This is a genomic window from Streptomyces sp. NPDC020742, assembly GCF_040641675.1.
Classification (GTDB): Bacteria; Actinomycetota; Actinomycetes; order Streptomycetales; family Streptomycetaceae; genus Streptomyces.
Genome location: NZ_JBFAEA010000008.1, coordinates 171025 through 227955 on the forward strand (window position 1 = coordinate 171025; position 56931 = coordinate 227955).

The window sequence follows — 56931 nt, forward strand, 5'->3', positions numbered from 1 at the left end:
CTCGTCGGCCATGGTGGTTCAAAGTCCTTTCGAGCTGCGGCTGTTGGAAGGGCCGACAGGGCTCAGATGTCGAGGAAGCGGACGTCCTTGGCGTTGCGCTGGATGAACGAGCGGCGCGCCTCGACGTCCTCGCCCATCAGCACGGAGAACAGGTCATCCGCGCGGGCCGCGTCGTCCAGGGAGACCTGGCCGAGCACCCGGTGGTCGGTGTCCATGGTCGTCACCCGCAGCTCCTCGGCGTTCATCTCGCCGAGACCCTTGAACCGCTGGACCGAGTCGTCCTTGATCCGCTTGCCGTTCCGCTTGCCGAGCTCGATCAGCTGGTCCCGCTCCGGGTCCGAGTACGCGTACTCGAAGTCGTCCCGACCCCACTTGATCTTGTACAGCGGCGGCCGGGAGAGGTAGACGTGACCGGCCTCGACCAGCGGGCGCATGAAGCGGAACAGGAACGTCAGCAGCAGGGTGTTGATGTGCTGACCGTCGACATCGGCGTCCGCCATCAAGATGATCTTGTGGTACCGGAGCTTCTCGATGTCGAAGTCCTCGTGCACACCCGTACCGAAGGCCGAGATCAGCGCCTGGACCTCGTTGTTCTGCAGGATCTTGTCGACCCGGGCCTTCTCGACGTTGAGGATCTTGCCTCGGATCGGGAGGATCGCCTGGTACTCCGGGTTACGGCCGGACTTGGCCGAGCCGCCGGCGGAGTCACCCTCGACGATGAAGATCTCGCACTTGGTCGGGTCGTTCGACTGGCAGTCGCTCAGCTTGCCCGGCAGCGACGCGGTCTCCAGCAGACCCTTGCGGCGCGTCAGATCGCGCGCCTTACGGGCGGCCACCCGGGCGGTCGCCGCCTGGATGCCCTTGCGGATGATGTCCGCGGCCTCGTTGGGGTTGCGGTCCAGCCAGTCGTTGAGGTGCTCGTGGACCACCTTCTGGACGAAGGTCTTGACCTCGGTGTTGCCCAGCTTGGTCTTGGTCTGGCCCTCGAACTGCGGCTCGGCGAGCTTGACCGAGATGATCGCCGTCAGCCCCTCGCGGATGTCCTCACCCGTGAGGTTGTCGTCCTTCTCCCGCAGCAGCTTCCGGTCGCGCGCATAGCGGTTGATCAGGCCCGTCAGCGCAGCGCGGAAGCCCTCCTCGTGGGTACCGCCCTCGTGGGTGTGGATGATGTTCGCGAAGCTGTAGACACCCTCGCTGTACTGGGTGTTCCACTGCATCGCGAGGTCGACGGAGAGGTTCCGCTCCTTGTCCTCGGCCTCCACCGAGACCACCGTCGGATGCACCAGCTCGCCCTTGCGCGAGTTGAGGTACTTCACGAAGTCGACGATGCCGCCCTCGTAGTGGTACCGCACCGCGAGCGGCGTGCCGTCCTCGTCCACGTGGTCCGGCCGCTCGTCCTTGAGCGAGATGGTCAGCCCCTTGTTGAGGAACGCCATCTCCTGGAACCGCCGCGACAGCGTCTCGAAGCTGTAGGTGGTGGTCTCGAAGATCTCGCCGTCGGCCCAGAAGGTGACCGAGGTGCCGTGCTTGTCGGTCGCCTCGTGCTTGGCCAGCGGGGCGGTGGGCACGCCCTGCTTGTACTCCTGGGTCCAGCGGTAGCCGTCCGTGCAGATCTCGACCGCGACGCGGGTCGACAGGGCGTTCACCACGGACACACCCACGCCGTGCAGACCACCGGAGACCGCGTATCCGCCGCCGCCGAACTTGCCGCCGGCGTGCAGGACGGTCAGCACGACCTCGACGGCCGGCTTGTTCTCGGACGGCACGATGCCGACGGGGATACCGCGGCCGTTGTCGACGACGCGCACGCCGCCGTCGGCCAGGATCGTCACGTCGATGGTGTCGGCGTGGCCGGCCAGCGCCTCGTCGACGGAGTTGTCGACGACCTCCTGCACGAGGTGGTGCAGACCGCGCTCGCCCGTCGAGCCGATGTACATGCCAGGGCGCTTACGGACCGCGTCCAGGCCCTCAAGGACGGTGATCGCGCTGGCGTCGTACGACTTCTCCTCCGAGGAGTCGCCCATGGCGCCGGCCGGAACCCCCTCCTCTTCGGTAGAAGCTGTGTTGTTCTCGTTGAGGTCGCCGGAGTCGGCCACGAAGCGCCCTTTCTGGCACAGCACGAGCCAATCCGCACCTGCTGCGATCTCCCCGCGAAGGACAGGTGGGAGCGGCTCGTCGTTCGACTTGTTCCGCGAGTGGGCGGGATTGCTACCAGTCTACCGGTAGCGCTGACACTCATGGGGGTTTGCAGGCGCCTGAGTCGTCATGTGCCGCCCTGAACCGGCATCCGCCGACTCCCCATATGTGAGAAGGGGCCCCAGGACGCTCACACGGGCACTCAGCGCTTCCGGCTGTCAACCGGCGGCTACCGTGAGCGGAGTCTCACCCGTCCCAGGGATTTACCGGTGTCCTGGGACCTATCCGTAGGTGTCGCCGGGGCCCTTGCTCCCGGGTGCGCGCAGCGCCCCGTACCGGCGGGCGGGACCGCCCGGACCCAGCACCTTGATCAGCTTCACCGTGCCGTGGCCCAGGTCCTCGTTGAGGCGGGCCACCAGCGTCGGGGCCAGCAGCCGCAGCTGGGTCGCCCACGCCGTCGAATCGCACTGCACCGTCAGCACCCGGGCGTCCTCGTCGTACCGCTGCGGCTCGCAGTGCTGCGCCACCTCGGGCCCGACCAGCTGCGGCCAGCGCCCCATCACCCCGCCGACCGCGGCCGGCGTCTCCCAGCCGCGCTCGGTGATCAGTCGGTTGATCGCGGCACCCAGCGGCAGCGGGTCGCGCCCGTCCGCCCGGGCGCCGGAGCGCAGGCCCCCGCGTCGGGCCTGCTTCTTCTGCTGTGCGGCCGCGCCCCGCGCCCGCGCCTGCTCCTTGGCGGCCACCAACGCCTGCCGGGCGAGGTCCACACCGGACAGCTCCGGCGGCTTGGCCCCCTCGGACCGCTCCTCGCTCACGACGTCACCTTCTCCACCACACCGCCCGCGACCGCATAGCGCGCCCCGGTCAACACCCCGGGAACGTCGTCGTCCACCGCCGCGGTCACCAACACCTGCTCGCCCGGTGCCACCAGCTCCGCCAGCCGTTCCCGGCGGCGGGCGTCCAGCTCCGCGAAGACGTCGTCGAGCACGAGCACCGGCTCATTGCCCTCGGCCCGCAGCAGGTCGTACGACGCCAGCCGCAACGCCAGCGCGTACGACCAGGACTCACCGTGGCTGGCGTACCCCTTGGCGGGCAGCTGCCCCAGCTTGAGCAGCAGCTCGTCGCGGTGCGGGCCGACCAGGGTGACCCCGCGCTCGATCTCCTGCTTACGGGCCTCGCCGAGCGCCGCCAGCAGGCCGCCGTACAGCTCCTCACGGGTCGAGGCGGTGGCCGGCGCGGCGTCGGCGGAGGCCCGGTACTCCAGCGCCAGCGGCCCGCCGCCCGGCGCCAGCTGCTCGTACGCCTTGTCCGCGAGCGGCTGCAGCGCGGCGATCAGGTCGAGCCGCTGCGCCAGCAGCTCGGCGCCCGCCCGGGCCAGATGCTGGTCCCACACGTCCAGCGTCGACAGATCCATCTGGCGCCCGCCGTGCCGCCGCGCCAACGCGGCGGTCTTCAGCAGGGTGTTGCGCTGCTTGAGGACCCGGTCGTAGTCCGAGCGCACTCCGGCCATCCGCGGCGCGCGTGCGGTGATCAGCTCGTCCAGGAACCGCCGGCGCTCACCGGGGTCGCCCTTGACCAGTGCCAGATCCTCCGGCGCGAACAGCACCGTCCGGACGATGCCGAGCACATCACGCGGTCTGACCTGCGAGGACCGGTTGATCCGGGCGCGGTTGGCCTTGCCGGGGTTGAGCTCCAGCTCGATCAGCTGCTGCCGGTCGCCCTGGACGACGGCAGCCCGGACGACGGCCCGTTCGGCGCCCATCCGCACCAGCGGGGCGTCCGAGGAGACCCGGTGGCTGCCCAATGTGGCCAGATAGCCGACCGCTTCGACCAGGTTGGTCTTGCCCTGTCCGTTGGGCCCCACAAACGCCGTGACGCCCGGTTCGAGCGGGACCTCGACCCGGGCGTACGAGCGGAAGTCGGCGAGCGACAGATGCGAAACATGCATGGCGTGCGCCGACCTCCCCCGGCTGCTGCCTGGTACTTCGTACGGGTACTACTTCTTGTTCTCGACCGCGTGGCCGCCGAACTGGTTGCGCAGCGCGGCGATCATCTTCATCTGCGGGGAGTCGTCCTGCCGCGAGGCGAAGCGGGCGAAGAGCGAGGCCGTGATCGCGGGCAGCGGCACGGCGTTGTCGATCGCGGCCTCGACCGTCCAGCGGCCCTCGCCGCTGTCCTGGGCGAAACCGCGCAGCTTCTCCAGGTGCTCGTCGTCGTCCAGCGCGTTGACGGCCAGGTCGAGCAGCCAGGAGCGGATGACCGTGCCCTCCTGCCACGAGCGGAAGACCTCGCGGACGTCGGTGACCGAGTCGACCTTCTCCAGCAGCTCCCAGCCCTCGGCGAAGGCCTGCATCATCGCGTACTCGATGCCGTTGTGGACCATCTTGGCGAAGTGGCCCGCGCCGACCTTGCCGGCGTGCACCGAGCCGTACTCGCCCTCCGGCTTGAGGGCGTCGAAGATCGGCTGCACCTTGGCTACGTCGTCCGGCTCGCCGCCGTACATCAGCGCATAGCCGTTCTCCAGGCCCCAGACACCGCCGGAGACACCGCAGTCGACGAAGCCGATGCCCTTGGTCTTCAGCTCCTCGGCGTGCTTCTCGTCGTCGGTCCAGCGGGAGTTGCCGCCGTCGACGACGATGTCGCCGGGCGAGAGCAGCTCCGCCAGCTCGTCGATCGTGGACTGGGTGGCGGCGCCGGCCGGGACCATGACCCAGATCACCCGAGGGCCCTTGAGCTTGTCCACAAGCTCCTGGAGGCTGTCCACATCCGCCAGGTCGGGGTTGCGGTCGTATCCGACGACGGTGTGGCCGGCGCGGCGGATGCGCTCGCGCATATTGCCGCCCATCTTGCCGAGACCGACGAGACCGAGCTCCATCAGAGACCCTCTTTGCACGTTGTCGTTGCTGGTGTACGCGAGTCCGAGCCTACGCCCGCAGGTCCGTGCACAGCTGTGGGCTCAGCCGCTCATCGGGGCTTGTCAGCCGGTCGCCGCAAGGGCGCCGATGAGCGGCCGAGGCTCGGTGCCGTCCGGTCAGCCGGACAGCCGCACCGGCATGATCAGGTACTTGTACGCGTCGTCGGCCTCGGCGTCCTTTGCCGGGCGGCCGCTGAGCAGCGCCGGCTTGGTGGACGTCGTGAAGGACAGCTGCGCCACCGGGGAGTCGATGGCCGACAGACCCTCCAGCAGGAAGCCGGGGTTGAAGGCGATCGAGATGTCGTCGCCCTCCAGATCGGCGTCGACCCTCTCCACAGCCTGTGCATCGTCGCTGGAGCCGGCCTCCAGGATCAGCACGCCCTGCTCGAAGCTCAGCCGGACCGGGGTGTTCCGCTCGGCCACCAGCGCCACACGCTTGACGGCCTCGACGAACGGGGCGGTCTCGATCACGGCGACCGAGTTGAACTCGGTGGGGAAGAGCGTGCGGTACTTGGGGAGGTCGCCCTCCAGCAGGCGGGTCGTGGTCCGTCGCCCGGCGCCCTCGAAACCGATCAGGCCCTCGCCCTTGCCGGAGCCGGAGAGCGCCAGGGTGACGGTGTCGCCGCTGCTCAGGGACTTGGCGGTGTCCAGCAGCGTCTTGGCCGGGACCAGCGCGACCGCAGAGGCGTCCGGGCTCTCCGGCTTCCACAGGAACTCGCGCACCGCGAAGCGGTAGCGGTCGGTGGAGGCCAGGGTGACCGTGTCGCCCTCGATCTCGATCCGTACGCCGGTGAGCACCGGGAGGGTGTCGTCACGGCCGGCGGCGATGGCCACCTGGGCGGCGGCCGCGGCGAAGACCTCACCGGGGACGGTGCCGGTGGCGGTGGGCATCGTCGGCAGCGCCGGGTACTCCTCCACAGGCAGTGTGTGGAGGGTGAACCGCGAGGAGCCGCAGACGACGGTGACCCGCACACCGTCGGTGGAGATCTCCACCGGGCGGTTGGGCAGCGCACGGCAGATGTCGGCGAGCAGCCGGCCGGAGACGAGGACGGTGCCCTCCTCCTCCACCTCGGCCTCCACCGAGACGCGCGCCGAGACCTCGTAGTCGAAGCCGGAGAGGCTCAGTGCGCCCTCCTCTGCCTTCAGCAGCAGGCCCGCGAGGACGGGCACCGGCGGACGGGCCGGGAGGCTCTTGGCCGCCCAGGCCACTGCCTCCGCGAGTACATCGCGCTCCACCCGGATCTTCACCGGAACCGCCTCCTGCTGTTGCTGGCTCTCGCCCTGCTGGCCTTCGTCGTCGGCTGAGTTGCCGGAGACCAGTCTGACGCACGCCACCGACAGTCGGTGCGGCTCGGGGTCAAGTCGGTTCGGCCCGTCCCGGACGCTCGGCGGCCAACTTGTGCACAGGCCCCGTTTCCGAACGAGTTCCCCGGTAGATATCCGTGGTCGTAGTAGTAGGGCCTGTGGAAACCGTGGACAACTGCTTTTGTGCAGGTCAACACGGACTTTTTGTCCACTGCTCCTGTGGGTGGCGGCCGTGGAAAAGCCGGCGTCGCTGTGGACCGCCCAAAGTTCTGCACACCCGATGCACAGGGAACGGGTACTTCTCCCCAGTGCCATCCCCAGCTTTACCCACGTTCCCCACAGCCCAACCCCTCACCTTGATGTGACGGCTTTCACTCGGCGCGGTGAGGGCGGGTGTTGTGTTGCCGAACAGTGGACAGGGGTGTGGAGAAGCTGGGGATGGCTGGGGACAACACCGCTTCTCCTGTGGGCGGCCGGTGGACAAGACATCCACTCCCCTGTGGACGGAATCTCTGTCCACAGCCTGTGGAGAGCGGTTGGCCACAAATCCACACGCTGCTGACCTCCCCCGATGCTCCGTCAGACGGTCGCCCTGTGGATCCCACAGGGATAACTTTCCCCTCCCCAGGATGTGGACGGAAGAATCTTGCCCAATCTGTGGAGAGAGGCCGTGACCAGGTACGGAATCGAACACCGCCGGCGTGCTCCACAGCCTCGGGACGGGCACCGGGCAGGTCTGTGACGCGCTGAGGACGCGCCGAGGACGCACTGAGGACGGGCTCGGAAGCGTCTGGAAGCGGTCGAAGGCCGGCTCGCGGCACCCACGGCACGCGTAACGGCGCCCCCTCACACACACCGTCCCTCCTTCCTGGCGGCGTCGGACGCGTCCGTACGACGCAGGGCGCCCCGGGAGCGGATCCCGGAGCGCCCTGGGCGCGCCCGTGGCGCGCTGACCGGCCCGCGGCCGGCCTCAGCCGTTCTTGATGCGGTTGGTCAGCTCGGTGACCTGGTTGTAGATGGAGCGCCGCTCGGCCATCAGCGCGCGGATCTTGCGGTCCGCGTGCATCACGGTGGTGTGGTCCCGTCCGCCGAACTGTGCGCCGATCTTCGGCAGGGAGAGATCGGTCAGCTCCCGGCACAGATACATGGCGATCTGTCGGGCGGTCACCAGCACCCGGCTGCGCGAGGAGCCGCACAGGTCGTCGATGGTCAGCCCGAAGTAGTCGGCGGTGGACGCCATGATCGCGGTGGCGGTGATCTCCGGCGCGGCGTCCTCGCCCCCGGGGATCAGATCCTTCAGCACGATCTCGGTCAGCCCCAGGTCCACCGGCTGGCGGTTGAGCGAGGCGAACGCGGTGACCCGGATCAGTGCGCCCTCCAGCTCGCGGATGTTGCGCGAGATGCGGGACGCGATGAACTCCAGCACCTCCGGAGGCGCATTCAGCTGCTCCTGGACGGCCTTCTTGCGGAGGATCGCGATCCGGGTCTCCAGCTCGGGCGGCTGGACGTCGGTGATCAGGCCCCACTCGAAGCGGTTGCGCAGCCGGTCTTCCAGGGTGACCAGCTGCTTGGGCGGCCGGTCACTGGAGAGCACGATCTGCTTGTTGGCGTTGTGGAGCGTATTGAAGGTGTGGAAGAACTCCTCCTGCGTCGACTCCTTGCTCGCCAGGAACTGGATGTCGTCGACCAGCAGGATGTCCATGTCGCGGTAGCGCTTGCGGAACGCGTCCGCCTTGCCGTCGCGGATGGAGTTGATGAACTCGTTGGTGAACTCCTCCGAGCTCACATAGCGCACCCGGGTGCCCGGATAGAGGCTCCGCGCGTAGTGCCCGATCGCATGCAGCAGGTGGGTCTTGCCCAGCCCCGACTCCCCATAGATGAACAGGGGGTTGTACGCCTTGGCCGGTGCCTCGGCGACGGCCACCGCGGCGGCGTGCGCGAAGCGGTTGGAGGCACCGATGACGAAGGTGTCGAAGAGGTACTTGGGGTTCAGCCGCGCGGTCGGCTCACCGGGGCCGGTCGCCGGCGCGGGCTGCGCGGCGAGCGGGCCGGGCGCACCACTGGGGGCGGGCAGGACGGCACCGGGGCCGGAGCGGCCGCCCGACTGGTGGTCGGGCAGCTCGCGGCGCTGCTGTTCGTACGGGGAGCGGCCGCCGTCGGAGTGCTGCGGCGGTCCGCTGCGGTCGGGGCCCGGTGAGCGGTAGTCGCCCTGCTGGTGCTGGTGGGAGGGCGACGAGGCGTACGGCTCGCGCCACGGCTCGGAGGAGGTGTCGCGCTCGGGGAAACCCCCGAGGTGCTGTTGCTGCCAGCCGTAGTCCTCGCGCGGGCCGGGACCGCCAGCCATGGAGCCGGAGTGCTGCGGCCAGGAGCCGGGCTCGTGCCGGGGCTGCTGGTAGTCCGGGTAGGCGGGCCGGACGCTGGGCAGTTCGTCGCCCTGGTGCCCATAGCCCTGCCGACTGTCGTGCCGGCTGTCGTGCCGGGGCTCGTAACCGTAGGCGTCGCGCTGCTGCGCCGGCTGGTGGGACTGCTGGTGCGACTGCTGCTGGTGGTGGTGCGGGGGCTGCGGGGACGACTGCTGCGGGGGAGTGGGTGCGGCCGGCGACGGGGGCTCCTCGGAGGAGTCGTCGACGGTGATCGCGATCCGGATCGGGCGGCCGCACTCATGGCTGAGGGCCTCCCCGATCAGCGGTGCGAGCCGGCCCTCCAGCACGCCCTTGGCGAATTCATTGGGGACGGCGAGCAGTGCGGTGTCGGCGACCAGTGCCAGCGGCTGGGTGCGCTTGAGCCAGTCCTGGTCCTTGGGCTTGAGGCCGTCGGCCTCCGCACGGAGGAGATGGTCGAGCACGCGGGGCCACACTGCGGCAAGATCGGCAGGTACATCAGCCACAGGGCACGCTCTCTCACAGTCCCACGAATGTGTGATTCTCAGGACGGGCGGGAAGGAAATGAAGTTCCGTCACGGTAGTCAGGGCGGGCCTGGGGATTCAAGTTGTTGTCCACAGCCTGTGCATAGTGTGTCCTGACAAGGACCCGGGCGCGGCGCTGAGGAGCCGGTTTGACCGGATGGCGTAGCCGCGCGTACCGTGACCAGGTCGAGTTGTCGATGGCTGCTGCCGCCTGCCTCCGATGGGCAAAGATCGCGCTCAGGTGATCGTGTAGCGGTGCACTTAGGCGTATGCGAGCTACTCGTGGGCGCACGGTGACAGCCAACGACGCCCCACATCTGTCTCTCCTTGAGACAACAAGCATTCCTGGAGCCCCCGAGTGAGCAAGCGCACCTTCCAGCCGAACAACCGCCGCCGCGCGAAGACCCACGGCTTCCGTCTGCGCATGCGGACGCGCGCCGGCCGCGCGATTCTGGCGTCCCGCCGTGGCAAGGGTCGCGCCCGTCTGTCGGCCTGAGCAGCCCGACCTAGGTCCATGACGTGCTGCCTACCGAAAATCGGCTGAGGCGGCGCGAGGACTTTGCGACCGCGGTACGCCGGGGACGCAGGGCCGGGCGCCCGCTCCTTGTCGTTCATTGTCGTAGCGGTGCAACGGACCCGCACGCAGCGGGGGAACGTGTTCCCCCGACGCGTGCGGGTTTCGTCGTGAGCAAGGCCGTTGGCAACGCGGTCGTGCGCAACAAGGTCAAGCGGAGACTTCGGCATCTCGTGCGCGATCGGCTGGACCGGCTTCCCGCCGGTAGCCTGGTTGTCGTACGGGCCCTGCCCGGCGCGGGTGGAGCGGACCACGATCAGCTGGCCCGCGACCTGGACGCCGCTCTGGAGCGGCTGCTGGGAGGAGTCCCGCGAGGTGGCAATCCCTCGGCGACTGCGTCCGACGGCGGCTGCGCCGCGGGCCCCCGGAACCCCGGCCGGGGCCCGGGAGGGAGCGCACAGTGAAGTACCCGCTGCTGCTTTTGATCAAGATCTATCAGTGGACCATCAGCCCCCTGCTGGGCCCGGTCTGCAAGTACTACCCGTCGTGCTCGCACTATGGCTATACGGCCATCGATCGGCACGGCGCGGTGAAAGGGACTGCGCTGACCGCCTGGCGCATCCTGCGCTGCAACCCGTGGTCGCTCGGTGGCGTCGACCACGTCCCTCCCCGGAAGCGTCCGGTCTGGCACCAGCGGCTGAGGAGCCACCTGGGTGGGACTGCCGTTCATGAGCCCGCTGCCCAGCCCGAGACCCGGCCCAACGCCCAAGGAGCCTGATTCGTGGACACGATCCTGAATCCTCTCTATTACGCCGTTTCCTGGATCATCGTCCAGTTCCACTCGTTCTACGGCCTGATCTTTGACCCGAACAGTGGCGCGGCGTGGGGTCTGTCCATCGTCTCGCTGGTGGTGCTGATCCGTATCTGCCTGATCCCGCTCTTCGTGAAGCAGATCAAGTCGACGCGGAACATGCAGGCGCTGCAGCCGAAGATGAAGGCGATCCAGGAGCGCTACAAGAGCGACAAGCAGCGCCAGTCCGAAGAGATGATGAAGCTCTACAAGGAGACGGGAACCAACCCGCTCTCGAGCTGTCTTCCGATTCTGGCGCAGTCGCCCTTCTTCATCTCGCTGTACCAGGTCCTCAGCCATATCGCGCAGAACAAGACGGTCGGCGTCATCGACCAGCCGCTGCTGGAGAGCGCGCAGAAGGCGCACATCTTCGGTGCGCCGCTGGCGGCGAAGTTCATGGACAGCGCGGCGAAGATCGCGAGCCTTGACGCGTCGGTCATGAACGTCCGCGTGGTCACGATCATCATGATCGTCCTGATGTCGGCGTCGCAGTTCTACACGCAGCGCCAGCTGATGACCAAGAACGTCGACCTCACGGTGAAGACGCCGTTCATGCAGCAGCAGAAGATGCTGATGTACGTCTTCCCGATCATGTTCGCCGTCTTCGGCATCAACTTCCCCGTCGGTGTTCTCGTGTACTGGCTGACCACCAACGTGTGGACCATGGGCCAGCAGATGTTCGTCATCCGTCGTAACCCGACTCCGGGCAGCAAGGCCTTCGCGGAGCGCCAGGAGCGGCTGCGGGCCCAGGGCAAGCTCGTCGAGGCCCCGGCCGAGGTCGCAGCGAAGAAGGCCGCCGAGGAGGCGCGCCAGAACCGCCAGCAGCCCAAGCGCCAGAGCAAGTCCCAGCGGCAGAGCGGCAGCGCCCCGGTAAGCGGTGGCGGGCAGCGCACCCGGGCGGGCTCCGACGAGAGCACGGAGAAGAAGCAGTCGCTGGAGAAGAGCGCGCAGGACGGCAAGGACAAGGGCGCCTCCGCGTCCCGCGGCGCCAAGTCCGGCCAGCGCAAGGGCCAGCAGCGTCCCAAGCACCCCTCGAAGAAGTAAGAAGGAGTCCTTTCGTGACGGACACGACCCCTGCCGGCGAGGGCACCGACACCCTGACCCGCCTGGAGCAGGAAGGCGAGATCGCCGCCGACTACCTCGAGGGTCTGCTGGACATCGCCGACCTCGACGGTGACATCGACATGGACGTCGAGGCCGATCGCGCCGCCGTGTCGATCATCAGCGACTCGACCAGCCGTGATCTGCAGAAGCTGGTGGGCCGCGACGGTGAGGTGCTGGAGGCGCTGCAGGAGCTGACGCGGCTGGCCGTGCACCGGGAGACCGGTGACCGCAGCCGTCTGATGCTGGACATCGCCGGCTTCCGGGCGCGTAAGCGTGAGCAGCTCACGGAGATCGGTGCGAAGGCGGCGGAGGACGCCAAGGGCTCCGGCCAGCCGGTCAAGCTGGACCCGATGACGCCGTTCGAGCGCAAGGTCGTCCATGACGCGGTGGCGGCCGCCGGTCTGCGCAGTGAGTCCGAGGGCGAGGAGCCGCAGCGCTGCGTGGTCGTCCTCCCGGCCTGACCGTTCAGCGCATCCGTTTTTCTTTGGCCCCGTCTGCTCGCAGGCGGGGCCAAAAGTTATCAGCGATCTGTGTTATTCCGGGTGCGTAGGCCCGGGTTCCCGACAGGAAAAGCAGTCCAGAGGAAGGGCGGTTCCCGTGACGGAGGCAGCAGCGGAGCTCCCTCCCGCGCCGAAGGCGGCGCAGGAGGTATTCGGCGAGCGCTTTCCGGAGGCTGTGCGGTACGGCGAACTGCTCGCCGACGCGGGGGTGAGGCGAGGGCTGATCGGGCCGCGGGAGGTGCCGCGCCTGTGGGAGCGGCACCTGCTGAACTGCGCGGTGCTCTCCGAGGTGGTGCCCGAGGGCGTCTCGGTCTGCGATGTGGGTTCGGGGGCGGGACTGCCCGGGATCCCGCTGGCTCTGGTGCGGCCGGACCTCAAGATCACGCTTCTGGAGCCGCTGCTGCGGCGGACGACGTTCCTGCGGGAGGTCGTCGAACTGCTCGGCCTGGACCATGTGACGGTCGTACGGGGACGGGCCGAGGAGGCCATGGGGAAGCTGCCACAGGTGCATGTGGTGACCGCTCGCGCCGTGGCCCCGCTCGACCGACTGGCCGGCTGGGGCGTTCCGCTGCTGCGTCCCTACGGCGAGATGCTGGCGCTCAAGGGCGACGCCGCGGAGGAGGAGCTCAAGGGCGCCCGGGCAGCGCTGAGCAAGCTCGGTGTGGTGAAGACCTCGGTGGTGCAGGTGGGCGAGGGCGTGGTGGATCCGCCGTCGACCGTGGTCCGGGTCGAGGTGGGCGAGAGCCCCGGTGGTGTGCGCTTCGCGGCCAAGCGCGCGAAGGCGGCGCGGACCGGCCGGGCCGCGAAGGGCGCTCGCCGGCGCTGAGCAGGTCCGTCTGCCGGCGTCTACGGCGCTACGAGTAAGAGCCCTGGGGTGCCGCACTGCGGCGCCCCAGGGCTCTTGGCCTGTGCTTAGCTCAGGCGGAGTGCGTGAAGCAGGTGTCCGGCCATGCGTCGATGGAGCGGCAGATCTTCTTGATGGTCACCTTGGCGCCGCCACCGCTGTAGGTGGTGTGGCCTCCACCCTTCTTGTTCCAGAGGGTGTAGACCTTGTTGCCGTGACCGGCCCGGGTGTACTGGACGTACACCTCGTTGCCGTCGTCGGCAGTGTCCTTGATGGCGGCCTGCCCGTGATTGCTGTTGACGCGGTACGCGTGTGCCCAGATCACCTTGATGTCCTGGTCGGCGAAAGCCGGCGTGGCCGCGCCACATATGCTCAGGCCAAGAGCTATAGCGGTGATCCGGCCAGCTATCCTGCGCTTGCTTGCCTGCATGTGTTCCCCCTTGTGAAGTTTGGGACCGTCCACACCGGGTGGTCGTTGCGTCCCGGGATCGGTCGTCGAGCAGTCTATGGGGCCTTTGATCTTGCGGAAAGGGGTTTTTGCCGCACCGCGCAGCACCTCATGGGGCGTGCCTGGTCCGAATGGTGACGGATCGCAACATGCCAGTGGGTGATCCAGCGCCCTTGCTGGCGTGGGGGTGCATCGTGTTTCACGTGAAACATCGTTCTCTGCTGCAAGGCATCATCGGCCGTGGTCGGGCGGCCGCCGCGCCGCGTGACCGTAAGCCCACAAGGGTTACGGAAGTATCCACAGATGCGGATTCGTCCACAGGAGAACGGGCCTCACTGGTTCACGACACCGAAAGCATGGCAGGCTCTGCACATTGCGAGCTTGATGTCGAGGAGAGTGAATCCTTGCGGTCCGACGCCAACAACGCGGGACCGATGACCGATCCGGTCCCCGGTCCCCGTAGCGAGTCGTTCGGGGACGATGTTTCACGTGAAACACCGCCCCCGATGGATGACACCCCCATTGGTCGTGCAGCTCAGCTGGCGGTAGAGGCCCTCGGCCGCACGGGTGAGGCGCTTCCCCGGCCTGAGCAGACCCGGGTCATGGTGGTGGCCAACCAGAAGGGCGGGGTCGGAAAGACCACGACCACGGTGAACCTGGCGGCCTCGTTGGCCCTGCACGGGGCACGGGTGCTGGTCATCGACCTCGACCCCCAAGGAAACGCCTCCACGGCGCTGGGTATCGACCATCACGCCGACGTGCCGTCGATCTACGACGTGCTGGTGGACAGCAAGCCGCTCTCCGACGTGGTGCAGCCGGTTGTCGATGTGGAGGGGCTGTTCTGTGCGCCTGCCACGATCGATCTGGCCGGCGCCGAGATCGAGCTGGTCTCGCTGGTGGCACGGGAGAGCCGACTGGACCGGGCCATCAAGGCGTATGAACAGCCGCTGGACTACATCTTCATCGACTGCCCGCCCTCGCTGGGCCTGCTGACCGTCAATGCCCTGGTCGCCGGCGCCGAGGTGCTGATCCCGATCCAGTGCGAGTACTACGCACTCGAAGGACTGGGGCAGTTGCTACGGAACGTCGACCTGGTGCGGGGGCACCTCAACCCCAAGCTCCATGTCTCGACGATCCTGCTCACCATGTACGACGGACGCACCCGGCTGGCCTCCCAGGTCGCCGACGAGGTGCGCAACCACTTCGGCCACGAGGTGCTCCGGACGAGTATTCCGCGCTCGGTACGCATCTCCGAGGCACCCAGTTATGGGCAGACCGTGCTCACCTACGACCCGGGATCCAGTGGCTCGCTCTCCTACCTGGAGGCGGCCCGAGAGATCGCGATGCGTGGGGTCCCGCAGACCGGGGGTCAGGGCCTCAGCGTCAACTATGAAGCACAGCACAGCATCCCGGAGGGGACTCAGTGAGCGAACGACGTAGAGGACTGGGCCGTGGGCTCGGTGCGCTGATCCCCGCGGCACCGCAGAGCACGGACCATGTCGGATCCACAGCCGGACAGGGCGCAACGGCACCGGCGTCTGCACCGGTCCTGGCCCCGGAGCGAGGGGTCGCAGCGGCCAAGGTGACCTCACTGCCGGAGCGCGCTGTTTCACGTGAAACAGAAGCACCGGCTGGCGACGAGTCGGCGGTAGCGGGCCTGACGCAGGTGGCCGGTGCGCACTTCGCCGAGGTGCCGCTGGACGCCATCACGCCGAACCCGCGCCAGCCGCGCACGGTCTTCGACGAGGACGCGCTCGCTGAGCTGGTGACCTCCATCAAGGAGGTGGGTCTGCTCCAGCCGGTGGTGGTCCGTGAGACCGGCCCGGAGGCCTATGAGCTCATCATGGGCGAGCGCCGTTGGCGGGCTTCCCGTGAGGCCGGCCTGGAGAAGATTCCCGCGATCGTCCGGGAGACCGAGGACGAGAAGCTGCTCCTCGACGCCCTGCTGGAGAATCTGCACCGGGCACAGCTGAACCCGCTGGAAGAGGCCGCCGCCTACGACCAGTTGCTGAAGGACTTCAAGTGCACGCATGACGAGCTGGCCGACCGGATCGGACGCTCGCGTCCGCAGGTCTCCAACACGCTGCGTCTGCTGAACCTCTCGCCGTCCGTGCAGAACCGGCTCGCCGCGGGGGTGCTCTCCGCGGGACACGCCCGGGCCCTGCTCTCGGTGGAGGACTCGGAGGAGCAGGACCACCTGGCACGCCGCATCGTGGCGGAGGGGCTGTCGGTGCGCACGGTCGAGGAGATCGTGAAGCTGATGGGCTCGGAGCCCAAGAGCGCGAACAAGGCGAAGGGGCCCCGCGCGGGTACCCGGGTGTCCCCCGCCCTCACCGGTCTGGCCACCCGGCTGTCCGACCGTTTCGAGACGCGGGTGAAGGTCGACCTGGGGCAGAAGAAGGGCAAGATCGTCGTCGAATTCGCCTCGATGGAGGATCTTGAGCGGATCCTCGGCACTCTGGCCCCAGGCGAGGGGCGCGTCCTCGGCCAGACCCTGGCCGAGGAGAAGAACGCGGAAGAGTGAGCTGACCTCATGGGTCCCGGGCGGGCCGTGTTCCGGAAGCCATACCGGAACACGGCCCGCCCTTTGCTCTCTCGCGGTACCCGCGCCCGTAAAGGGTGGATACGATGCGTTCGGGTATGGCACGCATCCACCTGGAGACACCTCACAGCGAGGAGAGGGCCATGCAATCGGTGAGCCGCACCGGACTGTTCGTGGCGGGGTTCGGCCTGGCAGCCGTCGGAGGGTTCGTCGGGGGTCTGCTCAGGGAGCAGACCGCGCTGACGGCGCTTCGTGGTGCGGTAGGCGAGAGAAGTGAGGACCTGGTTCTATGGGCCGTCGGCTCGTACCGCTCACGCTGGACAACCTTCCGGATCTCCCCAAGCGCTGCCGCTCCTGCGTCTTCTGGGAGCTCGACCCCGTCAGCGGCGAGGCCGCGGTAAAGGCCGGGCGCCCCGAGCTGGAGAAGGAAGCCTGGATCTCGGCAGTCCTGCTGGAGTGGGGATCCTGTGGGCGGGTCGTCTATGTCGATGAGGTGCCTGTGGGGTTTGTGATGTACGCCCCGCCGGCGTATGTGCCGCGCTCCACCGCCTTCCCCACCAGCCCGGTCTCCGCGGACGCGGTCCAGCTGCTGACCGCCTGGCTGTCCCCCGCGTACCAGGGGCAGGGGCTGGGGCGCGTGATGGTCCAGACAGTCGCCAAGGACCTCATCCAGCGGGGCTTCAAAGCGATCGAGGCGTTCGGGGATGCCCAATGGTCCGAGCCGGCCTGTGTACTGCCCGCCGACCATCTGCTGGCCGTGGGCTTCAAGACCGTCCGCCCCCACCACCGCTTTCCGAGGCTGCGCCTTGAGCTGCGGACCACGATCTCGTGGAAGGAAGACGTGGAGATGGCGCTCGACCGTCTGCTGGGGGCGGTGCAGAAGGAGCCCGCGCTGCGGCCGCTGTGAAGCAGACTGTTTCACGTGAAACGACGAACGGGCCCGCCCCCGGTGAGGGCGAGCCCGTTTCACGTGAAACAAGGCGCTAGAACTCAGGCGAGATAGTCCGCCAGGTCGCGCTCGATCGCGGCCTTCGGCTTGGCGCCGACGATCGTCTTCACGACCTCGCCGTCCTGGTAGACGTTCATCGTCGGGATCGACATGACGCCGTACTTGGCGGTGGTCGCCGGGTTCTCGTCGGTGTTCAGCTTGGCGATGACGATCTCGTCGTGCTCCGCGGCAATGGCCTCCAGAGACGGGGCGATCTGGCGGCACGGGCCGCACCAGGTGGCCCAGAAGTCCACGAGGACGGGCTTGTCGCTCTTGAGGACGACCTCTTCGAAGTTGTCGTCCGTGACGGTCACCGTGGCGCCGGCCATGGCAGTCTCCTTACTGGGTGGGTGGTGGGAAAGCGGGGTGCCCGGGTCAGGCGGAAGCGGTCTTCTCCGGCTCGGCGGTCGCTTCGCCGTCCGACAGCGAGGCGAGGAAGCGCTCGGCGTCCAGGGCGGCGGCGCAGCCCGTGCCGGCGGCCGTGATCGCCTGGCGGTAGGTGTGGTCGACGACATCGCCGGCGGCGAAGACACCGCGCAGGTTGGTACGGGTGCTGGGCGAGTCGACCTTGAGGTAGCCCTCGTCGTCGAGGTTCAGCTGGCCCTTGAAGAGCTCGGTGCGGGGGTCGTGACCGATCGCAATGAACAGACCCGTGACGGGCAGCTCAGAGGTCTCTCCGGTCTTGACGTTGCGCAGCGTCAGACCCGAGAGCTTGCCCTCGCCGTGGATCTCGGCAATCTCGCTGTCCCAGACGAACTTGATCTTCGGGTCGGCGAAGGCACGCTCCTGCATCGCCTTGCTGGCTCGCAGGGCATCGCGGCGGTGGACGACCGTGACCGACTTCGCAAAGCGGGAGAGGAAGGTGGCCTCCTCCATCGCGGTGTCGCCGCCGCCGATGACGGCGATGTCCTGGTCCTTGAAGAAGAACCCGTCACAGGTTGCGCACCAGGAGACGCCACGGCCGGACAGCTCGTCCTCGCGGGGCAGACCGAGCTTGCGGTGCTGGGATCCGGTGCTGACGATGACCGCCTTCGCGCGGTGCACCGTGCCCGCGGTGTCGGTGACGGTCTTGATCTCCTCGGAGAGGTCGACCGCGACGACATCGTCCGGCACCAGTTCGGCGCCGAAGCGCTCGGCCTGGGCGCGCATGTTGTCCATGAGGTCCGGCCCCATGATGCCGTCGCGGAAACCGGGGAAGTTCTCCACGTCGGTGGTGTTCATCAGCGCGCCTCCGGCGGTGACGGCACCTTCGAAGACCAGCGGCTTCAGGGACGCGCGGGCGGTGTAGAGCGCTGCGGTGTAGCCCGCGGGCCCGGAGCCGATGATGATCACGTTGCGGACGTCGCTCACGGGTGTCTTCCTTGTCTCTGCCGACTGCTTGCTGGGGCTCTCGGAACTCTCACCCCACCCAACGGATCCTACGGGGCCAGCATTCCCGTAGTGTCACAGCGCACTGCCCGTCGTTCAGTCTCGCGCGTACGAGTGTGAGAGCAGCACCTTCCCGGGAACGGGCGGCGTGGCGGAGACACACGAGGAGGCCACGACATAGGCCGAGACCCGTTGGGCATCGGCCGGATCCGGCAGCACGACGAGGTAGGCGTCCTTGCCCTGGTAGCGGGTAGGGCTGGAGGCGAGCGGAGTCTCTGGTCGTCCGATGCCGTGGCGGACGCAGGACGGGACGGTGCTCGCGCTGCCCCGCAGCGGGCTGTCGGGAGAGCTTCGGGCCCCGATGTCCGGGGTCTTGTGCGCCCCCTTGGAGGTCAGCAGCGCCTGGACGTGAGACCCGAGAGTGGCTTCGGTGAGGCCGCCGGCACCCAGTGTGGACTTCTCGGGACGCGCGGTGGTCCCGTGCTGGTGGGATCCCTGTGCGCCGTCCAACGCGGCGTTCTGGATGAGGAGACCACCGAAGCTCAGCACCGCGGCGGCCGCCGCGGTACCGAGCAGGATCCGGGGCCAGCGTCGCGCACGGGGACGCCCCGGCGTCTGGCGCCCTGGTCCGGATGCGCCCTTGGGGCGCCCGGCCGGTCGGGACGGAGTGCTACGGGTGGCAGGGGCAGTGCCGGTTTCACGTGAAACATCGGCCGGAGCGCTGACCGTTTCACGTGAAACGGCGGTCACGGAGCCAGGAGGGGTGCGGTCCAGCAGTGCCTCGGCGGCCAGCGCGGCGTCGATCCGCCCGGCGACGTCCGCCGGCATCCGTGCCGGGCCCGGCAACGTCCCGAGCAGCGCCCGGATCTCCTCCAGTGAGGCGTGGACCTCCTCGCACAGCGCGCAACCGGCGAGGTGCTGGCGGAGGTCCGCCGCACGGGAGGGAGACAGCAGACCATCCGTGAGTTCGGAGATCTCGGATACCTCCGGGTGCTCACCCATGCCGGTTGTCGACGTCACGCTCGCCCACCTCCGCCCTTCACGGCACCTGTGTCCTTCGGCCCTGCCGTCGGTGGGACGGATGTCCCCTGCGCCCGGTTCCTTCCCCTGCTCGTGGGTTCGCTACTCCCGCCGTCAGCGCGCAGATGGGTGACCAAGGGAAGGAGCCGGGCACGGCCTCGTGCACAGCGGCTCTTCACCGTTCCAGTGGGTATGTCCAGGATCGCGGCGGCTTCCGCGACGGGATAGCCCTGCATATCGACGAGGACGAGTGCGGCACGTTGTTCCTCGGGCAGGGTGCGCAGGGCACGCAGCAGCTCACGGTGCAAGTCCTGGCGCTCGGCGGGGACTGCGGCGTCCTCCTCGGGTTCCAGGAGCTGCTCCAGCCGCTCGGTCTCCGCGACCGGTGAGGAACGCCGGGAGGCGGCCTTGCGAGCCCGGTCCAGGCAGGCATTGACCGTGATGCGGTGCAGCCAGGTGGTCACGGCGGACTGCCCACGGAAGGTGTGAGCGGCGCGATAGGCCGAGACCAGAGCGTCCTGCACGGCGTCTGCGGCTTCCTCACGATCACCGAGTGTGCGCAGCGCCACCGCCCAGAGACGGTCGCGGTGCCGCCGGACGATCTCCCCGAACGCCTCGGGGTCGCCAGCGACATGGCGAGCGATGAGGTCTTGATCACTAGAACCCTCTAGCAGACCCACCCATACCCCCTGACCCGGCGCCGACTCCTGGAAATCTTGCCCCCTGTAAGACAGCGACGTAAAGATCGCCAACCTGCTGCTACGTGACGTAAGTGGTTCCTGACTTGCAGCAACAATGCGTCACTGTTCATCGTAGGCAGGTGTGTGGAGAACCTCTAGGGAGCTCATCGATGCGTAGATGAGTGGTCTTCTTGCCGGAGAACGCTAAAGGATGCGTTGCTGTTTTTGCTCCTCGCGGGAGTGCTGCTCGGGTGTCGCTTTGGCCTTGAGGTTGGGCTGCCCACCGACGGGCGTGTTCGCTCGGTAACGCGCGAGCCTGACCGCTCTTGATGGTGCAGGTCGCGCTCCAGGTGGCGATCGTCTGCTACCAGTCGGGCAGCTGTAGTTGCCGCCGGCGGCGGACGCAGGGGTGGCGGTGGCGATCCCGCCGGCGAGGAACACAGTGCCCACAGGTGCCGTTGCGGCCCGGCGTCACCCAGTGTGCATGGTGGGGACGGGATCAGGCTGGTCAGCCACACGAAGTCGCCCCGCCGACCCGAAGGTTGGCGGGGCGCTCTCAACCTCGTATTGCTACGGGTTCCCGGTTCGCCGAGTTCATGCTGGTGAGTCAGCTGAAGACTTTGATTTCTGAAATGCCGCCGCGGAACCCATCCGATGTTCCATCAGGGGGAAGCTTCGTAATGTGGACCAGGACATAACGAGACTTCACCGACTGGTCGAGCTTCACATCCAACTTGTCACCAGCTTTTCCCAGCTTGGAAATGCGTTGTGAGAAATCACCGAGCGTCGTCGGGTTCGCTGCGGAGGGTGCTGCTGCGCGGACCTCTACGGTCTGGCCTGGCCGGTACATGGTGACCTGTATCCCGGAGATGTCCTTGGCGCTTCCGAGGTCAATGATGATCCCGCTGCCATCTGCGCGCGGCGGCAGGTTTCCGAAGTTGGACCAGCCCTTGAACTGTCCTGTCACCCAAGCGGTACTCGGATTGCCGTCCGTGACATTGTGAGCTTGATCCTCCGAGAAAGGCCTGGCCAGGGGCGAGAACTCTGTAGCGCCCTTGACCGAGAGAGCCTTTACTGTGTGCTTCTTCGGACCGCTGGCCGACTGTGAGTTCCTCGGGCCGTCCTGGTCGCTCTCCCGCTTCAGCAGCGTGTCCGCCAGCTGCCAGCTGCCGAGCCCCAGCGCCGCGATGAGCAGCGCCGAGACGGACCACTTCAGGGCCCGGCCGGTGCGGCTCTGCAGCGGCGACGGCGGCGAGGTGACCGGCTGCGTGACATGCGGTGCCGGTGCGCCGTGAGCGGACGACTGCCGGTAGCTGCCCTGCTGGTAGCCGGTGCGCTGGTACGGCGGCGGGGCGTTGAACGAGGTCTCCGGGGGCCGGATGCGCGGCATGGCTGCAACCGCCTTGGCCAGCTCCTCGGGGGTGGTGCAGGGCTGTTCCTGGCGGGAGGCCGTGGCGCCGTCGTTGATCAGGGCCCGCATGGCCAGCTCGGACAGCCCGCGGTGGACGCCGGCGCGCACCTGGTCCGGTGCGATGAGTCCGACGCCCTTGGGCAGCCCGGTGAGGCCGTGGGCGTCGTTCTCGTACGGCCAGCGCTGGGTCAGGGCGGCGTACAGCAGCGCGCCGATGGCCTCGGTGTCCGTGCGCTGGGGGTGCTCGCAGGTGATGCCACGCAGCGCCGCCATGACGGCCAGGCCGCGGATGCGGTACTGGCCGGATTCTGTGCGCAGCACCGAGCCGGGGGTGATCCGCAGGTGGGACAGCCCCTCGCGGTGGGCGGCTGCCATGGCCTGGGAGACCTGGCTGACGAGCTGGTAGGCGTCGTGCGGTTCGAGCGGGCCGTTGGCCAGCACTGTGGTGAGCTCAGTGGCGTCCGGCAGCCATTCGTGGACGACGTAGACGAGGTCGTTCTCCTCGACGGCGTCCAGGACGTGGACGAACCGGGGGTCGCCGAGCAGCGCCGAGGCGCGAGCGGCGGAGAGCACCGGCCGGGCCCGCGGGTGGTGGGCGGGCAGGATGTGCACACCGACGGCGCGGCGCAACTTTTCGTCGACCGCACGCCAGCTGCTGAATCCGTCCAGACGGGTGAGGCACTCTTCCAGGCGGTAGCGTCTGGCGAGCTTGTGGCCGCTGTGCAGTTCAGGTGGCTGGGCCTCGGCCTCCGCTGCACTCTGTTCCTCGGTGCGTGCAGCGTCGTGTTCCCCGCCGGATACCTTCTCGGCCTTAGCACCGTCGTCCGTGGCCTTGCCCGCCTTGGCGGTCAGCGGCTGCTCACCGCTCGTGTCGGCCACGTCGACGGCAGCCGTGCTCCGTTCCGCCACCGTCGTTCCTGCCTCCCCATCCGTTGCAGGCTCAATGAGCCAAGACAATTGTGCCCACAGTCCGCCACTATGCACGACACACGGTGGCAGTCGATGGTTGTGCTCAATCAACGCCCAAGCTTTGACCGGACCATGCCGACCAGGGCGTTCATTTCCTCGATGCGCATTTTGCGCGCTGCGAGGTAAAACACGGCCAGCAGCGCGGCAACACCGGCGACCAGCGCCGCCAGCGAGCCGACGAATCCGCTTCCGAGCGCCTGCATGATGGCGTACACCAGGGCGCCGGAGACGATCGTGGCCGGGATGCTGGCGCCGGCCAGCCGCGCGTAGGTCCGTACGACATGCGCGGTGTCGAGATCTCCGTCCATGCGCTTGCCCAGCCGCCGCCAGGCCACGCCCACGCCGATGATGTAGGCCAGGCCGTAGGAGGCGGCCATGCCGACCACTGCCCAGCGGGCCGGCAGGACCAGGAAGCAGAGGCCGGAGGCGGCGGCGTTGACCGCGGCGACGATCACCGTGTTGTAGAACGGCGTGCGGGTGTCCTCGTACGCGTAGAAGGCGCGCAGGACGACGTACTGCACCGAGAACGGGATCAGGCCGATGCCGAAGGCCATCAGCATGTAGCCCATCGGGATGCCGGCGCCGGACGAGCCGTAGACCAGCGTGCACAGCGGGATACCCAGCGAGAGGAAGCCGAACGAGATCGGGACGATGGCGACCGCGGAGGTGCGCAGACCCTGCGAAATGTCGTCCCGGACGGCCCCGGTGTCACCGTCGTGCGCGGAGCGCGCCAGCCGCGGCAGCAGCGCCGCCATCACGGAGACGGTGATGATCGCCTGCGGCATGTTCCAGATCAGCTGGGCGCTGGCGTACGAGATGAAGCCGGTGCCCGGGTGGCCCTGCTGGTCGGCGGTGTTGCCGGCCCAGGTGGACAGCTGGGTGACGACCAGGACGCCCGCCTGGTTGGCGAGCACGAACAGCACCGTCCACTTGGCGAGCTTGGCGGCCTTGCCCAGCCCGTGCCCCCGCCAGTCGAAGCGCAGCCGGAGCGTGAAGTCGGCGTCCCGGAGATAGGGGATCATCGCCAGCGCCTGCACGACGAGCCCGAGGAGGGTGCCGATGCCCAGCAGCCGGATGCCCTCGTCGGGGATGGTGGTGACGCCGATGTGCGAGGTCTTCGCCGTGCCGTAGACCCAGATGAACAGGCCGAACGTGGCGATCATGACGATGTTGTTGAGGACCGGGGTCCACATCATCGCGCCGAAGCGGCCGCGGGCGTTGAGGATCTGCCCCATCACCACGTGCAGACCCATGAAGAAGATCGTGGGTACGCAGTAGCGGGTGAAGGCCACGGCGACCTCGTTGGCCGCCGGGTCGCGTGAGATGTCGAACGAGACCATTTTGACCAGGAGCGGAGCCGCGAACACCGCCAGCACCGTCAGGACTCCGAGGACCACGACGACCAGCGTCAGCAGCCGGTTGGCGTACGCCTCGCCGCCGTCGTCGTCCTCCTTCATCGCGCGCACCAGCTGCGGGACGAAGACCGAGTTCAGACCGCCGCCGATGGTCAGGATGAAGATCATCGTCGGGAGCTGGTAGGCGACCTGCCAGGAGTCACCGAGCACCGCGCCGCCGAGCGCCGCGACGATCAGCGCCGAGCGGACGAAGCCCGTCAGACGGGACACCATCGTGCCGGCGGCCATCACCGCGCTGGACTTGAACAGTCCCGAGGCGCGGCCGCCCGAGGGCTTGCCGGCCGGTGCGGCCGGCGCGGGCTCCGGTTCCGTGGCGGTCTGCTCCGGTACGGCCTCCGGGCCGGGTACCGGCCCGGGCACCGGGGGACCGACGGGCGGTCCGGCCGGCGCCGGGCGCTGGGAGTCGAAGGGCTGCTGGTCCCGGTAGAGATGCGCGAAGGCAGCGGACTCGGGGCGCTCGTCGGAGGCCGGGGAGCGCCGCTCGTCGACCCGCATGAACTGGGCCGTCGCGGTGTCCTCGCCGCCGTACTCCGGCTGGGGTGCGGGGCCCTGCGGTCCGGCCGGCGGGGACGCGGTCCAGGGCTGCTGGGGAGCGGCCTGCCGGCGCGCCGGGGGGCGCTGGAAGAAGGGGTTCGCGGGCCGTCCCGAAGGCGGTGGCTGCGCCGCGCGGTCGTAGCGCGCCTCGGTCACCGGCTCCTGGGCCGCCGGGTCCTGCGGGCGGTGCGGATCGTTGCGGTGGGCGTCCGGTCCATAGGCATCCTGCTCCGCCGGGAACGGGGGCGTCGGAGGGACCGGCCCCGTGGGGTCGCCATTGGCGCCCCGGCCCCGGTCACCGTCGTACGGCGCATTCATCGCTGCCCCACCTCATCCGTAGCCGGCCGTCCGGCTCCGCCATCTATCAACGGTCCACTTTCTCACCTGAGCCGGACGGGTCGGAGCTTTCCGAACCGGTGTCCGGCGAGGGGTCACTCGGCTGCTCGGGCGCGTCCGCACCGCCGTTGTCGCCGTCCGTGTCTTCCGGGGCGTCGGGCCCGTCGCCCGACCCGTCCTCGGCCGGCCCACCCGTCCTCCGCTTGCGCTGGAGGTAGATCCGTACGCCGGCCAGGACGAGCAGCAGCACACCGCCGGCGATGACGAGCATCACGGTGGCGGTGATCTCGGTGACGTTCACCTGGAACGTCATGGGGTCACCGTAGGGCTTTCCGTCGGCCGTGTAGAGCTGGGCGGTCACCCAGGCGCGACCGTTGGCGTTGGCCGTGGTGTCGAACTTGAACGACTGGCTGTGCCCGCCGTCCACCGTGATCTCCTGGGACTTTCCCACGTCCAGACGGTTGGGCTGGGACGAGGTCAGCCGGAGCGTCATGCCCTTGACGCCCTGGACCAGGTTGTTCTGGACCGTCACCGGGATCGTGGCGCTACGGCCGGAGAGCGTGGCGTCCGACTTCTGGATCAGGTGGACCTTCTTGGTCAGCCCGTCGAGATAGCTGCGCACCGACCTGCGGAACGCCGAGGCACCGGAGGCGTCGCCCCGCCACTCCGTGGACATCTCCCGCATCATCGCGTTGCCGAACGGCGTCACCACGCGCTCCGGCTGGGCGAGGATCACCTGGAAGTCGTCCAGCGCGGCCTGGGTGCCCTGGATCTGCCGGAAGGCGCTGGTGGGCAGCTCCTGGCGACGCAGTGAGGACGGGTAGGCGGCCGTGCTCGGCACCTGGCGGCTGGCCCTGGGGTCGGGCTTGGCCTTGGCCGCGGCGCTGAGGTTCAGGGGCTGGGTCCAGCGGCCGGACTCCTCCAGGTCCCGCAGCGCAGTGGCCATGGCGTGGGCCTGGCCGGCCGACGGCATGCGCTGGGGGGCGACCACGATGCTCCGCTGCCGGTCGGGGTCCTGCAGGTTGACCATGTGGGTCTGGGCGAGGAACTCCTGGATCGCGTGGGCGGACGCCCCGGCCTTCGACATATCGCCCTCGAAGGCCCGGGAGAGCGTGGCGTCCGACACGATGGCGGTGTTGCCGCCGCCGATCGGGCGGGCCGATGTCGGGGTGTAGGACAGCCTGCCGTTCTCCCGGAGGCTGTCGCTGCGGGTGATCACGTTGTGTGCGCCGGCGGAGGTGGCGACGTCGACGACCGAGGAGTCGATCGCGCCGTCGGTGGGCCAGGCGAAGTCCGTCCGTGGCGTGACGCCCAGGATGGTGTCGACGGTCTTGTCGGCGAGGTCGGTCGCCGGGCCGAGGTGGCTGAGGGCGCTGGGCACGCCCTTGCCGTGGTGGGCGAGCGAGGCCAGGTCCGGGTCACCGAACGGTAGCGCCACGACCTCGTGCGACTTGGCCGCCTCTTCGAGGTCGTGCAGCCACTGCTTGGCGACCGCCTGGTTCTTGCCCATGGGCCCGTCCGGGCCGTTCACCCGGTACGACTTGGTCATCGCGTCGACGGTCGCGAGCAGGTCCGGGTCGATGACGAAGGTCACCGGGAGGTTCTTGCTGAGCGCGACCATCTGCTGCAGCCGACCGCCCGGGGCGAGCTCGGCGGCGAGGTCGTCGTTACGGAAGACCGGTGTCTGCTGGGCGTCGGCGTCGGTCTCGGCGGTGAGGTGAGTGGAGGAGATCAGCGGCCACAGGTAGGTGAGCTGCGTCTTCTTGCCGGCGTCGGAGGCCTGCCAGGGCAGGAACGTCCGGTCGATGCCGAGTACCTGCTCGTAGGACGAGGCCTGGGAGTGCCCTGATACAGAGACGCCGATCTGGTACACACCGTCATCGTCGAGGCGGAGGTCCTTGACCGGGACGCTGAGGGAGAACGGGCGGCGGGCGCCGGGCGCCAGCGTGTCGATCTTCTGCTTGTGCCCCTTGACCTCGGGGCCGTCCACTCCAGGCAGGTAGCCGGTGCGACGCGTCACCGCTTCGATGGCGCTGCGGCTGCCGAGGGCGTCGCCGCGGAGCATGCCGAGGTGCGCGCCGGTGATCGTGCTCCGGCTGTCGTTGGTCAGCGTGCCGGACACGGTGACGGTGTCCCCCTTGCCGGGGGTCGTCGGGGACATCGAGTCGATGGTCACATCGACCGCGTGGGCGTCGCTCGGAGCCGCCTGCGCGGAGGAAGCCAGCGGGGCCTGCAGCAGCCCCGCGAGCAGGGGCACTCCAGTGAGCAGTGTCACGGTCCTGCGGAGCCATCGGCCACGCGGCCGTTCGGTCTCCTGGAACCCTGCCGCCTCGGCCACGCGCTCGCCCGTCCCTCGTCGTCGTCAGTGGTCGTCGGAATGTGCGTCCACGAATGGTAACGAGGCCCGGCGCGCCGGAGTGCCGCGGACTGCTCCACATGATCGCGGAGTGGACCGCCCCGCGACCGTCCTGTCCCCTTTATTACGTGACGCCTTGCGCTGCGCGGCCACGTACCCTGTTCTGTTGTGCCGAACGCCAACAATGACCTCCCCACCCCGCACGCCGAGCGGACGCCGCCGTCGACGAACGCGCTGAACCACGTGCAGCGGCGCGCCGTGAGCGAGCTGCTGCGGGTGTCCCCCGTCGCGGATGACCTGGCCCGCCGATTCCAGGAGGCCGGGTTCACGCTTGCCCTGGTCGGTGGCTCGGTGCGGGATGCGCTGCTCGGCCGGCTCGGCAACGACCTGGACTTCACCACCGACGCCCGTCCCGAGGACGTTCTGAAGATCGTCCGGCCGTGGGCGGACGCGGTCTGGGAGGTCGGCATCGCCTTCGGGACGGTCGGCTGCAAGAAGGACTCGTTCGACATCGAGGTCACCACCTACCGGTCCGAGGCGTACGACCGCACCTCCCGCAAGCCCGAGGTGTCCTATGGCGACTCCATCGAGGAAGACCTGGTCCGCCGTGACTTCACGGTGAATGCCATGGCGGTGCTGCTGCCGCAGAAGGAGTTCGTCGATCCGCACCAGGGCCTGGAGGACCTGGCCGGCCGGGTGCTGCGTACGCCTGGGACGCCGGAGGAGTCGTTCTCGGACGATCCGCTGCGGATGATGCGTGCCGCCCGCTTCGCCGCCCAGCTGGATTTCGAGGTGGCCCCCGAGGTCATCGCCGCGATGAAGGCGATGGCGGAGCGCATCGAGATCGTTTCCGCGGAGCGGGTCCGGGACGAACTGAACAAGCTGGTCATCGCGCCCCACCCCCGCAAGGGTCTGCGGCTGCTCGTCGATGCGGGCCTGGCCGACCGGGTCCTGCCCGAGCTTCCGGCGCTGCGGCTGGAGAGTGATGAGCATCACCGGCACAAGGACGTCTACGAGCACTCGCTGACCGTCCTGGAGCAGGCGATCGCCCTGGAGGAGAACGGGCCCGATCTGGTGCTGCGGCTCTCGGCCCTGCTGCACGACATCGGCAAGCCCAGGACGCGGCGCTTCGAGAAGGACGGCCGGGTCTCCTTCCACCACCACGAGGTGGTGGGCGCGAAGATGACCAAGAAGCGGATGACCGCGCTGAAGTACTCCAACGACATGATCAAGGACGTCTCGCGTCTGGTGGAGCTGCACCTCCGCTTCCACGGCTACGGCACCGGCGAGTGGACCGACTCCGCGGTCCGTCGCTATGTGCGGGATGCCGGACCGCAGCTGGAGCGGCTGCACAAGCTGACCCGTTCGGACTGCACCACCCGGAACAAGCGCAAGGCCACCGCCCTGTCCCGTGCCTACGACGGGCTGGAGGAGCGCATCGCCCGGCTGCAGGAACAGGAAGAGCTGGAGGCGATCCGCCCGGACCTGGACGGTAACGACATCATGGAGATCCTGGGCATCCGCCCCGGGCCGGAGGTCGGTCAGGCGTACAAGCATCTGCTGGAGCTGCGGCTGGAGCACGGTCCGATGGGGCGTGAGGAAGCTGTCGGAGCCCTCAAGGAGTGGTGGGCCCAGCAGGGCTGATGTTTCACGTGAAACCGGCGGCGAACGGCCGGCGGCACTGTTTCACGTGAAACATGCGGGTGGTCGATCGCCTTGTTTCACGTGAAACCAAAGCCGATGCGCCCCCCGCTCCATGGGGGGAAGTAGAGGGCGGAACGGCAGACGCGGGTCGGTGTTTCACGTGAAACACCGACCCGCGGTCGTATCCGAGAGGTGCGCGGGTGCGCTACTTGGTGGGGGTGAGGCAGAGCACCGAGGTCGTGTCGGCGCGCCTGCGGCGGTGCACCGTCTTGACGAAGGGCTGCTCTCCCGCAGCGCACACGGAGGAGTCCGAGGTGGAGTTGTTCACCGAGGCCACCTTGTACTGGGCCTCCGTGCTGCCGCAGTCGACCACCGCGAGGCCGTCGTCCAGTGCACTGCTGGACTTCTTCACGCAGTCGCCGACCTCGGCGCTGTCCCCGTCGTTCAGGCCGCTGATCCAGGCGACCCCGATCACGATCAACCCGAGGACCACCCCGATGCCCTTCAAGATCGCCTTGGGGGAGCGGGACCTGGCGGGCTGCGGCGGCGGAACGGGAGGTCCGCCCTGCATGAAGGGCTGCTGTGGCGGTGCGGGGTAGCCCGGCTGGGGCTGTCCGTACGGAGCCTGCGGCTGCTGGGGGTAGGCGTATCCGCCCTGGGGCTGTCCGTAAGGGCCTTGCGGCACCGGCGGTGCCTGCGGGTACGGATTCTGTCCGTAGGGCTGCTGGCCGTACGGTGCCTGACCGTACGGGTGTGGGCCCTGCGGCGGCATGCTCATGGATCTCCCCCGGTTTTGATGTGTAGCAAGCATGTGTAGGACGCCCGTAAGGTACCGGGTCCGGGTGGGGAGCCGCTGAGTCGGGAGCACCGTGCGACGGGCGGCCCGGCTTCTACGACGCGCCCTCGCCCCGCCTCAACCGGATCACGGCGACGGTGACCAGCACATAGAGCGCGGTCACCACGAGGAGCAGTGTGCTGGACCGCCCGTCGGGCGGCAGCATCAGGGCGGCGACCGCGGCGGCGCCGACAAAGGCGACGTTGAACAGCACGTCGTAGAGGGCGAAGATCCGGCCGCGGAAGGCGTCGTCGACCGAGGACTGGACCACCGTGTCCGTGGAGATCTTGGTTCCCTGGGTGCCGAGGCCGAGCACAAAGGCGGCGGCCAGCATCGGCCCCGGCGCGAAGAACAGGCCCAGAGCCGGCACCAACACCGCGCCCATCGCCGCACAGCAGGCGATCCAGCCGAACACACCGAGCCGGTCGACCGCCCAGGGCGTGACGAGTGCGGCCATGAAGAAGCCCGCGCCCGACACCACGACGGCGATCCCCAGCAGGGCCAGGCCCTCGGATTCGGTGGCCGCCCAGGAGTACCGGCACAGCATCAGCACCGTGACCGTCAGCGCTCCGTAGCAGAACCGGATCAGGGTCATGGCGGCCAGTGCGCGGGCCGCGGTGCGCCGCTCGGCGAGGTGTCCCAGTCCTTCCACCAGGCCGCGCGCGGTACTCAACAGGGCCTCGCCCAGGTGGGGTTGGAGCCCGGTCGGGTCCGGACCGAGCAGCTGCGGCGTCATGCGCAGCGCGGTGAGCGCCGAGCAGAAGTACAGCGCGGCGGCGAGGAGGACCACATAGGCGTCGACGTCCGAGCCGGCCAGCCGGACGGCGAAGGCCAGGCCCCCGCCGGCCGTTGCGGCGAGCGTTCCGGCCGTCGGTGTGAGGGAGTTGGCCATCACCAGCCGCGGTCCGCCGTCGACCACGCGCGGAAGGGCGGCCGAAAGCCCCGCCAGCACGAAGCGGTTCACGGCGGTCACCGAGAGGGCCGAGGCGTAGAAGAGCCAGTCAGGGGCGTTCGACACGATCAGCGTCGCGGTCGCCATGGACAGCAGGGCGCGCAGCAGGTTCCCGTACAGCAGGACCTGGCGGCGTCGCCAGCGGTCGAGCAGCACGCCCGTGAACGGGCCGAGCAGCGAGTACGGCAGCAGCAGCACCGCCATGGCGGAGGCGATGGCTGCGGGTGAGGCCTGTTTCTCGGGCGAGAAGACGACGAAGGCGGCGAGGGCGACCTGGAAGACGCCGTCGGCGGCCTGGGACAGAAGCCGTGCGGCAAGGAGCGAACGGAAGTCGCGCAGCCGGAGTAATACGCGGAGGTCGCGCACAGCATGCATGAGGCACAGCCTCACACAGCCCGCAGGCCCCCGGGGGGAATACCCGGAGGCCTGCGGAGAGAGGTTCTGGCCGGCGCCTCAGCGCTCGACCTCACCCCGGATGAACTTCTCGACGTTCTCCCGCGCCTCGTCGTCGAAGTACTGCACCGGCGGCGACTTCATGAAGTACGAGGAGGCGGAGAGGATCGGACCGCCGATGCCGCGGTCCTTGGCGATCTTCGCGGCGCGCAGCGCGTCGATGATGACACCCGCGGAGTTCGGGGAGTCCCAGACCTCGAGCTTGTACTCGAGGTTCAGCGGGACGTCACCGAAGGCGCGGCCCTCCAGGCGGACGTACGCCCACTTGCGGTCGTCCAGCCAGGCCACGAAGTCCGAGGGGCCGATGTGGACGTTGTCCTCGCCCAGCTCGCGGTCGCGGATCTGGGAGGTGACGGCCTGCGTCTTGGAGATCTTCTTGGACTCCAGGCGCTCCCGCTCCAGCATGTTCTTGAAGTCCATGTTGCCGCCGACGTTCAGCTGCATCGTGCGGTCCAGGATGACGCCCCGGTCCTCGAAGAGCTTGGCCATCACACGGTGCGTGATGGTGGCGCCGACCTGCGACTTGATGTCGTCACCGACGATCGGGACACCGGCCTCGGTGAACTTGTCCGCCCACTCCTTGGTGCCGGCGATGAAGACCGGGAGGGCGTTGACGAAGGCGACCTTGGCATCGAGGGCGCACTGGGCGTAGTACTTCGCCGCGTCCTCGGAGCCGACGGGGAGGTAGCAGACCAGGACGTCGACCTGCTTGTCCTTGAGGATCTGGACGACGTCGACCGGGGCCTCGGCGGACTCCTCGATGGTCTGGCGGTAGTACTTGCCCAGGCCGTCGAGGGTGTGGCCGCGCTGGACCTGCACGCCGGCGTTCGGCACATCGCAGATCTTGATGGTGTTGTTCTCGCTGGCGCCGATGGCGTCCGCAAGGTCGAGGCCGACCTTCTTGGCGTCGACGTCGAAGGCGGCCACGAACTCGATGTCACGCACGTGGTAGTCGCCGAACTGCACGTGCATGAGGCCGGGCACGCGGCTCTCGGGGTCGGCGTCCTTGTAGTACTCGACGCCCTGTACCAGCGAGGCGGCGCAGTTGCCCACGCCGACAATGGCTACGCGAACCGAACCCATTCCGGTTGCTCCCTGTGATCTCGATGAGGACCTGCGGGGCAGGGCCTCATGTGGTGGTGTCATCGGACGGATCCGGCCGGGAACCACCCCGGTGCCGGGGCAGGCCGCCCGTATCTGCTGACTGGTTCTGCTTGTCCTGCTCTGCGGGACCAGGCGCACGCTGATCCCGTCCGGCGCGCTCACTCTCGATGAGCCCGTTCAACCAACGGACTTCGCGCTCCACGGATTCCAGGCCGTGGCGTTGCAGTTCGAGGGTGTAGTCGTCCAGCCGCTCGCGGGACCTGGCCAGGGAGGTGCGCATCTTCTCGAGGCGTTCCTCCAGCCGGCTGCGGCGGCCCTCCAGTACGCGCATCCGTACGTCCCGGGACGTCTGGCCGAAAAACGCGAAGCGGACGCCGAAGTGCTCGTCCTCCCAGGCGTCCGGTCCGGAGTGCGCGAGCAACTCTTCGAAGTGCTTTTTGCCCTCAGCGGTCAATCGGTAGACGATCTTGGCTCGGCGCCCGGTCAGCGCTGCGGCGGGAACGCCCTCCTGGGCGCCGTCCGTCTCCTCGATGAGCCAGCCGTTGGCGACCAGCGCCTTGAGGCAGGGGTAGAGGGTGCCGTAGCTGAACGCACGGAAGACCCCGAGCGAGGTGTTGAGCCGTTTGCGCAGCTCATAGCCGTGCATCGGGGACTCGCGGAGCAGGCCGAGGACGGCGAACTCGAGGATGCCGGAACGTCTGCTCACCCTCCGCCTCCCTGACCCGGTGCGTTCTTTATGTCGTGCTGATGTATCGACTCGATACATCCAGACGATAGAGCGGCCACCTGGGCGGAACAAGAGGAGGGACGGTGAACGGCGTCACATCACCGATTCATACGAGCCAACCTGACTGATTTGGAGTGAATTTCAACACTGGGGAGGTTTTGGCCGTGCGTAGTCTGTGCGGCATGCAGACTGCCGGGAACCGTGGGCCGATATCTGGCGTCCCCGTCCTCGGTGTATTGCGGCCCGCGCCACAGGGGCGGGCCGCGCATCGGGGGGACCTGAAGACAACTGCCGCCTTCAGGCGACTAGATAGCGCGCCTGCCCGAGGAGTATTCGTTCCATGAGCGAGCACCGTCGCAAACCGCCACAACCGCAGAGTGGCGGACGTGCCGCGGCCCGACGCGCCGCGCAGCAGCCACCGGGGCGTCGTGTCGCGCCCCCGCGTGGCTCCGACGGCCCCACTGTCGAACCGTCCGGCCGCGATGCGCGGCCGGGAGGGCGGGCAGAGGCCCGTAGAGCAGCCCAGCGCGGCGGCGGACGCCGGCGTGCGGCCGATTCCGTGGAGATGGGCTCAGGCGGCGCCGGCGGCCGCGGCGGCGGAGGCCGTCGGGGCGGTGGTGGCGGTGGCGGCTTCGAAGGAGGCCGGGGCCGCGGCCGGGGCAACGGGCAGCCCGCCAAGCGGCGTCTGATCGATTACCCCCGTGCCAACCGGGTCGGCTGGCGGCGCTTTGTGCCGTCCTGGAAGCAGGTCACCACTCTGTGCATCAGCTTCCTGGGCCTCATGGTGGGCGCGGCCGGCGTGGCACTCGCCGTGGTGCAGGTGCCGGACGAGAACAAGGCCGCCAAATCGCAGAACAACGTCTACCTCTGGGCCAACGGCAAGGTCATGGCCCGCGACGGTGAGACGAACCGGCAGAACGTCAACATAGACGAGATTCCGAAGTCCATGCAGAATGCAGCGATCTCCGCGGAGAACGCGTCCTTCCGCTCGGACTCCGGTGTGGACCCGATGGGTATCGCCCGTGCCGTGGTGAACATGGCCAGGGGTGGCGAGACGCAGGGTGGCTCGACCATCACGCAGCAGTACGTGAAGAACGCCATGCTGAGCCAGGAACAGACCATTGACCGCAAGTTCAAGGAACTGTTCATCGCGATCAAGGTCGGCTGGTCCAAGACCAAGAACGAGATCCTCCAGGGCTACCTCAACACCAGCTACTACGGCCGTGGTGCCTACGGCATCCAGGCGGCGGCACAGGCGTACTACGGCAAGGACGCGGCCAAGCTGACGCCGGACGAGGGCGCCTTCCTCGCGAGCGTGCTCAAGGGTGCCAATCTCTACGACCCCGCGGGCGGAACCGGCCCCGGCGCCACGAAGGCCGAGAACACCAAGCGTGCCAAGGCGCGGTGGGGGTGGATCCTGGACCGCGAGGTCGCCAACGGCCTGATGACCAAGACGGACCGGGCCAAGTACACGAAGTTCCCCATGCCCAAGCAGCCGAAGCCGGTGGCCAGCAAGAGCGGCCAGATCGGCTACCTGATGGACGTGGCGAAGAAGTACGTGCTCAAGCACGCGAACATCACCGAGGCCCTGTTCGACAAGGGCGGCTACACGATCCGCACGACCTTCGACGAGAAGAAGACCGCGCAGCTCACCACCGCGGTCAAGAAGGTCGACAAGCGCTACATCAACCCCGAGAAGCGCGCCAAGGACAAGTACGTCCAGTTCGGTGGCGCCTCCGTGGTGCCAGGCAATGGCAAGATCGTCGCCCTGTACGGCGGCGAGGGCTACGACAAGGGCCACTTCACCAACAACGCCGACACCTTCGGTGTCCCGGTCGGCTCCACCTGGAAGCCGTTCGTGCTTGCGGCGGCGATGGAGTCCGGCACGCCTCAGAGCAGGCCCTCCGGGCTCTCACCGGACAGCCTGTACAACGGCGATGACCACCTCAAGGTGAAGAAGGCCGACGGCTCCTACGTGATGAAGCGGGACAATTCCCCCTTCTATCAGGAGAACGAGAGTAACCACCCCTGGGGCTACATCTCGTTGCGGAAGGCGATGGAGCAGTCCGTCAACACGCCGTTCGTCCAGCTCGGCATGGATGTCGGGATGGACAAGGTCAAGGACATGGCCCAGCGGGCCGGCATCTCGCCGGCCAGCTTCGACAAGAACCTCAACCCGTCCTTCGCCCTGGGTACCTCCACGCCCAGCGCGATCCGGATGGCCGACGCCTATGCGACGTTCGCCAGCTCGGGGACGAAGGTGGAGCCGTACTCGGTGACCAAGGTGACCTCCCAGGGCGTGGACCTGCCGGGCTTCGACCGGCCCAAGCAGGAGACGGCGATGTCCCCCAACATCGCCAACAACGTCACCAACGTCCTGCAGAACGTCATCAAGAACGGCACCGCGAGTGAAGCCAACCGGCTGGGCATGCCGGCGGCGGGCAAGACCGGTACCACCGACGAGAACAAGTCGGCTTGGTTCGTGGGCTACACCAAGCAGCTCTCTACGGCCATCACGATGTTCCGTGAGGACGCGCAGAACCCGCGGCAGCTGTCCATGAACGGCGTGGGTGGCTTCGACTCGATCCACGGTGGTGCGCTGCCCACCGAGGTGTGGACCGAGTACATGCTGCAGGCGATGAACGGTGTCACGCCGCAGAGTTTCCCGCTCGCCACGCCCATCGGGCAGAAGGCCGACGAGGCGGGTATGCCCACGCCGACGCCCACGCCCACTCCGTCGGACACCCCGTCGGCCACCCCGTCGGAGAAGCCCAGCAAGTCTGCTTCCCCGTCGAACTCGCCGAGTCCGGGCCCGACCGACACCTGCTCCCCGTGGGACATCAACTGCCGGAACAGCGGTGGTGCCGGCAACGGCGGCGGCAACGGCAACGGCGGCGGCAACGGCGGGCCGGGCGGTGGTCCCGGCGGTTCGACGCCGACGCCCGATCCGACCGATGCCAGTGGCGGTGGCGGCATCTTCGGTGGCCCCACCGGCTGAGGCCGACGACCGTTTCACGTGAAACGCTGATCTGTTTCACGTGAAACACGACGCCGCAGAGCCCCCGCCCGGCTTGACCGGGCGGGGGCTTCGCCATGTTCCGCCCAGGGTCGTACGGCAGGATGGGGCCATGACGAGCGTGCACGAGGACGAGCCGGTACGGCCGACCAAGCGGGATGAGGTGGCGGCGTCCGGCAGCGAGCTGATCGGAGGGCCGATCGGCCGGCGCGCACTGCTCGGCACACACTGGCTGACGCCGGTCCGGGTGATCGCGCTCGTCGCCCTGGGGATGTTCGCGCTCGGCATGGTGCAGAAGCTGCCCTGCTACAACGGCGGCTGGTTCTTCGGGGCCACCAGCCAGTACACCCATGCCTGCTACTCCGACATCCCCCACCTCTACGCGGGACGGGGCTTCGCCGACGGGCTGATCCCGTACTTCGACCGTCTGCCCGGCGATATGGAGTACCTCGAATATCCGGTGCTGACCGGCGTCTTCATGGAGGTCGCCTCCTGGATGACACCGCACGGCGGGGACATCCAGTCCCGGGAGCAGGTCTACTGGCTGGTCAACGCCGGGATGCTGATGATCTGCGCCGTCGTGATCGCGGTATGCGTCACCCGAACCCACCGGCGGCGGCCCTGGGACGGCCTCCTGGTCGCCCTGGCGCCCGCCGCCGCGCTGACCGCGACCATCAACTGGGACCTGCTGGCGATCGCCCTGACCGCCGGCGGGATGCTGATGTGGTCGCGCAGCCGCCCGCTGGGGGCGGGCGTACTGATCGGGCTGGCGACCGCGGCCAAGCTGTACCCGGTGCTGCTGCTGGGCCCGCTGCTGGTGCTGTGCTGGCGTGCGGGCGCCTGGCGGGCGTACGGGAAGGTCGCGGCCGGCGCGGTGGCGTCCTGGCTGGTGGTGAACCTGCCGGTGATGATCACCCACGATGCGGCGGGGTTCCACATCCGCGAGGGCTGGGCGAAGTTCTACACCTTCAGCCAGGAGCGGCCGATCGACTTCGGTTCGGTCTGGCTGCTGATCTCCCAGCGCACCGGGAACCCCCTGGAGAACGCCAACACCTACGCCACGCTGCTGATGATCCTTGGCTGCGGCGCCATCGCACTGCTGACCCTCTACGCGCCGCGCCGGCCGCGGTTCGCACAGCTGGCCTTCCTGGTGGTCGCGCTGTTCATCCTCACCAACAAGGTCTACTCACCGCAGTACGTGCTGTGGCTGACGCCGCTCGCCGCGCTGGCCCGTCCGCGCTGGCGGGACTTCCTGGTCTGGCAGGCCTGCGAGGTCATGTACTTCCTGGGCATCTGGATGTACCTCGCCTACACCGGCAACGGCGACAAGCACCAGGGCCTTCCTCCCGAGGGCTACCAACTCGCCATCGTCCTGCACCTCTTGGGCACCCTGTACCTGTGCGCCGTGGTTGTGCGGGACATCCTGATGCCCGAGCGCGATGTGGTCCGCAGGGACGGTGACGACGACCCGTCGGGCGGTGTGCTGGACCGCCGTCCCGACGTCTTCGTGCTGGGTCGGACGTACCACCCGCCCCGGCACGCGGTGCACTTCGAGGGGGCACCGCGGGTGCGCTGGGGCGCCCTGCGGGACTGAGCCCCGGCACGGCGTACAGAACGGGCCCGGTTGCCGCAGAGGACGTCTGCGGCAACCGGGCCCGTTCTACGGCTGTGTGCGGCCGTCAGACCGGCTCAGCGGTCCACCATGCGGTCGTACTGCGTGGTGGTGTGCCGCAGATGGGCCACCAACTCCTCGCCGACCTGCGGCTCGGGCGCGTCCGACGGCACGAACAGGATCGACACCTGCATATGCGGCGGCTCGGCGAACCAGCGCTGCTTGCCGGCCCAGAGATACGGCGCGAGGTTGCGGTTGACGGTCGCCAGACCGGCCCGGGCCACGCCCTTGGCGCGGGGCATCACGCCGTGCAGCGCCTTGGGCGCCTCCAGCCCGACGCCGTGCGAGGTGCCGCCGGCCACCACGACCAGATAGCCGTCGGAGGCCGCCTTCTGCTGGCGGTAGCCGAACCGCTCGCCCTTGGCGATCCGGGTGACGTCGAGCACCGAACCGCGGTACTCGGTGGCGTCATGATCCCCCAGCCACAGCCGCGTGCCGATGCGCGCACGGAAGCGGGTCTGCGGGAACTGCTGCTGCAGCCGGGCGAGTTCCTCGGCCTTGAGGTGGCTGACGAACATGGTGTGCAGCGGGAGACGGGCGTTGCGCAGCCGGTCCATCCAGCCGATGACCTCGTCGACCGCGTCGGACCCGTCGGCGCGGTCCAGCGGCAGGTGGATGGCGAAGCCTTCGAGCCGTACGTCCTCGATGGAGGCGGCCAGCTTCGGCAGATCCTCGGGCTTGACGCCATGGCGCTTCATGCTGCTCATGACCTCGATGACGACCCGGGCGCCGACCAGGCCGCCCACCCCTTCGACCGAGGAGACCGAGCGGATCGCCCGGTCGGGCAGCGGCACCGGCTCCTCGCCGTGCCGGAACGGCGTCAGGACGAGCAGGTCGCCGCTGAAGAAGTCCTTGATGCGGGCCGCTTCGTAGGTCGTCCCGACCGCGAGGATGTCGGAGCCCAGGCGGGTCGCCTCTTCGGCGAGGCGCTCATGCCCGAAGCCGTAACCGTTGCCTTTGCAGACCGGGACCAGCCCGGGGAACTGCTGGAGAACGCTCTGCTGATGCGCCCGCCAGCGCGCGGTGTCGACGTAGAGGGTGAGCGCCATGCCGGGCCCGGAACCTTTCTCGTGGCTGGGGTGTGTCAGGAGGTACGAACGGTGCGGTGGAGCGGTGTCGTGGTCAGCGACGCGACATATAGATGTCGAGCGCCTTGTGCAGCAGCTTGTTGAGCGGGAAGTCCCACTCACCGAGGTACTCGGCTGCCTGCCCGCCCGTGCCGACCTTGAACTGGATCAGGCCGAAGAGGTGGTCGTTCTCGTCCAGCGAGTCGCTGATGCCGCGCAGGTCGTAGACGCTGGCGCCGAGCGCGTAGGAGTCCTGCAGCATCCGCCACTGCATGGCGTTGGACGGGCGGACCTCGCGGCCGATGTTGTCGGAGGCGCCGTAGGAGTACCAGACGTGGCCGCCGACGACCAGCATCGTCGCCGCCGAGAGGTTCACGCCGTTGTGGCGGGCGAAGTACAGCCGCATGCGGTTGGGGTCCTCGCTGTTGAGGGCCGTCCACATGCGCTGGAAGTAGCCGAGCGGCCGCGGGCGGAAGCGGTCCCGCTCCGCGGTGATCTCGTAGAGCCGCTGCCACTCGGCCAGGTCGTCGTAGCCGCCCTGGACGACCTCGACACCGGCCTTCTCGGCCTTCTTGATGTTGCGGCGCCACAGCTGGTTGAAGCCCTTGTGGACGTCCTCCAGCGCGCGGTCGGCCAGCGGCACCTGGAAGACGTAGCGGGGCTGCACATCGCCGAAGCCGGCGCCGCCGTCCTCGCCCTGCTGCCAGCCCATCCGCCGCAGCCGGTCGGCCACCTCGAAGGCGCGCGGCTCGATGTGCGTCGCCTCGACGTCCCGCAGCCGCTTGACGTCCGGGTCCTGGATGCCGGACTTGATCGCGGCGGCGTCCCAGCGGCGGATGATCACCGGCGGGCCCATCTTCACGGAGAAGGCACCCTGCTGCTTGAGGTGGCCGAGCATCGGCTGCAGCCACTCCTCGAGGTTCGGCGCGTACCAGTTGATCACCGGACCCTCGGGGAGGTAGGCGAGGTAGCGCTTGATCTTGGGCAGCTGGCGGTAGAGCACCAGACCCGCGCCGACCAGCTCCCCGCTCGGCGTGAACCAGCCCAGGCTCTCCGAACGCCATTCGGCCTTGACGTCAGCCCAGGCGGGGACCTGCATGTGGCTCGCCGCGGGCAGGCTCTGGATGTATGCCAGATGCTGCTCTCGGCTGATGGTCCTCAGGGTCAGGCTCATGCGGGGCGCTCCTCGGCTGGTGTGTCCCCATGGTCGGGGCTCCGGCTCTCGCGCCGAAGCCTACTGTGACCGGGGAGCGCCCCGTCTGGGCCGTACGGGCTGGGCCCCGTATGTCGCACCGGGGACGGCCAGGTGCCTCAGATGAGACCGCCGAACGCCACACCGAGGTAGAAACCGAAGGCGGACGCCCCCAGCCCAATGATCAACAGGAAGCGTTCACCCGTCGTCGACGAGATGAACTGGCCCCACAGACCGGTTCCGATGCCGATCAGACCGACCCAGGAACTGATCAGGTGCAGGCTGGGAGAGAGCGTGGTGAAGACGGCGATGGCGCCGAGCACCACCGTCACGAGGGCGAAGGTGTTCTCGACGGGATGCTCCTTGCCGTCGCTGTTGAGCAACGCCAGCAGGGAGCGTTGGGTCCTGGCTGCCTGTGCCATGCGGCACCTCCGATGACAGAAGCGGCGCACTGTAACGCCGCTCACACCCGTTGTGTTCCAGATTGAGGGGTGGACCGGTCGGATTTCAACCGGAAGGCTTCAGCCAGGTACTCTGTACGGTCTGCGCCCATGTCTGTCCGGATGACCGGCCGGCCACGGCGCGGAACGCATATGACCCTCCTGCCACGGAACGACCGTGGCCGCTGAGTCCAAAGGAGGTGGGTTCCACATGCGTCACTACGAGGTGATGGTCATCCTCGACCCCGATCTCGAGGAGCGCGCTGTCTCCCCGCTGATCGAGAACTTCCTCTCCGTCGTCCGTGAGGGCAACGGAAAGGTCGAGAAGGTCGACACCTGGGGCCGTCGTCGTCTCTCGTACGAGATCAAGAAGAAGCCCGAGGGCATCTACTCGGTCATCGACCTGCAGGCCGAGCCTGCGGTCGTCAAGGAGCTCGACCGTCAGATGAACCTGAACGAGTCGGTCCTCCGGACCAAGGTCCTCCGTCCCGAGACCCACTGAGCGCCTCGCGCGTCCAGCGGTAACCGGGTCCGAGTAGCAGCAACACCAGCAGCCAGCAGCACACCCGCCGAGAGGTTCCCCTAATGGCAGGCGAGACCGTCATCACGGTTGTCGGCAATCTTGTCGACGACCCCGAGCTGCGCTTCACCCCGTCCGGTGCGGCGGTCGCGAAGTTCCGCGTCGCGTCCACCCCCCGCACCTTCGACCGTCAGACCAATGAGTGGAAGGACGGCGAGAGCCTGTTCCTGACCTGCTCGGTGTGGCGTCAGGCGGCGGAGAACGTCGCCGAGTCCCTGACGCGGGGTACCCGCGTCGTCGTGCAGGGCCGCCTTAAGCAGCGGTCGTACGAGGACCGCGAGGGCGTGAAGCGCACGGTCTACGAGCTCGACGTCGAGGAAGTGGGCGCGAGCCTCAAGAACGCCACGGCCAAGATCACCAAGACCAGCGGTCGCGGTGGCCAGGGCGGCGGCGGCTTCGGCGGCGGTCAGGGCGGTGGCCAGGGTGGCGGCGGCTGGGGCGGTGGCCCCGGCGGTGGCCAGCAGGGCGGCGCTCCTGCCGACGACCCGTGGGCGACCAGCGGTCCTGCCGGCGGTGGCCAGCAGGGTGGCGGCGGCGGTGGCTGGGGCGGTGGCTCCGGCGGCGGCTACTCGGACGAGCCGCCCTTCTAGGCCCGACAGCCGGTGCGGTCCGGCGGTGTTTCACGTGAAACGCCGCCGTGGAACGCCTCCGGCGGCGGCCTTGAGGGCGTCAGCACACACTTCTTGAATTCATTGGAGAGAGACAATGGCGAAGCCGCCTGCTCGCAAGCCTAAGAAGAAGGTTTGCGTGTTCTGCAAGGAGAAGATCTCCTACGTCGACTACAAGGACACGAACCTGCTGCGGAAGTTCATCTCCGACCGCGGCAAGATCCGTGCCCGCCGAGTCACCGGCAACTGCACTCAGCACCAGCGTGACGTCGCCACGGCCGTGAAGAACAGCCGTGAGATGGCGCTGCTGCCCTACACGTCCACCGCGCGATAAGGGAAGGGTGACCGACAGATGAAGATCATCCTCACCCACGAGGTCTCCGGCCTCGGCACCGCCGGCGACGTCGTTGACGTCAAGGACGGGTACGCCCGTAACTACCTCGTCCCGCGTGGTTTCGCGATCCGCTGGACTAAGGGTGGCGAGAAGGACGTCGAGCAGATCCGCCGCGGTCGCAAGATCCGCGAGATCGCCACGATCGAGCAGGCCAACGAGGTCAAGGGCCAGCTCGAGGGCGTCAACGTGAAGCTGGCCGTGCGTGCCGGCGACGCGGGCCGCCTGTTCGGCTCCGTCACCCCGGCCGACGTCGCCTCGGCGATCAAGGCTGCCGGTGGTCCGGACGTCGACAAGCGTCGGGTCGAGCTGGGCTCGCCGATCAAGACCCTGGGCGCGCACCAGGTCTCGGTGCGTCTGCACGCCGAGGTCATTGCGAAGCTGGGCGTCGAGGTCATCGCCGCCTGATCGCAGGACAACGCCGAAGGGCCGCACTCCGTCATCGGGGTGCGGCCCTTCGCCGTGTGCGGGCCGTGGACGGCCCGGTCTCAGTCCTCGTCCTGCGCGTGCTTGTAGAGCTTGGCGACGTCTTCGTCGAAGTACGCGGCGTAGGAGACATCGTCCTCGTCGCCGCCGCCCTCATGGCCGCCCAGGACGCCGATGACCGTGCCGGTGTGGCTCTTGGGGTCGTAGTCGGCCAGCCAAGGGCTGCCGCTCGTACCGCCCTCGAAATCGGTGCACTGGATGCGCATCTGGGTGTCGCTGTACTTCGTGGTGCGGTTCTGGCAGGAGATCGGCGTATTGCGGCTGGTGGGGTACCCGGTGATCTTGACCTCGTTGTCGAAGCCGCGGTCTATGCCCAGTGTGTTGCCGCCCAGGACGTCCTGGATCTGCTTGCCGTCCTTCTTGTCGAGGATGAGGAAGGCGACATCGAGATCCTCGTCCTGTGAACTGGCCCAGCGTTTGTCGACGATCACCTTCTTGACCTTCCACAGGCCGGTGGGCTCGTCGCCGTCGCGGTAGTCGGGGGCGAAGACAAGATCGTTCACCGTGGCACCGGCGTCGGCGTCATAGGCGCAGTGCGCCGCCGTGATCAGCATGTTCCGGCCGGGGCTCTGCACCACACTCGCCGTGCAGAAGTGGTCGCCGGAGTCGTCCTTCTCGAAGACCGCACCGACCCGGGCGTTCTGCTCGGTTCTGCGCGGGGTGTAGGCACTGCCGTCGTCGGCCGGGGCGGTCGCGGCGGGGTCCTGGTCCTGCGGGTCCTGCCCCGCATCGCCGGACTTGCCGAAGCCGCTGTGGATCCTGGCACTGCCGGCGCCGACGGTGACGTCGGACTCCTCCGTGGCGTAGCCCACCACGGCAGCAGCCATGATGACGACGAACGTCAGAGGCAGCAGGGACTTCCTGGCAAGCGAGCGCACAGGGTCATTATCAGCATGCCATCTGTATGAGGACAGGGACTTCAGCGCGAGGCCCCGGTCACAATCCACCGTCCGGACCGAGCGCGCAGCCAAAGGGTCAGCATCCGGACGGTCATCATCAGGGTCATCGCCGACCACAGGGCGACCAGTCCGCCGCCGAGGGCGGGCACGGCCAGCGCGGCCGGGACGAACAGCGCCAGCGTCACCACCATCGCCCAGGCCAGATAGGGCCCGTCGCCCGCGCCCATCAGGACGCCGTCGAGGATGAAGACGATGCCGGACACCGGCTGGGTCACGGCCACGACCAGCAGTGTGGCCAGCAGCGGGTCCTGTACGGCGGGGTCGGAGGTGAACAGCGGGATGAACAGCGGCCGGGCGAGCGCGACCAGCACACCGAGGACCAGGCCCGAGGCGATCCCCCACTGGACCATCCGGCGGCAGGCGGCCCGGGCGCCGTCGCTGTCCCCCGCACCGAGGTAGCGGCCTATGATGGCCTGCCCCGCGATGGCGATCGCGTCCAGCGCGAAGGCCAGCAGGGACCACAGCGTGAGCACGATCTGGTGGGCGGCGACCTCGGCATCGCCGAGCCGGGCGGCGACGGCGGTGGCGACCAGCAGCACAGCGCGCAGCGAGAGCGTACGGATCAGCAGCGGAACGCCGGCCTGGGCAGAGGCGCGGATCCCCGCGGCGTCGGGCCGCAGCGAGGCGCCGTGGCGCCGGGCGCCGCGGATCACCACGGTCAGGTAGACCGCGGCCATGGCGCACTGGGCGATGACCGTGCCCCAGGCCGAGCCGGCGATGCCGAGGCCGGCGCCGTAGACCAAGCCCACATTGAGCGCGGCGTTGGCGGAGAAGCCGCCGATGGCGACGTAGAGCGGGGTCCGGGTGTCCTGGAGGCCGCGGAGCACACCCGTGGCGGCCAGCACCACGAGCATCGCGGGGATGCCGAGTGCACTGATCCGCAGGTAGGTGGTGGCGTACGGGGCGGCGGTCGCGGAGGCGCCGAAGGCCTCGACGAGCCAGGGGGCGGTGGGGAGCACGGTGGCGATCACCGCGGTGCCGAGCAGCAGGGCGAGCCAGATGCCGTCCATGCCCTGCCGGATCGCGGCGGGGAGGTCGCCGGCGCCGACCCTGCGGGCGACCGCCGCGGTGGTGGCGTAGGCCAGAAAGACGAAGACGGAGACGGCGGTGGTCATCAGGCCGGCGGCGATGCCGAGACCGGCGAGCTGGGAGGTGCCCAGATGGCCGATGACGGCGCTGTCGACCATGACGAAGAGCGGTTCCGCGACCAGGGAGCCGAAGGCGGGCAGGGCGAGGGTGATGATCTCGCGGTCGTGGCGCCGCACGGTGCGCCGCGTGGTCGCGGGAGCCTGTGTCATGCACTCAATCTAATCTTCCACAGGTAAGAGATGCAATCTGTCTGCAGTCCTTACTTTGTGCTGTGTGGAGGCCTCTCCTCCGTGCGGTTTGTCGCGATCTTGAACCGCTGGGGAAAGTTTTTCTCCCCCACAGCCTATGGATGAGAAAGGTGCAGGTCACGGGCGTGCGGTTGGCGTAATTGTGTGCTTGTCCACAGAAGTTTCCCCCGTGCCGTGCACAGGATCCGGGGACTTCTCCACAGCTGAGGGGCAGTCATCCACATGGCCTGTGGATAACCAGATTGGCGGACGGTGCCCACGGGCCTACCGTGGTCCGGCACCCGCCGCCTGTTCCGGCCTGAGAAATCGTCCGAACTCGACGCGCCGTAACCGGAGTCGGGCGACTCGATTGTCAGAGCTGTGCCGTAAGAAAGAACAGCACAGCAAGGTCCGCGCCGCGGACGGGAGGAGGTGCCGGGGTGAGCATTCCCGAGCCCATGGAAGACCCCTGGGCGGACTCCGGTCCCAGCGACCTGCTGCCGGCCGCCCGCTCCCGGCGTGGCGAGGGCAAGGGCCGCGGCCGCGGCGACCGTGAGCAGCGCGACGACGGCGACGGCGACGGAGGGTCCTGGGCCGGCGGCTTCGAGCGGGTCCCCCCGCAGGACCTGGATGCCGAGCAGTCCGTGCTTGGCGGCATGCTGCTGTCCAAGGACGCCATCGCGGACGTCGTCGAGGTGCTCAAGGGCGAGGACTTCTACCGCCCCGCCCACGAGCTGGTCTACCAGGCGATCCTCGATCTGTACGCCAAGGGCGAGCCGGCCGACCCGATCACCATCGCCGCCGAGCTGACCAAGCGCGGTGAACTCGCCCGGGTCGGCGGCGCCTCGTACCTGCACACGCTCGTCCAGTCCGTCCCCACGGCCGCCAACGCCGAGTACTACGCCGAGATCGTCCACGAGCGTGCCGTGCTCCGCCGGCTGGTCGAGGCCGGCACCCGCATCACGCAGATGGGATACGCCGCCGACGGCGACGTCGACGAGATCGTCAACAAGGCCCAGGCGGAGATCTACGCCGTCACCGAGCAGCGCACCAGCGAGGACTACCTCCCGCTCGGCGACATCATGGAAGGCGCGCTCGACGAGATCGAGGCGATCGGCTCGCGCCAGGGCCAGATGACGGGTGTGCCGACGGGCTTCACCGACCTCGACTCCCTGACGAACGGCCTCCACCCGGGCCAGATGATCGTGATCGCGGCCCGTCCCGCCATGGGTAAGTCGACCCTCGCGCTGGACTTCGCGCGGGCCTGTTCGATCAAGAGCAACCTGCCCAGCGTGATCTTCTCGCTGGAAATGGGCCGCAACGAGATCGCGATGCGCCTGCTGTCCGCCGAGGCGCGGGTGGCCCTGCACCACATGCGCTCCGGCAGCATGACGGACGAGGACTGGACGCGGCTGGCCCGCAGGATGCCGGACGTCTCGGCGGCGCCGCTCTACATCGACGACTCGCCCAACCTCTCGATGATGGAGATCCGCGCCAAGTGCCGGCGGCTCAAGCAGCGCAACGAGCTGAAGCTGGTGGTCATCGACTACCTCCAGCTGATGCAGTCCGGTGGCTCCAAGCGCGCCGAGAGCCGCCAGCAGGAGGTCTCGGACATGTCCCGTAACCTCAAGCTGCTGGCCAAGGAGCTGGAGCTCCCCGTCATCGCGCTGTCCCAGCTGAACCGTGGCCCGGAGCAGCGTACGGACAAGAAGCCGATGGTCTCCGACCTCCGTGAATCCGGGTCCATCGAGCAGGACGCCGACATGGTCATCCTGCTGCACCGCGAGGACGCCTACGAGAAGGAGTCCCCGCGCGCCGGTGAGGCCGACCTCATCGTGGCCAAGCACCGTAACGGCCCGACGGCGACGATCACGGTGGCGTTCCAGGGCCACTACTCGCGGTTCGTGGACATGGCGCAGACCTGAGCCGTTCCGCTGTAGGGCCTCAAAAGACGGGACATACCCGGTCGCCAGGCGGTACGCGGCCAGTGCGACCAGGCCCGCGGCTGTCAGGGCACGGTGATGACGATCTTGCCGCGCGCGTGGCCGGTGGCGCTGGCGTCGTGAGCTGTGGCGGTCTCCTTCAACGGGAACACGGCGTGCAGCGGGACGGTGAGGCGTCCGCGGTCGGCGAGATCGGCCGCCAGTGGCAGTCCTGCCCAGCCCGGCGACTCTCCTGCTCGGGAGCGGGAGTACCGCACTCCGTGTCGGTCGGCGTCGAAGTCTGCGATGGTCACCACGCGGTGCGGGTCGCCGGCGATGGCCACCAGTTCGCCAAGAGAGCCCTTACCGGCCGCGTCCAGAACCACGTCGACCCCGTGCGGAGCCAGTGGGGCAAGGCGATCGGCCAGGCCCGCCCCGTAGGTGACCGGAACGACGCCGAGCTGGTCGAGGAAGCCGTGGTTGCCTTCGCTCGCGGTGCCGATCACGTCGAGGCCCCGAGCCTGGGCGAGTTGCGCGGTGATGGTGCCGACGCCTCCGGCGGCACCATCGATCAGCAAGGTCATGCCCTCGGCGGCTTCCAGGGCCTCCAGTACACGCATGGCTGTGTCGATGTTGCCCGCGGCGCCACCCGCTTCCTCGAAAGACCACGACTGAGGCTTCGGTGCCCATGCCTCAAGGACGGCGTACTGGGCCGCGGCGCCTCCCTGATCCACGAAGGGGACGAGGCCGAAGACCTCGTCTCCCACGGCGGTGCCGGTCACCCCTTCTCCCACCTCGTCGACCATTCCGGCGGCATCCATGCCGGGGATGTGGGGGAAGTCCAGGGTGGCGATGTCCTGCAGCATCCCTGAACGCAGGTACCAGTCAACCGGGGTGACGCCGGTGGCACGCACCGCGATGCGGACCTGACCGGGCCCGGCGTGCGGCTCTTCGACCTCCTCCATGCAGAGGACTTCGGAACCGCCGTAGCGGTGGTATTGCATAGCAAACACGGACAACCTCCGTACGCGTAGCAGGTCGTTCAGCAGGAGAGCTCGCAGTCGCTCACCTCTGCGGGACCGTCAGATTCCCGCTTGGTCCCGGTCGGTGAAGAAATCGATCACGTCCTGGGGCGTGGGGTTGTGGGCGACCTCGGCGGCGGCCGCGGCGCTGCGGGGAAACAGCGCTTGTTCGTATGAGGTGAGGGCGGTCTCGATGGCGTCGGGGTGTGCGGCGAGGGCCTTTCCGAGTTCGGCACCGTCCTGCATGGCCAGGTTGGCGCCTTCACCGTTGGGGGTTGAGAGGTGGGCGGCGTCGCCGAGCAGGGTCACTCCCGGCACCCGGTCCCAGCGGTGCCCGACCGGCAGGGCGTGGAGGGGGCGCAGGACCGGCGCGGTCTGGCCGGCGGTGATCAGGGCGGTGAGTTCCGGTGCCCAGCCGTCGTACTCCTCCGCGATCCGCTCGGCGGCTGCGGTGGCATCGGTGAAATCGATGGTGGCGAACCAGTCCTGCGGCTTGGCCAGTGTGATGTAGGTGCGGAGGACCCCGCTCTTCTCCCGGTGAGCCACGAGCCACTTCCCGTTCCCGTCCGGGTCGAGCGCGACGAGTGTCCCGCCGCCGACCGCTCTGGCGGCGGCCGGGTGCCGCGTGTCGGCGTCGTGCAGGTAGGTCTCGACGAAGGACCGGCCGACGTATTCGGGTGTGGCGTCGGAGAGCAGCGGTCGGACCCGTGACCATGCGCCGTCCGCGCCGACCAGCAGGTTCGTGACGACGGCGGCGCCGCCTGCGAAGGTCACCTCGTGACGGCCCTCGGTGAGGGCGCGGACGCCAGTGGCCTTGTGGCCCCATCGGACGGTGCCGTCGGGGAGTGCGTCCAGCAGGATCTGTCGCAGCTCGCCGCGCTGTACCTCGGGGCTTTCACCCGTGCCGTCGTCGGCCTTGTCGAACAGGACGGTTCCATTGCGGTCCAGGAGCCGTATCGCTTGGCGGCCCTCCAGGATGAGGCCGCGGAACTCGTCCATCAGTCCGGCTGCTTGGAGGGCGAGTTGGCCGTTGTAGTCGTGGATGTCGAGCATCCCGCCCTGCGAACGCGCCGTCGGGGAGGACTCCGCCTCGTAGACCGTGACCGGGATGCCGTGGAGATGCAGGACGCGGGCCAGGACGAGGCCGCCGAGTCCGGCGCCGATGATCGTGACAGGAGTGTGCATGGGGCTCCTTGCGTGTCGCACACCTGCCGGGTGGGCCCCGGCAGGATCGCTGGAAGGAAGGCAGCTCGCCGGGCCGTGCGACCGGGCAGGGAACGGCTCAGACGACGATGACCCGGCGTCCGCGCGTGTGACCGGCCCGGCTGTCGATGTGTGCCGCCGGGGCCTCGGCGAGCGGGTACGACTTCTCGACCGGGATGTGGAGCTTTCCCCGCGTGATGAGGCGGACGGCCTCGGCGAGGGCTTCCGGCACGTTCCCGGTCACGCCGGAGTACCGGGCACCGTGCTCCGGCGCACCCAGGTCGGCGATGGAGACCACCCTCCGCGGATCCCCGGTCAGCTCGACGAGCTCGCGGATCACGCCCGACCCGGCCAGATCGAGCGCCGCGTCGACCTGTCCGAGCCGCCGCACCCGCTCGACCCAGCCCTCGCCGTACGTCGTGGCGAGGGCGCCCAGGCTCCGCAGGTACTCCTGGTTCGCGGCTCCGGCCGTGCCGATCACCGTGATGCCGCGCTCGCGGCCGATCTGGAGCACCGCCGATCCAACTCCCCCGGACGCGCCGCTGACCAGCAGCGTCTGCCCGGACCGCACACCGGCCTGACCGATGATGCGCAGCGCGGTCTCCACGACGGAGGGGTACCCGGCCGCCTCTTCGAAGGTCAGGCTCTCGGGCATACGGGCCCAGGCCGCGAGGACGGCGAACTCGGCATACGTACTCGAGCCCCGCCCGAACACGCGGTCACCGACCTCGACCCCTTCGACGTGCTCGCCGACCTGGTCCACCACCCCGGCGGCGTCCTGCCCGACTCCGGCAGGTAACTCGACCGGGCGGACCTCCTGGAACTGGCCTTCACGGATCCGCCAGTCGACCGGGTTCACGCCCGCCGCCCGCACGGCGACGCGTATCTGGCCGGGGCCCGCGTGGGGCTCCTCGGCGTCTTCGAGGTGGAGAACGTCGGGACCGCCGAACGCGGCGAAGCTCACTCTCTTCATGCGGCCGACCGTAACACTAACGGTTATGGTTTAGGAACGGATATTCCTTTGGATTTGGTAGTGTCACCGCCATGACCGTGCCGACGACCGGACGCCGTGAACGCAAGAAGGCCGCGACCCGCCAGAAGATCGCCGACACCGCCCTGCGGCTCTTCCTGGAGCGCGGGTACGACGCGGTGGGCATCCGTGACGTGGCCGCCGAGGCCGACGTGGCCGTCACCACGCTCTTCTCCCACTTCGCCTCGAAAGAGGCCCTGGTGTTCGAGCAGGACGAGAACTTCGAGCAGCGCCTCACGCAGGCGGTCACCGACCGGGGGCCGCACGAGCCACTCATCCCCGCGCTGCGCCGCGAGATCCAGGCCGTGGTCCGGCACTGCACGGGGGACGGCGCCGCCCCGATCTACCGCATGATCGACGCGTCACGTGCCCTGCGGGAGTACGAGGAATCGATGCGGCTGCGCCACGCGGAGTCGCTGGCCACGGCCCTCGTCGCCGATCCCGACCTGTCCCAGAGCGCAACGGCCTGCCGGACGATCGCGAGGTTCGTGATCGACGCCTTTGCGCTGGCCCGTGAGGCGGCCGACCCGGACGCCGCGCTGGACGAGATCTTCCAGATGATCGAGGCGGCCTGGGAAGTCACCCGACCTTCCAGCTAGGTGAGGCTGCTGGCGAGCAGTGAATCCAGAGCCGGACCGGGCCCCAGCACGAACTCTGGTTCCGCACGAGCCAACTCGTCCCGGAATGACATCCGATCCGATCAGGACGGACGGTCGAGCAAACGACGCGAGTTTGAGACTCCGACGTCTGACACGACGCGATACTGCGGAAGAACCTGCAGGCCACGAGGGCGATCTCCGACACCAGCCGCGAGACCCTACATCCGCTGTGGAGTCTCAGGCTCCGTGTCATGTTCTCCGGTGTCGTGTCAGGACGACGGCAGTCCTGACGCTCTGGCTCACTCCGTTACGGGCAGGCACTCGGCGAGCAGGTCGACGATGTCGCGCCAGGCCCGCTGCGCGTGCTGCGGGTGGTAGCCGACGCCGGGGCGCGTGGTGTGGTCGACGGGTGGGTGGTGGAAGGCGTGCAGGGCTCCGCCGTAGACCATGAGGCGCCAGTCGACGCCCGCGGCCTGCATCTCGGCGGCGAAGGCGTCCCGTTGCTCAGCGGGCATGATCGGGTCCTCCGATCCGACCCCGGCCCACACGGGGCAACGGATGTGCGCCGCCTCGCCCGGTCGGCCGGTGGTCAGTGCGTTGACCGTCCCGATTGCCCGCAGGTTGACGCCGTCGCGCCCGAGTTCCAGCGCAATTGCGCCCCCGGTGCCGTAGCCGACAGCGGCAATCCGGTCTTGGTCGGCCCGCGGTTCGGCACGCAACACGTCGAGTGCCGCATGGCCGATGCCCCGCATCCGGTCGGGGTCGGCGAGCAGCGGCATGCAACGGGCCAGCATCTCCTCGGGGTCGCCCAGATAGCGCCCGCCGTGGAGGTCGAAGGCCAGCGCCACGTATCCCAGCTCGGCCAGGGCATCGGCTCGGCGGCGCTCGACGTCGCTGAGCCCCAGCCCCTCGGGCCCGATCAGGACCGCGGGCCGGCGGTCGACACCGGCGGGGAGCGCGAGGTGCCCGATCATCGTTAAGCCGTCGGCCGGGTATTCGACCGTGCGTGTGGTGATTGTTGTCATGCGACTGGACTGTAGTGATCGTCGAGCCCGGTCGGGCCGGTCTTCACCGTCGGCAGAACAGCGGGGGTGTGGGTCCGGGCGCGGCCTGCTCCGGCGGGCTCGGGTCCCGTGCCGTCCCACCGGAGCACCGGAACGGTCATGCGCGGGTCGGCACACCGGCGTTGGCGAGGATCTCGCGCGCCGGCAGGGCGGTGCTCTGCGCGGCGGTCAGACCGGAGGCCTTCAGGTGGGCGTCCACGATCCGCAGCCCCACCGCGTACCCGGCGAAGTCCGGCAGCCCCACGGGCTGCTGGCCCATCCGCCGCGCGGTGCCATCGCCCAGGACGTACGGCGTCAGGTGCTGCATCCCGGCCAGGTCGATGTCGGTGGTGATCCTTCGGTAGGCGTCGTCCAGCGCGGCGCCGGTCAGCGTCTGCGACCACGGGCCCATGGCCTGCTCGCCGTCCAGCTCCCGCACGAACGCCTCGGCCAGGCCCTCGGCGACGACGTGCTCCCCCACCGTGACGGTCATCGGGTTCCAGGCCACGTTCGCGTAGCGCACGTTGTGGTGCAGCTCGTGCGCGGCGGCATGGCCGATCTTCTGCAGGCTCGTCCCGGTGGGCCACATCAGTAGGTGGATGGCTCCGGGGAAGCCGCCCATGCCGAAGTAGCCGGCGCTGCGCACCGTCAGGTGGTCGTCGTCGGGGTCGCCGAGCACCAGCACCACGTGCACGGTTTCGGCGTGCCCGATGCCGGGCACCGACCCGCTGATCCGCTCCCACGCGGCGGTGAGCGAGTCCTCGATCCGGCTCCATACGCCCGCGTCCTGCATCTGGCGCACGGCGGACAGGTACCGGGGGTCCTCACGGTCGGTGCGGAAGCCACTGCCCCTGTGGTGCATCTCGACCAGGTCGACGTCGCCCACCGTGGACATCACGGTCTGGAGCGGTCGGAGTATCTCTCGTAGGGCGTCGGGCCGCTCTGCCAGCGGTCGCTGGAGGAGGTCGAGCATGGCGGACGCCGTGTCGTGAACCACGATCTTCATGGCTCGGACCGTAGGGCCTCCTGTTGCAGGAGGGTCAAGCCGCGCAGGGGAGACCGTAGGGAGGCGTTCGTGCGCGCGGCGGTACCGGGGTTGCCGGGACCCCTGCCCGGAACTGCCGTTCAGGACCGAGGCGTTCGGCCGTCGTACACCGGTGGTCCGCTCATGGTGTGCTCACTCCCATCGCGCGGATTCCGGGTCGACGCCGTGCGCCTTGGCGTTGGCGAAGATCACTTCGCGCAGCCAGGAGGCCAGCTCCGGCGCGATCGCGTCGAAGTACCCGGCGAACCGGGGGTCGTCGGTGAACATCCGCCCGAGGCACGCCTGCATCGCGTGGGTGCAGTCGAAGTACCGTGAGATCAGTGCGCGGTGCCGTTCCGCGAGGGCGTTCGCTGCATCGGAGCCGGGTGCGACGCCGGTGCGCTGCGCAGCGGCGAGGTCGGCGTTCAGCGCGTCGGTTGCGGCCGCGATCTCCTTCCAGCCCTCCGGCGTTGTCCCGGCGGCCCGTTCGGCGTACTGGGCCCACTGCGCGGTGTCGCCCCAGCGGTCCTCGGCCTCCTCGACCCAGGCGGGCTGCCAGTCGGTGCCGAAGATCTCGATCTGCTCCTCCGGGGTCAGCTGCATCCCCGTGGTCGAGGCCTCCAACATCCGGTCGACCGCGCCGACCATCTTCTGCAGGCGGGAGATGCGCTCGACGAGCTGGGACCGCTGCCGGCGCAGGTGGCCGCGGGCATCGGCGTGCGGATCGTCGAGGATCCGGCCGATCTCGGCGAGCGGAAGCCCGAGTTCCCGGTAGACCAGGACCCGGTGGAGCCGGGCGATGTCCTCGCCCGAGTACACCCGGTACCCGGCCCAGGTGCGCTCGCTCGGGTGTACCAGGCCGATGCCGTCCCAGTGGTGCAGCGTCTTCACGCTGACCCCGACGAGCGCCGCCGTCCGGCCGACGGTCAGGCCGTCGGGATCGAGCGGTTCGGCGCCCTCCCCGGTGCGCGTCGGGTCCTGCTCGTGGGCATCACGCGTCATCGGGTCAGTGTCGCTCACGGGGCGGGATCCGGGCCTGGTGCTTACGGGGGCGGGGCGATCGGCGCTGTGGAGATTGACCTTCAGGCTTCTTGAAACTCCACAATCGCCGGCATGGACGACAGTGAAGACCTGTTGAGCATCGGCGCCTTTGCGCGGCGGGTGGGGATGACGCCGAGCGCCCTGCGGTTCTACGACGACTGCGGGGTGCTGCGACCGGCCAGGGTGGACGCCGTGACGGGGTACCGGCGCTATGGGGCGGGGCAGGCCGCGCGGGCGGTGCGGCTGCGGCGGTTGCGGCAGGCGGGGTTGCCGCTGGTGGATGTCGCGGTGGTGCTCGACGGGACCGAGCAGGCCGCACAGGACGTCCTTCGGGCTCATCTGGCGCGGCTGCGGCGGACCGTGGACCAGGCACGGGACGTGGTGGAGCGCTTTCTGGCGGGGGCGGACGCCGAGCCGGGGCACGGCGGCAGCCGGGCGCGGGTGGGTGGCGCCGAACTCGCCAGCGCGGTACGGCAGGTGGTGCCCGCCGCGGCGACCGGGGCGGCCCGGGAGGAGTTCCCCGTGTTGGGCGGGGTGCTGCTCGAACTCGGTGCGGGCGAGGTGCGGTTGGTGGCCACCGACCGCTACCGGCTGGCGGTGCGGGTGCTGCGGCCGATGGAGTGCGAGGGCGGCCATCGGCGTCTGCTCATCGGCGCGGACGCCGCTCGGAGCCTGGCGGAGTGGGCCGTACGGCGGGCGGCGGTCGATGTGGAGTATGCAGGGGACGAAACCGGGCTCCGGCTGTGGAGCGAGGGGGACTGCCGCACGGTGCTGGAGGGCGCGGGTGAGGGGCAGGACGGCGGTGTCTCCGCCGCGGCGTTTCCGGACTACCGGCTGATGCTGGAGGGGATGGAGGCCGGACGGCACCGGGTCATCGTCGACCGGGTGGGGCTGCGGGATGCGGTGGCCGGGCGGGCGGGGGCGGTGTCGTTGTCGCTCGTCGCGGGGGGTACCGCCCCGGGCCAAGAGCGGTCGAACGGGCCGGGCGGGCGCCTTGTTTCACGTGAAACAGCGGCCGGCGCTGCGGCCGAAGACGCCGTGGAGGTGTCCGGCGGCGGACGTGCGGCGGTCCGACTGGGGGCGGTCCGCACCGGGCCCTGGCTTCCGATCTTGTTCGACCCGGCGGTCCTGGTGCCCGCGCTGGAGGCAGGCGTGGGGCCCGATGTGCTGCTGGAAGCGGCTGCGGCGGACCGCCCCGTCGTGGTCCGGTCCGCGGACCAGGGAAGCTTCACGACGCTGGTGATGCCCGTGCACGGAGCGGGACCCGGGGGCGGCCGGTGAGGGCTGAGGAGGGGAGCGGGACCGTGGACCCGGACCTGCCCGTGGTGCGGTTGTGCGTGGCGGGCATGCAGGCCGAAGCGGAGGGGAGAGCGGAGAGGGCGCTCGAACTCTTCCAGCGCGCCTGGGAGGCCGCCGCCGACGACTATGAGGCATGCATCGCCGCGCACTACCTCGCACGGCAGCAGCTCACACCCGAGGAGACGCTGCGCTGGAACAGGGAGTGCCTGGACCGCGCCGACCGGGTGGGGGACGCGCGGGTGCAGGCCTTCTATCCCTCGCTGTACGTGAATATGGCGCACGCCCATCAGCAGCTCGGCCAACCCGCACCGGCCCATACGTACTTCGTGCGTGCGGCGCAGCGAGTGGCCGATGCCTCCGAGGGACAGTACGGCGACTGGAACCGTTTCGCGATCGTGGAGGGCCTGCGCCGCACGGGGGCGGCGGCCGGGGACACGTACGGGGAAGGTGGTGCCACCGGTGTGGACGCGCTGCCCCAACCCCTCGAAGAGGAGCTCGACGCACGCCTCCGGGAGCTGTTTTCCCGCTGGTGCGCGCGGGCCGATCTCAAGGCGCTGGGGCTGACGCTCCCGGCCTACCTCGGATACCTCGGCACCGACCAGGACCGCACACGACTGCGTTCGGCGCTGCACATGGTCCATGCGGCGCGGTGGCTGCCGGACGACGAGCAGGCCGCGCTGGAGACGGTGATCGGCGCGGCGGCGCTGGGTGCCGGCAACTAGGGACGTCTTTCGCGTCATAGCGGGCTGGCTGGGGCTGGGCAGGAGGGGCGAAGCTGTCCGTCTGATCTGCCGTGTCGGAACTGCCGTTGAGGAGCGCCATGACCACCACCCACTCCGAGGGGTCCCACGACGGGGCGCACGTCCCCGAGCCGGCCGTCCGTACGCCGCCGCCGTCCGGGACGTCCGGGACGTCCGGAGGTGCGGCCGAGCTGCTGCCCCAGACGCGGCGGGCGTTGCTGCACCGGCTGGCTGCCGGGCAGGCCGAGGGACGGGCGCCCTCGATGGTGGGCGGGGTGGTCCGTGAGGGGCGAGCGGTATGGACCGGCGCCCGGAGTGCCGCCGAGGAGGAGGCCGCGCACGCCGATGTGCAGTACCGGATCGGGTCCCTCACCAAGACCTTTGTCGCCGTGCTGGTGATGAGGCTGCGGGACGAGGGGCTGCTGAGGCTGGAGGACCCGCTCGGTACGCATCTGGAGGGCACTCCGGTGCCGGATGCCACGGTCGCTCAGCTGCTCGCCCACAGTTCGGGGCTGGCCGCGGAGACGCGTGGCCCGTGGTGGGAGCGGACCCCGGGCGGGCTGCGGCCCGAGCCGGCCGATCTGTTCGGCGAGTCGCCGCAGCGGCTGCCCGCGGGCCGGCGGCACCACTACTCCAACCCGGGCTATGCGTTGCTCGGCGCGCTGGTCGAACGGCTGCGGGGCGGTATGCCGTGGGCCGAGGTGCTGCGCCGCGAGGTGCTGGAGCCCCTGGGCATGCACCGTACGACGCTGCGGCCGGAGCCGCCGCATGCGAGCGGCTGGGCGGTGCATCCGTGGGCCGATGTGCTGCTTCCGGAACCGGCGCAGGACACCGGGCTGATGGGCCCCGCGGGGCAGTTGTGGTCGACGCTGGAGGACCTGTGCCGGTGGGCTGCGTTCCTGGTGCGGGGCGATCAGCGCGTACTGGACGCGGCGACCCTGGCCGAGATGCGGACGCCTGCCGTACCGCCGGAGGGAGCCGCGGGGGAGGGCGGCTACGGGCTGGGCCTCCAGCTCGTACGGCGGGGCGGTCGGACGCTGTTCGGGCACAGCGGTTCGATGCCCGGGTTCCTGGCGGCGCTGTGGGCCGATGCCGAGGAGGACGTGGCCGGCATCGTGCTCGCCAACTGCACGTCGGGGCCGGTGGTTCCGGCCATCGCCGCCGACCTCACCGGGATCGTGATCGAGCACGAGCCCCGGATCCCCGAGCCCTGGCGCCCACTGAGTGGACCGCTGGATCCGGAGCTGCTGGCGCTGACCGGGCCCTGGTACTGGGGCGCGAACCCGCATGTGGTGCGGTTGCACGCGGAGCGCGCACTGGAGCTCGCACCGCTCTCCGGAACGGGGCGGGCCGCGCGCTTCCGAGCAGAGGAGGACGGCACCTGGACCGGGCTGGACGGCTACTACGCGGGCGAGACGCTGCGGGT

51 protein-coding genes (2 of these 51 cut by a window edge) are annotated in these 56931 nt (G+C 69.1%); 21 read left to right on the forward strand and 30 right to left on the reverse strand.

All coding sequences use genetic code 11. From position 1 onward, the window contains the following. From gyrA to dnaA, 7 genes are all read right to left on the reverse strand, one after another. Positions 1-12: the 5' end (the start) of a DNA gyrase subunit A gene (gene gyrA / locus AB0G84_RS17045; RefSeq protein ID WP_361320849.1), read on the reverse strand. It extends 2589 nt beyond the left edge of the window; only the first 12 of its 2601 coding nucleotides appear in the window; the start codon lies at positions 10-12; the stop codon falls past the left edge of the window. 50 nt (positions 13-62) lie between these two features. Continuing rightward, on the reverse strand, positions 63-2120 hold the full coding sequence (gene gyrB / locus AB0G84_RS17050) for a DNA topoisomerase (ATP-hydrolyzing) subunit B (protein WP_361320851.1): 2058 nt from the start codon (positions 2118-2120) through the stop codon (positions 63-65). A gap of 297 nt (positions 2121-2417) precedes the next feature. Then, positions 2418-2951 (reverse strand): DciA family protein, encoded by a 534-nt coding sequence (locus AB0G84_RS17055; RefSeq protein ID WP_361320853.1) that lies wholly within the window; start codon positions 2949-2951, stop codon positions 2418-2420. Continuing rightward, on the reverse strand, positions 2948-4084 hold the full coding sequence (gene recF / locus AB0G84_RS17060; RefSeq protein WP_361320855.1) for a DNA replication/repair protein RecF: 1137 nt from the start codon (positions 4082-4084) through the stop codon (positions 2948-2950). The genes AB0G84_RS17055 and recF overlap by 4 nt, the downstream gene beginning before the upstream one ends. Positions 4085-4132: 48 nt before the next feature. Then, the gene (gene gnd / locus AB0G84_RS17065) at positions 4133-5011 is read right to left on the reverse strand and encodes a phosphogluconate dehydrogenase (NAD(+)-dependent, decarboxylating) (RefSeq protein ID WP_361320857.1); all 879 of its coding nucleotides are present in this window, start codon (positions 5009-5011) and stop codon (positions 4133-4135) included. A gap of 156 nt (positions 5012-5167) precedes the next feature. Then, positions 5168-6298, reverse strand: a complete 1131-nt coding sequence (dnaN, locus tag AB0G84_RS17070) for a DNA polymerase III subunit beta (protein WP_361321063.1) — start codon at positions 6296-6298, stop codon at positions 5168-5170. Positions 6299-7325: 1027 nt separating this feature from the next. Next, positions 7326-9242 carry a chromosomal replication initiator protein DnaA gene (gene dnaA / locus AB0G84_RS17075; protein ID WP_361320859.1) on the reverse strand — a complete coding sequence of 639 codons (1917 nt, stop codon included), beginning with the start codon at positions 9240-9242 and terminating at the stop codon, positions 7326-7328. A 377-nt stretch (positions 9243-9619) separates the two neighbouring features. Between dnaA and rpmH the strand changes: the two genes are divergently transcribed. The 6 genes from rpmH (at position 9620) to rsmG (ending at position 13055) form a co-directional block, all read left to right on the forward strand. After that, the gene (gene rpmH, locus AB0G84_RS17080; protein ID WP_003949374.1) at positions 9620-9757 is read left to right on the forward strand and encodes a 50S ribosomal protein L34; all 138 of its coding nucleotides are present in this window, start codon (positions 9620-9622) and stop codon (positions 9755-9757) included. Between the two features lie 23 nt (positions 9758-9780). Continuing rightward, positions 9781-10239: a ribonuclease P protein component gene (gene rnpA, locus AB0G84_RS17085; RefSeq protein WP_361320861.1), complete on the forward strand. Its 459-nt coding sequence runs from the start codon at positions 9781-9783 to the stop codon at positions 10237-10239. Continuing rightward, positions 10236-10553 carry a membrane protein insertion efficiency factor YidD gene (gene yidD, locus AB0G84_RS17090; protein WP_361320863.1) on the forward strand — a complete coding sequence of 106 codons (318 nt, stop codon included), beginning with the start codon at positions 10236-10238 and terminating at the stop codon, positions 10551-10553. Before rnpA ends, yidD begins: the two co-directional genes overlap by 4 nt. 3 nt (positions 10554-10556) lie before the next feature. Beyond that, positions 10557-11669, forward strand: coding sequence for a membrane protein insertase YidC (gene yidC / locus AB0G84_RS17095; RefSeq protein WP_361320865.1), 1113 nt, complete (start codon positions 10557-10559; stop codon positions 11667-11669). A gap of 14 nt (positions 11670-11683) precedes the next feature. Next, positions 11684-12190 (forward strand): R3H domain-containing nucleic acid-binding protein, encoded by a 507-nt coding sequence (locus AB0G84_RS17100; RefSeq protein WP_361320867.1) that lies wholly within the window; start codon positions 11684-11686, stop codon positions 12188-12190. Between the two features lie 136 nt (positions 12191-12326). After that, positions 12327-13055: a 16S rRNA (guanine(527)-N(7))-methyltransferase RsmG gene (gene rsmG / locus AB0G84_RS17105; protein ID WP_361320869.1), complete on the forward strand. Its 729-nt coding sequence runs from the start codon at positions 12327-12329 to the stop codon at positions 13053-13055. 91 nt (positions 13056-13146) lie between these two features. Here the strand turns inward: rsmG and AB0G84_RS17110 are convergent, their stop codons facing one another. Then, on the reverse strand, positions 13147-13503 hold the full coding sequence (locus AB0G84_RS17110; protein ID WP_361320871.1) for a hypothetical protein: 357 nt from the start codon (positions 13501-13503) through the stop codon (positions 13147-13149). A 374-nt stretch (positions 13504-13877) separates the two neighbouring features. Between AB0G84_RS17110 and AB0G84_RS17115 the strand changes: the two genes are divergently transcribed. The 3 genes from AB0G84_RS17115 (at position 13878) to AB0G84_RS17125 (ending at position 16970) form a co-directional block, all read left to right on the forward strand. Further along, the gene (locus tag AB0G84_RS17115) at positions 13878-14948 is read left to right on the forward strand and encodes an AAA family ATPase (RefSeq protein WP_361320873.1); all 1071 of its coding nucleotides are present in this window, start codon (positions 13878-13880) and stop codon (positions 14946-14948) included. Beyond that, positions 14945-16045: a ParB/RepB/Spo0J family partition protein gene (locus tag AB0G84_RS17120; protein WP_361320875.1), complete on the forward strand. Its 1101-nt coding sequence runs from the start codon at positions 14945-14947 to the stop codon at positions 16043-16045. Before AB0G84_RS17115 ends, AB0G84_RS17120 begins: the two co-directional genes overlap by 4 nt. A 307-nt stretch (positions 16046-16352) precedes the next feature. Further along, on the forward strand, positions 16353-16970 hold the full coding sequence (locus AB0G84_RS17125; protein ID WP_361320877.1) for a GNAT family N-acetyltransferase: 618 nt from the start codon (positions 16353-16355) through the stop codon (positions 16968-16970). 83 nt (positions 16971-17053) lie between these two features. On the opposite strand, the gene trxA is transcribed toward AB0G84_RS17125, so the two are convergent. The 7 genes from trxA to AB0G84_RS17160 form a co-directional block, all read right to left on the reverse strand. Beyond that, positions 17054-17380: a thioredoxin gene (trxA, locus tag AB0G84_RS17130; protein ID WP_361320879.1), complete on the reverse strand. Its 327-nt coding sequence runs from the start codon at positions 17378-17380 to the stop codon at positions 17054-17056. 46 nt (positions 17381-17426) lie between these two features. After that, on the reverse strand, positions 17427-18401 hold the full coding sequence (gene trxB / locus AB0G84_RS17135) for a thioredoxin-disulfide reductase (RefSeq protein ID WP_361320881.1): 975 nt from the start codon (positions 18399-18401) through the stop codon (positions 17427-17429). A 114-nt stretch (positions 18402-18515) separates the two neighbouring features. Next, complete coding sequence (locus AB0G84_RS17140; RefSeq protein ID WP_361320883.1) at positions 18516-19439, reverse strand: hypothetical protein; 924 nt, start codon at positions 19437-19439, stop codon at positions 18516-18518. Beyond that, a complete protein-coding gene (sigM, locus tag AB0G84_RS17145) occupies positions 19436-20119 on the reverse strand; it encodes an RNA polymerase sigma factor SigM (protein WP_361320885.1) in 684 nt (227 codons plus the stop codon). The genes AB0G84_RS17140 and sigM overlap by 4 nt, the downstream gene beginning before the upstream one ends. A gap of 607 nt (positions 20120-20726) precedes the next feature. Further along, positions 20727-22439 (reverse strand): serine/threonine protein kinase, encoded by a 1713-nt coding sequence (locus AB0G84_RS17150; RefSeq protein WP_361321065.1) that lies wholly within the window; start codon positions 22437-22439, stop codon positions 20727-20729. Between the two features lie 107 nt (positions 22440-22546). Beyond that, on the reverse strand, positions 22547-24766 hold the full coding sequence (gene murJ / locus AB0G84_RS17155; protein ID WP_361320887.1) for a murein biosynthesis integral membrane protein MurJ: 2220 nt from the start codon (positions 24764-24766) through the stop codon (positions 22547-22549). A gap of 46 nt (positions 24767-24812) precedes the next feature. Continuing rightward, complete coding sequence (locus AB0G84_RS17160; RefSeq protein WP_361320889.1) at positions 24813-27059, reverse strand: DUF6049 family protein; 2247 nt, start codon at positions 27057-27059, stop codon at positions 24813-24815. 249 nt (positions 27060-27308) lie between these two features. On the opposite strand from AB0G84_RS17160, the gene AB0G84_RS17165 reads away from it, so the two are divergent. Continuing rightward, positions 27309-28784 (forward strand): CCA tRNA nucleotidyltransferase, encoded by a 1476-nt coding sequence (locus tag AB0G84_RS17165; RefSeq protein WP_361320891.1) that lies wholly within the window; start codon positions 27309-27311, stop codon positions 28782-28784. Between the two features lie 205 nt (positions 28785-28989). Here the strand turns inward: AB0G84_RS17165 and AB0G84_RS17170 are convergent, their stop codons facing one another. The 4 genes from AB0G84_RS17170 to AB0G84_RS17185 form a co-directional block, all read right to left on the reverse strand. Further along, positions 28990-29562, reverse strand: a complete 573-nt coding sequence (locus AB0G84_RS17170; protein ID WP_361320893.1) for a hypothetical protein — start codon at positions 29560-29562, stop codon at positions 28990-28992. 112 nt (positions 29563-29674) lie between these two features. After that, positions 29675-30946, reverse strand: coding sequence for an MFS transporter (locus AB0G84_RS17175; protein ID WP_361320895.1), 1272 nt, complete (start codon positions 30944-30946; stop codon positions 29675-29677). A 78-nt stretch (positions 30947-31024) separates the two neighbouring features. Further along, the gene (locus AB0G84_RS17180; protein ID WP_361320897.1) at positions 31025-32107 is read right to left on the reverse strand and encodes an inositol-3-phosphate synthase; all 1083 of its coding nucleotides are present in this window, start codon (positions 32105-32107) and stop codon (positions 31025-31027) included. Between the two features lie 46 nt (positions 32108-32153). Beyond that, the gene (locus AB0G84_RS17185; protein WP_361320899.1) at positions 32154-32834 is read right to left on the reverse strand and encodes a PadR family transcriptional regulator; all 681 of its coding nucleotides are present in this window, start codon (positions 32832-32834) and stop codon (positions 32154-32156) included. Between the two features lie 586 nt (positions 32835-33420). On the opposite strand from AB0G84_RS17185, the gene AB0G84_RS17190 reads away from it, so the two are divergent. After that, positions 33421-35853: a transglycosylase domain-containing protein gene (locus AB0G84_RS17190; RefSeq protein WP_361321066.1), complete on the forward strand. Its 2433-nt coding sequence runs from the start codon at positions 33421-33423 to the stop codon at positions 35851-35853. 130 nt (positions 35854-35983) lie between these two features. Then, complete coding sequence (locus tag AB0G84_RS17195) at positions 35984-37465, forward strand: glycosyltransferase 87 family protein (protein WP_361320901.1); 1482 nt, start codon at positions 35984-35986, stop codon at positions 37463-37465. Positions 37466-37560: 95 nt separating this feature from the next. Here AB0G84_RS17195 and AB0G84_RS17200 read toward each other — a convergent pair whose 3' ends face one another. The 3 genes from AB0G84_RS17200 to AB0G84_RS17210 form a co-directional block, all read right to left on the reverse strand. Next, entirely contained in the window at positions 37561-38592 is a 1032-nt protein-coding gene (locus AB0G84_RS17200; RefSeq protein ID WP_361320903.1) for an alanine racemase, read from the reverse strand. Between the two features lie 73 nt (positions 38593-38665). Next, entirely contained in the window at positions 38666-39784 is a 1119-nt protein-coding gene (locus AB0G84_RS17205) for a peptidoglycan bridge formation glycyltransferase FemA/FemB family protein (RefSeq protein ID WP_361320905.1), read from the reverse strand. Between the two features lie 137 nt (positions 39785-39921). After that, positions 39922-40224 carry a hypothetical protein gene (locus AB0G84_RS17210; protein ID WP_361320907.1) on the reverse strand — a complete coding sequence of 101 codons (303 nt, stop codon included), beginning with the start codon at positions 40222-40224 and terminating at the stop codon, positions 39922-39924. A 229-nt stretch (positions 40225-40453) separates the two neighbouring features. Here AB0G84_RS17210 and rpsF point away from each other — a divergent pair, with 229 nt between their 5' ends. The 4 genes from rpsF (at position 40454) to rplI (ending at position 42229) form a co-directional block, all read left to right on the forward strand. Next, positions 40454-40744 (forward strand): 30S ribosomal protein S6, encoded by a 291-nt coding sequence (gene rpsF, locus AB0G84_RS17215; RefSeq protein ID WP_006604399.1) that lies wholly within the window; start codon positions 40454-40456, stop codon positions 40742-40744. Between the two features lie 83 nt (positions 40745-40827). Further along, positions 40828-41412, forward strand: coding sequence for a single-stranded DNA-binding protein (locus AB0G84_RS17220; protein ID WP_361320909.1), 585 nt, complete (start codon positions 40828-40830; stop codon positions 41410-41412). 115 nt (positions 41413-41527) lie between these two features. Further along, a complete protein-coding gene (rpsR, locus tag AB0G84_RS17225) occupies positions 41528-41764 on the forward strand; it encodes a 30S ribosomal protein S18 (RefSeq protein WP_003978893.1) in 237 nt (78 codons plus the stop codon). A gap of 18 nt (positions 41765-41782) precedes the next feature. Next, a complete protein-coding gene (gene rplI, locus AB0G84_RS17230; RefSeq protein ID WP_361320911.1) occupies positions 41783-42229 on the forward strand; it encodes a 50S ribosomal protein L9 in 447 nt (148 codons plus the stop codon). Between the two features lie 80 nt (positions 42230-42309). On the opposite strand, the gene AB0G84_RS17235 is transcribed toward rplI, so the two are convergent. Together AB0G84_RS17235 and AB0G84_RS17240 are read right to left on the reverse strand one after the other, a co-directional pair. Continuing rightward, a complete protein-coding gene (locus AB0G84_RS17235; protein WP_361320913.1) occupies positions 42310-43185 on the reverse strand; it encodes a trypsin-like serine protease in 876 nt (291 codons plus the stop codon). A gap of 41 nt (positions 43186-43226) precedes the next feature. Beyond that, complete coding sequence (locus AB0G84_RS17240) at positions 43227-44564, reverse strand: MATE family efflux transporter (protein ID WP_361320915.1); 1338 nt, start codon at positions 44562-44564, stop codon at positions 43227-43229. 476 nt (positions 44565-45040) lie between these two features. On the opposite strand from AB0G84_RS17240, the gene dnaB reads away from it, so the two are divergent. Next, on the forward strand, positions 45041-46507 hold the full coding sequence (gene dnaB / locus AB0G84_RS17245; protein ID WP_361321068.1) for a replicative DNA helicase: 1467 nt from the start codon (positions 45041-45043) through the stop codon (positions 46505-46507). An 83-nt stretch (positions 46508-46590) separates the two neighbouring features. Here the strand turns inward: dnaB and AB0G84_RS17250 are convergent, their stop codons facing one another. From AB0G84_RS17250 to AB0G84_RS17260, 3 genes are all read right to left on the reverse strand, one after another. Next, positions 46591-47517, reverse strand: a complete 927-nt coding sequence (locus AB0G84_RS17250) for an NADP-dependent oxidoreductase (RefSeq protein ID WP_361320917.1) — start codon at positions 47515-47517, stop codon at positions 46591-46593. 69 nt (positions 47518-47586) lie between these two features. After that, the gene (locus AB0G84_RS17255; RefSeq protein ID WP_361320919.1) at positions 47587-48711 is read right to left on the reverse strand and encodes an NAD(P)/FAD-dependent oxidoreductase; all 1125 of its coding nucleotides are present in this window, start codon (positions 48709-48711) and stop codon (positions 47587-47589) included. 97 nt (positions 48712-48808) lie between these two features. Then, the gene (locus AB0G84_RS17260) at positions 48809-49702 is read right to left on the reverse strand and encodes an NADP-dependent oxidoreductase (protein ID WP_361320921.1); all 894 of its coding nucleotides are present in this window, start codon (positions 49700-49702) and stop codon (positions 48809-48811) included. Between the two features lie 71 nt (positions 49703-49773). On the opposite strand from AB0G84_RS17260, the gene AB0G84_RS17265 reads away from it, so the two are divergent. Next, a complete protein-coding gene (locus AB0G84_RS17265) occupies positions 49774-50358 on the forward strand; it encodes a helix-turn-helix domain-containing protein (RefSeq protein WP_361320923.1) in 585 nt (194 codons plus the stop codon). A gap of 299 nt (positions 50359-50657) precedes the next feature. Here the strand turns inward: AB0G84_RS17265 and AB0G84_RS17270 are convergent, their stop codons facing one another. The 3 genes from AB0G84_RS17270 to AB0G84_RS17280 all read right to left on the reverse strand — a co-directional run bounded on the left by AB0G84_RS17270 (position 50658) and on the right by AB0G84_RS17280 (position 53427). Next, entirely contained in the window at positions 50658-51383 is a 726-nt protein-coding gene (locus tag AB0G84_RS17270) for a dienelactone hydrolase family protein (RefSeq protein WP_361320925.1), read from the reverse strand. Positions 51384-51519: 136 nt separating this feature from the next. Beyond that, positions 51520-52407, reverse strand: coding sequence for a DUF2268 domain-containing putative Zn-dependent protease (locus tag AB0G84_RS17275; protein ID WP_361320927.1), 888 nt, complete (start codon positions 52405-52407; stop codon positions 51520-51522). 171 nt (positions 52408-52578) lie between these two features. Next, a complete protein-coding gene (locus tag AB0G84_RS17280) occupies positions 52579-53427 on the reverse strand; it encodes a MerR family transcriptional regulator (RefSeq protein WP_361320929.1) in 849 nt (282 codons plus the stop codon). Between the two features lie 111 nt (positions 53428-53538). Here AB0G84_RS17280 and AB0G84_RS17285 point away from each other — a divergent pair, with 111 nt between their 5' ends. From AB0G84_RS17285 to AB0G84_RS17295, 3 genes are all read left to right on the forward strand, one after another. Beyond that, positions 53539-54747, forward strand: coding sequence for a MerR family transcriptional regulator (locus AB0G84_RS17285; protein ID WP_361320931.1), 1209 nt, complete (start codon positions 53539-53541; stop codon positions 54745-54747). 23 nt (positions 54748-54770) lie between these two features. Then, the gene (locus AB0G84_RS17290) at positions 54771-55487 is read left to right on the forward strand and encodes a hypothetical protein (protein WP_361320933.1); all 717 of its coding nucleotides are present in this window, start codon (positions 54771-54773) and stop codon (positions 55485-55487) included. 98 nt (positions 55488-55585) lie between these two features. Further along, positions 55586-56931: the 5' portion of a serine hydrolase domain-containing protein gene (locus tag AB0G84_RS17295; protein ID WP_361320935.1), read on the forward strand. Its footprint extends 124 nt past the window's final position; 1346 of the gene's 1470 nt are visible here — the first part of the coding sequence; it begins with the start codon at positions 55586-55588; its stop codon lies beyond the right edge, outside the window.

What these genes read in the sequence shown, in the direction of transcription:
- AB0G84_RS17175 (WP_361320895.1), bottom strand. Translation starts at nt 30,946, where the DNA reads ATGCATGCTGTGCGCGACCTCCGCGTATTACTCCGGCTGCGCGACTTC.
- murJ (WP_361320887.1), bottom strand. Translation starts at nt 24,766, where the DNA reads ATGAATGCGCCGTACGACGGTGACCGGGGCCGGGGCGCCAATGGCGAC.
- rplI (WP_361320911.1), top strand. Translation starts at nt 41,783, where the DNA reads ATGAAGATCATCCTCACCCACGAGGTCTCCGGCCTCGGCACCGCCGGC.
- AB0G84_RS17110 (WP_361320871.1), bottom strand. Translation starts at nt 13,503, where the DNA reads ATGCAGGCAAGCAAGCGCAGGATAGCTGGCCGGATCACCGCTATAGCT.
- AB0G84_RS17115 (WP_361320873.1), top strand. Translation starts at nt 13,878, where the DNA reads ATGGCAGGCTCTGCACATTGCGAGCTTGATGTCGAGGAGAGTGAATCC.
- AB0G84_RS17220 (WP_361320909.1), top strand. Translation starts at nt 40,828, where the DNA reads ATGGCAGGCGAGACCGTCATCACGGTTGTCGGCAATCTTGTCGACGAC.
- gnd (WP_361320857.1), bottom strand. Translation starts at nt 5,011, where the DNA reads ATGGAGCTCGGTCTCGTCGGTCTCGGCAAGATGGGCGGCAATATGCGC.
- AB0G84_RS17270 (WP_361320925.1), bottom strand. Translation starts at nt 51,383, where the DNA reads ATGACAACAATCACCACACGCACGGTCGAATACCCGGCCGACGGCTTA.
- AB0G84_RS17200 (WP_361320903.1), bottom strand. Translation starts at nt 38,592, where the DNA reads ATGGCGCTCACCCTCTACGTCGACACCGCGCGCTGGCGGGCGCATCAG.
- AB0G84_RS17285 (WP_361320931.1), top strand. Translation starts at nt 53,539, where the DNA reads ATGGACGACAGTGAAGACCTGTTGAGCATCGGCGCCTTTGCGCGGCGG.
- AB0G84_RS17280 (WP_361320929.1), bottom strand. Translation starts at nt 53,427, where the DNA reads ATGACGCGTGATGCCCACGAGCAGGACCCGACGCGCACCGGGGAGGGC.
- AB0G84_RS17260 (WP_361320921.1), bottom strand. Translation starts at nt 49,702, where the DNA reads ATGAAGAGAGTGAGCTTCGCCGCGTTCGGCGGTCCCGACGTTCTCCAC.
- rpsR (WP_003978893.1), top strand. Translation starts at nt 41,528, where the DNA reads ATGGCGAAGCCGCCTGCTCGCAAGCCTAAGAAGAAGGTTTGCGTGTTC.
- AB0G84_RS17125 (WP_361320877.1), top strand. Translation starts at nt 16,353, where the DNA reads ATGGGCCGTCGGCTCGTACCGCTCACGCTGGACAACCTTCCGGATCTC.
- recF (WP_361320855.1), bottom strand. Translation starts at nt 4,084, where the DNA reads ATGCATGTTTCGCATCTGTCGCTCGCCGACTTCCGCTCGTACGCCCGG.
- AB0G84_RS17275 (WP_361320927.1), bottom strand. Translation starts at nt 52,407, where the DNA reads ATGAAGATCGTGGTTCACGACACGGCGTCCGCCATGCTCGACCTCCTC.
- AB0G84_RS17255 (WP_361320919.1), bottom strand. Translation starts at nt 48,711, where the DNA reads ATGCACACTCCTGTCACGATCATCGGCGCCGGACTCGGCGGCCTCGTC.
- dnaB (WP_361321068.1), top strand. Translation starts at nt 45,041, where the DNA reads ATGGAAGACCCCTGGGCGGACTCCGGTCCCAGCGACCTGCTGCCGGCC.
- AB0G84_RS17190 (WP_361321066.1), top strand. Translation starts at nt 33,421, where the DNA reads ATGGGCTCAGGCGGCGCCGGCGGCCGCGGCGGCGGAGGCCGTCGGGGC.
- rpsF (WP_006604399.1), top strand. Translation starts at nt 40,454, where the DNA reads ATGCGTCACTACGAGGTGATGGTCATCCTCGACCCCGATCTCGAGGAG.
- AB0G84_RS17205 (WP_361320905.1), bottom strand. Translation starts at nt 39,784, where the DNA reads ATGAGCCTGACCCTGAGGACCATCAGCCGAGAGCAGCATCTGGCATAC.
- AB0G84_RS17240 (WP_361320915.1), bottom strand. Translation starts at nt 44,564, where the DNA reads ATGACACAGGCTCCCGCGACCACGCGGCGCACCGTGCGGCGCCACGAC.
- AB0G84_RS17210 (WP_361320907.1), bottom strand. Translation starts at nt 40,224, where the DNA reads ATGGCACAGGCAGCCAGGACCCAACGCTCCCTGCTGGCGTTGCTCAAC.
- AB0G84_RS17195 (WP_361320901.1), top strand. Translation starts at nt 35,984, where the DNA reads ATGACGAGCGTGCACGAGGACGAGCCGGTACGGCCGACCAAGCGGGAT.
- AB0G84_RS17170 (WP_361320893.1), bottom strand. Translation starts at nt 29,562, where the DNA reads ATGAGCATGCCGCCGCAGGGCCCACACCCGTACGGTCAGGCACCGTAC.
- AB0G84_RS17180 (WP_361320897.1), bottom strand. Translation starts at nt 32,107, where the DNA reads ATGGGTTCGGTTCGCGTAGCCATTGTCGGCGTGGGCAACTGCGCCGCC.
- AB0G84_RS17265 (WP_361320923.1), top strand. Translation starts at nt 49,774, where the DNA reads ATGACCGTGCCGACGACCGGACGCCGTGAACGCAAGAAGGCCGCGACC.
- trxA (WP_361320879.1), bottom strand. Translation starts at nt 17,380, where the DNA reads ATGGCCGGCGCCACGGTGACCGTCACGGACGACAACTTCGAAGAGGTC.